48 protein-coding genes (1 of these 48 cut by a window edge) are annotated in these 57671 nt (G+C 61.7%); 39 read left to right on the top strand and 9 right to left on the bottom strand.

Annotation, left to right across the window (positions count from 1 at the left end; translation table 11 throughout):
* Positions 1-139 precede the first annotated feature (139 nt).
* The 12 genes from glpK to B071_RS16930 all read left to right on the top strand — a co-directional run bounded on the left by glpK (position 140) and on the right by B071_RS16930 (position 15009).
* On the top strand, positions 140-1639 hold the full coding sequence (gene glpK / locus B071_RS0109595) for a glycerol kinase GlpK (RefSeq protein WP_018526887.1): 1500 nt from the start codon (positions 140-142) through the stop codon (positions 1637-1639).
* A gap of 219 nt (positions 1640-1858) precedes the next feature.
* Positions 1859-2536: a PAQR family membrane homeostasis protein TrhA gene (trhA, locus tag B071_RS0109590; protein ID WP_040588018.1), complete on the top strand. Its 678-nt coding sequence runs from the start codon at positions 1859-1861 to the stop codon at positions 2534-2536.
* A 66-nt stretch (positions 2537-2602) separates the two neighbouring features.
* Positions 2603-3710 (top strand): peptide chain release factor 2 gene (gene prfB, locus B071_RS0109585; protein ID WP_157703119.1). Its coding sequence is split into 2 segments (ribosomal slippage): positions 2603-2662 and positions 2664-3710, totalling 1107 coding nucleotides; the frame shifts between segments, so codons are not numbered across the junction.
* A gap of 43 nt (positions 3711-3753) precedes the next feature.
* Positions 3754-5256, top strand: a complete 1503-nt coding sequence (locus B071_RS0109580) for a DUF8525 domain-containing protein (protein ID WP_018526884.1) — start codon at positions 3754-3756, stop codon at positions 5254-5256.
* A gap of 91 nt (positions 5257-5347) precedes the next feature.
* The gene (gene ftsY / locus B071_RS0109575; RefSeq protein WP_026245131.1) at positions 5348-6220 is read left to right on the top strand and encodes a signal recognition particle-docking protein FtsY; all 873 of its coding nucleotides are present in this window, start codon (positions 5348-5350) and stop codon (positions 6218-6220) included.
* Entirely contained in the window at positions 6195-7214 is a 1020-nt protein-coding gene (locus tag B071_RS0109570; protein WP_018526882.1) for a hypothetical protein, read from the top strand. Before ftsY ends, B071_RS0109570 begins: the two co-directional genes overlap by 26 nt.
* 27 nt (positions 7215-7241) lie before the next feature.
* On the top strand, positions 7242-8501 hold the full coding sequence (locus tag B071_RS0109565; RefSeq protein ID WP_018526881.1) for an FtsX-like permease family protein: 1260 nt from the start codon (positions 7242-7244) through the stop codon (positions 8499-8501).
* Between the two features lie 69 nt (positions 8502-8570).
* Positions 8571-9281, top strand: coding sequence for an ABC transporter ATP-binding protein (locus B071_RS0109560; RefSeq protein WP_018526880.1), 711 nt, complete (start codon positions 8571-8573; stop codon positions 9279-9281).
* On the top strand, positions 9263-10594 hold the full coding sequence (locus tag B071_RS0109555) for an ABC transporter permease (protein ID WP_018526879.1): 1332 nt from the start codon (positions 9263-9265) through the stop codon (positions 10592-10594). Before B071_RS0109560 ends, B071_RS0109555 begins: the two co-directional genes overlap by 19 nt.
* A gap of 79 nt (positions 10595-10673) precedes the next feature.
* Positions 10674-11255, top strand: a complete 582-nt coding sequence (locus B071_RS0109550) for a UvrB/UvrC motif-containing protein (protein ID WP_018526878.1) — start codon at positions 10674-10676, stop codon at positions 11253-11255.
* Positions 11242-12351 carry a hypothetical protein gene (locus B071_RS0109545; protein WP_083914786.1) on the top strand — a complete coding sequence of 370 codons (1110 nt, stop codon included), beginning with the start codon at positions 11242-11244 and terminating at the stop codon, positions 12349-12351. Before B071_RS0109550 ends, B071_RS0109545 begins: the two co-directional genes overlap by 14 nt.
* Positions 12352-12405: 54 nt before the next feature.
* Complete coding sequence (locus tag B071_RS16930; RefSeq protein WP_051075283.1) at positions 12406-15009, top strand: ATP-dependent Clp protease ATP-binding subunit; 2604 nt, start codon at positions 12406-12408, stop codon at positions 15007-15009.
* Here B071_RS16930 and radC read toward each other — a convergent pair.
* Positions 15006-15656: a RadC family protein gene (gene radC / locus B071_RS0109535; RefSeq protein ID WP_040588015.1), complete on the bottom strand. Its 651-nt coding sequence runs from the start codon at positions 15654-15656 to the stop codon at positions 15006-15008. The two genes, B071_RS16930 and radC, sit on opposite strands and share 4 nt — an antisense overlap.
* Positions 15657-16108: 452 nt before the next feature.
* Between radC and B071_RS19645 the strand changes: the two genes are divergently transcribed.
* Positions 16109-17200: a hypothetical protein gene (locus B071_RS19645; protein WP_157703118.1), complete on the top strand. Its 1092-nt coding sequence runs from the start codon at positions 16109-16111 to the stop codon at positions 17198-17200.
* A gap of 142 nt (positions 17201-17342) precedes the next feature.
* Positions 17343-17987 carry a DUF6657 family protein gene (locus tag B071_RS20210; protein ID WP_438829672.1) on the top strand — a complete coding sequence of 215 codons (645 nt, stop codon included), beginning with the start codon at positions 17343-17345 and terminating at the stop codon, positions 17985-17987.
* A gap of 89 nt (positions 17988-18076) precedes the next feature.
* On the opposite strand, the gene B071_RS0109515 is transcribed toward B071_RS20210, so the two are convergent.
* Positions 18077-19162 carry an AI-2E family transporter gene (locus B071_RS0109515; RefSeq protein WP_018526871.1) on the bottom strand — a complete coding sequence of 362 codons (1086 nt, stop codon included), beginning with the start codon at positions 19160-19162 and terminating at the stop codon, positions 18077-18079.
* A gap of 52 nt (positions 19163-19214) precedes the next feature.
* Between B071_RS0109515 and B071_RS16925 the strand changes: the two genes are divergently transcribed.
* On the top strand, positions 19215-20480 hold the full coding sequence (locus B071_RS16925; protein ID WP_083914784.1) for a RelA/SpoT-related domain-containing protein: 1266 nt from the start codon (positions 19215-19217) through the stop codon (positions 20478-20480).
* 28 nt (positions 20481-20508) lie between these two features.
* Here B071_RS16925 and B071_RS0109505 read toward each other — a convergent pair whose 3' ends face one another.
* Together B071_RS0109505 and B071_RS16920 are read right to left on the bottom strand one after the other, a co-directional pair.
* Positions 20509-20841, bottom strand: coding sequence for a ferredoxin-thioredoxin reductase catalytic domain-containing protein (locus B071_RS0109505; RefSeq protein ID WP_018526869.1), 333 nt, complete (start codon positions 20839-20841; stop codon positions 20509-20511).
* Positions 20842-20912: 71 nt separating this feature from the next.
* Positions 20913-21158: a glutaredoxin family protein gene (locus tag B071_RS16920; RefSeq protein WP_438829679.1), complete on the bottom strand. Its 246-nt coding sequence runs from the start codon at positions 21156-21158 to the stop codon at positions 20913-20915.
* Positions 21159-21928: 770 nt separating this feature from the next.
* Here B071_RS16920 and B071_RS0109490 point away from each other — a divergent pair.
* Both B071_RS0109490 and B071_RS0109485 read left to right on the top strand, forming a co-directional pair.
* Complete coding sequence (locus B071_RS0109490) at positions 21929-23719, top strand: DNA topoisomerase IV subunit B (RefSeq protein WP_018526866.1); 1791 nt, start codon at positions 21929-21931, stop codon at positions 23717-23719.
* Entirely contained in the window at positions 23719-25653 is a 1935-nt protein-coding gene (locus B071_RS0109485) for a DNA topoisomerase IV subunit A (protein WP_018526865.1), read from the top strand. The genes B071_RS0109490 and B071_RS0109485 overlap by 1 nt, the downstream gene beginning before the upstream one ends.
* Positions 25654-25675: 22 nt before the next feature.
* On the opposite strand, the gene B071_RS0109480 is transcribed toward B071_RS0109485, so the two are convergent.
* Both B071_RS0109480 and B071_RS16915 read right to left on the bottom strand, forming a co-directional pair.
* Entirely contained in the window at positions 25676-26995 is a 1320-nt protein-coding gene (locus B071_RS0109480) for an MFS transporter (protein WP_018526864.1), read from the bottom strand.
* Positions 26992-27618 carry a DUF2161 family putative PD-(D/E)XK-type phosphodiesterase gene (locus tag B071_RS16915; RefSeq protein WP_438829678.1) on the bottom strand — a complete coding sequence of 209 codons (627 nt, stop codon included), beginning with the start codon at positions 27616-27618 and terminating at the stop codon, positions 26992-26994. The genes B071_RS0109480 and B071_RS16915 overlap by 4 nt, the downstream gene beginning before the upstream one ends.
* 386 nt (positions 27619-28004) lie before the next feature.
* Between B071_RS16915 and B071_RS0109470 the strand changes: the two genes are divergently transcribed.
* Positions 28005-30692, top strand: coding sequence for an OmpA family protein (locus B071_RS0109470; RefSeq protein WP_094354957.1), 2688 nt, complete (start codon positions 28005-28007; stop codon positions 30690-30692).
* Positions 30693-30798: 106 nt separating this feature from the next.
* Positions 30799-31008, top strand: coding sequence for a hypothetical protein (locus B071_RS0109465; RefSeq protein WP_026245128.1), 210 nt, complete (start codon positions 30799-30801; stop codon positions 31006-31008).
* Positions 31009-31187: 179 nt separating this feature from the next.
* Here B071_RS0109465 and B071_RS0109460 read toward each other — a convergent pair whose 3' ends face one another.
* Both B071_RS0109460 and B071_RS0109455 read right to left on the bottom strand, forming a co-directional pair.
* Positions 31188-31970 carry a type III pantothenate kinase gene (locus B071_RS0109460; RefSeq protein WP_018526860.1) on the bottom strand — a complete coding sequence of 261 codons (783 nt, stop codon included), beginning with the start codon at positions 31968-31970 and terminating at the stop codon, positions 31188-31190.
* Between the two features lie 24 nt (positions 31971-31994).
* On the bottom strand, positions 31995-33344 hold the full coding sequence (locus tag B071_RS0109455) for an acetate kinase (RefSeq protein ID WP_018526859.1): 1350 nt from the start codon (positions 33342-33344) through the stop codon (positions 31995-31997).
* A gap of 215 nt (positions 33345-33559) precedes the next feature.
* Between B071_RS0109455 and dhaK the strand changes: the two genes are divergently transcribed.
* The 3 genes from dhaK to ptsP are packed head-to-tail and all read left to right on the top strand — an operon-like array spanning position 33560 to position 38058.
* Complete coding sequence (gene dhaK, locus B071_RS0109450) at positions 33560-34561, top strand: dihydroxyacetone kinase subunit DhaK (protein WP_018526858.1); 1002 nt, start codon at positions 33560-33562, stop codon at positions 34559-34561.
* Positions 34562-35188: a dihydroxyacetone kinase subunit DhaL gene (gene dhaL, locus B071_RS0109445; RefSeq protein WP_018526857.1), complete on the top strand. Its 627-nt coding sequence runs from the start codon at positions 34562-34564 to the stop codon at positions 35186-35188. It begins immediately after the preceding gene.
* Positions 35189-35199: 11 nt separating this feature from the next.
* Positions 35200-38058, top strand: coding sequence for a phosphoenolpyruvate--protein phosphotransferase (ptsP, locus tag B071_RS0109440; protein ID WP_083914782.1), 2859 nt, complete (start codon positions 35200-35202; stop codon positions 38056-38058).
* 18 nt (positions 38059-38076) lie between these two features.
* Here the strand turns inward: ptsP and topA are convergent, their stop codons facing one another.
* Positions 38077-40620, bottom strand: coding sequence for a type I DNA topoisomerase (topA, locus tag B071_RS0109435; RefSeq protein ID WP_018526855.1), 2544 nt, complete (start codon positions 40618-40620; stop codon positions 38077-38079).
* Positions 40621-40775: 155 nt separating this feature from the next.
* On the opposite strand from topA, the gene B071_RS0109430 reads away from it, so the two are divergent.
* The 17 genes from B071_RS0109430 to hisF form a co-directional block, all read left to right on the top strand.
* The gene (locus B071_RS0109430) at positions 40776-40994 is read left to right on the top strand and encodes a DNA-directed RNA polymerase subunit omega (RefSeq protein WP_018526854.1); all 219 of its coding nucleotides are present in this window, start codon (positions 40776-40778) and stop codon (positions 40992-40994) included.
* A gap of 7 nt (positions 40995-41001) precedes the next feature.
* Entirely contained in the window at positions 41002-41991 is a 990-nt protein-coding gene (gene miaA, locus B071_RS0109425; protein ID WP_018526853.1) for a tRNA (adenosine(37)-N6)-dimethylallyltransferase MiaA, read from the top strand.
* Between the two features lie 320 nt (positions 41992-42311).
* The gene (gene folP / locus B071_RS0109415; protein ID WP_018526851.1) at positions 42312-43127 is read left to right on the top strand and encodes a dihydropteroate synthase; all 816 of its coding nucleotides are present in this window, start codon (positions 42312-42314) and stop codon (positions 43125-43127) included.
* 14 nt (positions 43128-43141) lie between these two features.
* Positions 43142-43963: a diadenylate cyclase CdaA gene (gene cdaA / locus B071_RS16910; RefSeq protein ID WP_018526850.1), complete on the top strand. Its 822-nt coding sequence runs from the start codon at positions 43142-43144 to the stop codon at positions 43961-43963.
* Positions 43953-44897: a CdaR family protein gene (locus B071_RS0109405; RefSeq protein WP_026245125.1), complete on the top strand. Its 945-nt coding sequence runs from the start codon at positions 43953-43955 to the stop codon at positions 44895-44897. The genes cdaA and B071_RS0109405 overlap by 11 nt, the downstream gene beginning before the upstream one ends.
* Entirely contained in the window at positions 44894-45265 is a 372-nt protein-coding gene (locus tag B071_RS0109400; RefSeq protein WP_018526848.1) for a holo-ACP synthase, read from the top strand. The genes B071_RS0109405 and B071_RS0109400 overlap by 4 nt, the downstream gene beginning before the upstream one ends.
* Before the next feature lie 18 nt (positions 45266-45283).
* Positions 45284-46186, top strand: a complete 903-nt coding sequence (locus B071_RS0109395; RefSeq protein ID WP_051075282.1) for a DUF2225 domain-containing protein — start codon at positions 45284-45286, stop codon at positions 46184-46186.
* Positions 46187-46201: 15 nt separating this feature from the next.
* On the top strand, positions 46202-46960 hold the full coding sequence (gene truA, locus B071_RS0109390; protein WP_018526846.1) for a tRNA pseudouridine(38-40) synthase TruA: 759 nt from the start codon (positions 46202-46204) through the stop codon (positions 46958-46960).
* A gap of 123 nt (positions 46961-47083) precedes the next feature.
* Positions 47084-47950 (top strand): uracil-DNA glycosylase, encoded by an 867-nt coding sequence (locus B071_RS16905; protein ID WP_018526845.1) that lies wholly within the window; start codon positions 47084-47086, stop codon positions 47948-47950.
* Between the two features lie 10 nt (positions 47951-47960).
* Positions 47961-49961 carry a replication restart helicase PriA gene (priA, locus tag B071_RS0109380; RefSeq protein WP_018526844.1) on the top strand — a complete coding sequence of 667 codons (2001 nt, stop codon included), beginning with the start codon at positions 47961-47963 and terminating at the stop codon, positions 49959-49961.
* A gap of 14 nt (positions 49962-49975) precedes the next feature.
* Entirely contained in the window at positions 49976-50476 is a 501-nt protein-coding gene (gene def / locus B071_RS0109375; protein ID WP_018526843.1) for a peptide deformylase, read from the top strand.
* Positions 50473-51456, top strand: coding sequence for a methionyl-tRNA formyltransferase (fmt, locus tag B071_RS0109370; RefSeq protein WP_018526842.1), 984 nt, complete (start codon positions 50473-50475; stop codon positions 51454-51456). Before def ends, fmt begins: the two co-directional genes overlap by 4 nt.
* 4 nt (positions 51457-51460) lie before the next feature.
* On the top strand, positions 51461-52495 hold the full coding sequence (locus tag B071_RS0109365; protein WP_083914776.1) for a PASTA domain-containing protein: 1035 nt from the start codon (positions 51461-51463) through the stop codon (positions 52493-52495).
* Positions 52496-52716: 221 nt separating this feature from the next.
* A complete protein-coding gene (gene ileS / locus B071_RS0109360; RefSeq protein ID WP_498365806.1) occupies positions 52717-55800 on the top strand; it encodes an isoleucine--tRNA ligase in 3084 nt (1027 codons plus the stop codon).
* A 106-nt stretch (positions 55801-55906) separates the two neighbouring features.
* Entirely contained in the window at positions 55907-56737 is an 831-nt protein-coding gene (locus B071_RS0109355) for a hypothetical protein (protein WP_157703114.1), read from the top strand.
* The gene (gene hisH / locus B071_RS0109350; RefSeq protein ID WP_018526838.1) at positions 56734-57345 is read left to right on the top strand and encodes an imidazole glycerol phosphate synthase subunit HisH; all 612 of its coding nucleotides are present in this window, start codon (positions 56734-56736) and stop codon (positions 57343-57345) included. Before B071_RS0109355 ends, hisH begins: the two co-directional genes overlap by 4 nt.
* Positions 57296-57671, top strand: partial view of an imidazole glycerol phosphate synthase subunit HisF gene (gene hisF / locus B071_RS0109345; RefSeq protein WP_498365805.1) — the beginning only. Its footprint extends 512 nt past the window's final position; 376 of the gene's 888 nt are visible here — the first part of the coding sequence; its start codon is at positions 57296-57298; its stop codon lies beyond the right edge, outside the window. Before hisH ends, hisF begins: the two co-directional genes overlap by 50 nt.

Raw genomic sequence — 57671 nt, 5'->3', positions numbered from 1 at the left:
GGCAGTAATCCATCTAAAACCATGGGTTTGTCACCGCAGTCGGTGATAAACGGCGGAGGCTTGCCTGGAAAAGTTTTCGTCGTGAATATGTGTTGTTGAGTAGTAAGTTCCAGGGAGAAACAAAAACGGAGGTTTTTTTATGGCAGCGAAGTATGTGATGGCGTTCGACGCCGGGACGACCAGTAGTCGTGCGATCCTGTTCGACCACGGCGGCGACATCGTGGCTGTTGCTCAGCAAGAGTTCCCCCAGATCTATCCCAAGCCGGGCTGGGTCGAGCACGATCCCATGGACATCTGGGCAACCCAGAGCGGTGTCGCCCGTCAGGTGATTGAGAAAGCCGGAGCAAAGCCCGATGAAGTTTCCGCTATCGGTATCACCAACCAGCGCGAGACCACCATCGTCTGGGAGAAGAGCAGCGGAAAGCCCATCATGAACGGTATCGTCTGGCAGGACCGCCGTACCGCCGGTATCTGTGACGAGATGAAGAAAAAGGGCCTCGAAGCCTACGTTAAGGAAAATACCGGTCTGGTTATTGACGCGTATTTCTCCGGAACCAAGGTAAAGTGGATGCTCGACAACGTTCCGGGAGCACGCGCCAAGGCTGACGCCGGCGAACTCCTGATGGGAACCGTCGATACCTGGCTGATCTGGAAACTCACCGGCGGCAAGGTCCACGTTACCGACTATTCCAACGCATCCCGCACGATGCTCTTCAACATCAAGGACCTCAAGTGGGACGAGAAAATGATGCAGGAACTGGGCGTTCCCGCTTCCATGCTTCCTGAAGTTCGCCCCTCCAGCGAGATCTACGGCCACACCGACGAGAAAACCTTCGGTGGAGCCAAGATTCCTGTGGCCGCAGCGATCGGTGACCAGCAGGGTGCTCTCTTTGGACAGGCCTGTTTCGACGTTGGTATGGCCAAAAACACCTACGGAACCGGTTCCTTCGTTCTTCTGAACACCGGAACCAAGCGGGTTCCCTCCAACACCGGTCTTCTGACCACCATCGCCTGGGGTCTGGACGGCAAGGTCGAGTACGCTCTGGAAGGAGCTATCTTCGTGACCGGTGCTGCTGTACAGTGGCTGCGCGATGAGCTCAAGATCGTTTCCGATGCTGCTGACACCAACTACTTTGCCTCCAAGGTGAACGACACCAACGGTGTCTACATGGTGCCCGCCTTCGTTGGTCTTGGTGCTCCCTACTGGGATCAGTACGCTCGTGCCGCGATTGTCGGTCTTACCCGTGGGGCCAACCGCGATCACATCGTGCGTGCTACCTTGGAGTCGATCGCGTATCAGACTCGCGACGTTATCGAGTGCATGGAGAAGGACTCCGGTATCGAGAACAAGGAGCTCAAGGTTGACGGCGGAGCTTCCATGAACAACTTCCTGATGCAGTTCCAGGCTGACATCATCGGTGTTCCCGTTCTTCGGCCGAAGATCGTTGAGACCACCGCTCGTGGTTCTGCCTTCCTGGCCGGTCTCGCATCGGGATTCTGGAAGAACAAGGGCGATCTGGCCACGGCTTTCGAGCTGGACCGGAAGTTCGATCCCTCCATCGACAAGGCTGAGCGCGACAAGCTCTACAAGGGCTGGCAGAAGGCTGTTACCAAGGCCATGGACTGGGAAGATCATTGATCTGATCAGTGTGTGCAAAAAAAAGGGGGAGCCGTCCTGCATTATGCAGGGCGGCTTTTTTTGTTTGCCCAGCGAGGCGGGCAGACCCGGCCGGTGGCTCGTCGTTCGTCCCGGAGCCCCGGATCGCCTGTGGGATTCTGCCGGAAGGTATTCTGCAGGAACCAGCGGAAATTCCGGTGTTTCATTGACCAAAGCCGGGATATGTCGAATGATCCGGTCATGAGTACGAACAATTCCTTCTATCAGTGGTTTCTGGATCATATTACACTTCACGATCACGATGATGAAAAAGAAGAGCTCCTGAACGGACTGACCCACCTGCTGGGGGGAGGTTTGAGCCTGGTAGCGCTTCCGGCGATCCTCATCAAGGCGCTCGGGGGGGGGAACTCTTCCCTGCTGGCGGCTGGGCTTGTCTTTGGACTCTCCATGATTCTGCTCTATTTCTCCAGCGGCATGTACCACCTGGTCTCGGGGCCCGTGGCAAAGCGGGTGATGAGGATCATGGACCATACGACTATTTATATTCTCATCGCCGGGACCTACACCCCGATCATGGTGTATCTGGGAACTTCTGAGGCGATGATTGTCCTCTGGACCGTCTGGGGGCTCGCCGCAGCGGGGTTCTTTTTCACGATCTTCTTCTGGGGACGGTACGGATTTCTCCACGTTCTGTTCTATCTTGGCATGGGCTGGATCGTGCTGCTGGTCTGGCAGACGCTTCGCGAGGTGGTTCCCCCGGGGCTGGTACACTGGGCGATCGCCGGAGGTGTCACCTACACAGCGGGGACCATCGTCTACGGGCTCAAGATGATCCCCTTCTACCACGCGATCTGGCACCTCTTTGTTATGGGCGGAAGCGCCTGCTTCTTTATCGGGATTTACCAGAATCTCCTCTAGAGGCCTCCGTGACAGGCCAGGGTGGGGCGTGCTATCGTGAGTATCATTTTGAGGAGGATTACAACGATGCTACAAGATATGAGACAGCCCCTGGAGGCTCTGAAACAGAACGTCCGCTCCACCTGGAGGTATCTTTGACCCCGATGCTATACGTGCCCAGATAGCAGAAAAGGANCTTCTCTCGGGTGATCCCGATTTCTGGAATGATCGGGAGAAGGCCGAACGGACCATGACCGAGATCAAGCGCTTGCGGCAGATGATCGAGCCCTGGGAGGAATTGATCGCTCAGGTCGAGGATACCGAGGCGCTTCTGGAGCTGGCTCTGGAGGAGGACGATGATTCCCAGGAGGGCGAGATTCGTCAGGCCCTGGAGGAGCAGCAACGGTGCTACGATTCGCTCCAGCTCAAGCAACTCCTGCGGGACGAGGCCGATGCGGCCGGAGCCTTTCTCACGATTCACAGCGGTGCCGGAGGTACCGAGGCCTGCGACTGGGTGAGTATGCTCTACCGGATGTATCGGCGGTGGATTGATAACCATTCCATGCAGACCGAGGTGGTGGATATGCTCGAGGCCGAGGGGGGGATCAAGTCCGTAACCCTCGAGGTGAAGGGCGACTACGCCTTTGGATACCTGAAGGCCGAGGCAGGAATCCATCGGTTGGTGCGGATCTCTCCCTACGATTCCAGCGGTCGTCGCCACACTTCCTTCGCCTCGGTCTACGTGTCGCCCGTGATCGACGACACCATCGAGGTGGATCTGAAGATGGAGGATGTGCGGGTTGACACCTACCGTGCCAGCGGGGCCGGGGGACAGCACGTAAACAAGACCGATTCGGCGGTCCGCATGACCCACATCCCTACGGGCATTGTTGTTCAGTGTCAGAACGAGCGGAGTCAGCACAAAAATCGCGCCATGGCCACGACGATGCTCAAGAGCCGTCTCTACGAGTACTACCGGCAGGAGCAGGAGGCGGAACAGGCCGCCAAGGCGATAGAGAAAAAAGACATTTCCTGGGGAAACCAGATCAGGTCCTACGTGTTTCAGCCCTATACCATGGTGAAGGATCTTCGGACCTCCGTGGAAACGGGTAACGTTCAGGCCGTTATGGATGGTGATCTTGATCAGTTTATCGAGGCTTTCCTCAAGTACCAGGCCGGTCAGGCCCTGGACTGATTCCGGGGGAGGCCTCTCTCGGGGGCTTCTTCCCGCTTTGGCCGTGCTGGTTTTTCTGCTGGCCGGTCCGGGGGCGGACCTCCGGGCATCGGGCCGGGGTGAGGACGATGCGAAGCTCCGGCGGGACGTGATCGAGGGGCTGGTGCCGGAGGATCCGGTCTGGACCGTTGCGTTGGGGGCGGTGGAAGTTCCCCGGGGCACAGTCCCGGACCGAACCGTTCTCGGTTCGTATGTGCGGGTGATCCAGGATCTGATCGGCGATCTTCCCGAGCGCCACCTCTCGGAGGAAGAGCGCCTTCTCTGGGCAGAGGACCGGTTTCGTCGGGAAGAGGCTCGCCTGGCGCGGGCGCTGGAAGAACGCCGGCACCGGCTGGATCGTCAACGGTTGGAGTCGGGGCCCCGCAACGGCGCTTTTGTCCCCTATTCAGAAGATTCTCGCTACGCAGCCCTTCAGCGGGAGTTGAGGGTTCTGGGCAGTATCGATCCCCGGGAGATCCTGCCCGGGGAACGGGTCCCCCTGAAGGCCAGCGAGCAGCCTGTCCGGTACAGTAGTGGTCTCCGCAGTTCCGAAGTCCTGGCGGAGGAGCTGAAGGCCGATATTCTCCTTATTCTGACCCTGGATGTGCTGGAGGATTCCCCCGGGGAGACGCTGGTTCTCACGGTGCGGGCCCGTCACAGGCTCGGGGGGCGGGAACGGCAGGTGGTGAGGGTCGTCGGCCGGGGACGGGAGATACCCGGTATGCTCGAGGCCTCTGCAGCGGAACTGGTGCGGGAGGTTTCGGGCGTCTCTCTGGCGTCTCTGGAGGTGCAGGTCCGGGATCGTCTTGGTGAGGTCGGTCGGCCCGGGGGGGGCGGGGATGCCCTGATCAGAATAAATGGAACTCTCGCCGGTGCGGGGAGTGCCCGGGAGCGTTTTCTCCTGCCGGGGCCGTACACGGTCTCGGTGCGCGCTCCCGACGGGCGTCGTGCCGAGGAGGGGCTGATTCTCCAGGGGGGAGAAGATCGGGTTCTGGTGGTCGACCTTCCTCCCGTCGAACCCCGAATATTCCGGATCGAGACCGATCCCCCCGGGGCCAGAGTTTACGAAGGGGCTCTCTGGCGAGGGGTTACCCCTCTGGAGATTCCCCTCCCGGGAGAGGCGCGGGAGTATGTCCTGCGCAGGGATGGCTATTACGATAGCCGTCTGCAGGTTTCTCCCCGGGGGGATCTCCTGTACAGGCGGGAGCTGACGCCCGTTGATCGCGACTGGGCCGGTGCGGTCAAGGCCTCGAGGGATAGTTTCTATCGCTCCTTTGGGGCCTTTGCCCTCTCTTTAAGCGTGCCCGTGATTCTGAACGGCCTCTATGATGATCTGGGAGGCCTCTTTCCGGGAGGTCAGGCCCGGGCTGACCTCTCCCGGAGCGAGCAAAGCAAATATCAGGACCGGTCCGATGCGATTCTGGCGGGCTATTATGTCAGTGTCGGGTTGAGTGTTACCCTCTTTGGGAATATGCTGTGGAGACTCAGCCGGTATATTCGTGTCTCTCAGGAGTATCACGACCGATAAGCTCCGATGCAGCAGGTTCAGGGGCGGGATTCCCGGTCAGGGGTGCGCGGGGCGGCTCAAAACAAGAGGAAACGGAACAGGTTGTACAAGGATGGCAGGAAAAAAGCGATTTGGCCTTCGTTTGCGGGAGCTCTTCTCCCTGGGAGGGCAGGAAGATGATTTCTACGAGGAACTGGAAGATCTGCTGATCGAGGCCGATCTGGGGGCCTCTGTAACGATGGCGCTGGTGGATCATCTGCGGGAATCACGGCGGTCGCGCGACCGGGAAGGACTTGTCCAGGCGCTGCGGGAACTACTCCTGGACGGGCTGGCTCCGGCAGAGCTCAATCTGGACCCCCAGCGTCTGAATGTGGTTCTCTTCCTGGGGGTAAACGGTGTGGGGAAGACCACGAATCTGGCCAAGTGTGCCCGCTGGTATCAACGGGAGTGGCCCCAGGCAGGAATCCTTCTTGCTGCAGGCGATACGTTCAGGGCCGCTGCGGTGGAACAGCTCTCTCTCCACGCCGAGCGCCTGGGGGTGAGGATTGTCCGTCAGGGTACCGGTTCCGATGCGGGGGCCGTGGTTTACGACGCGATCACCAGTGCACAGTCCCGGGGAGAGCGGCTGGTTCTGGCCGATACGGCGGGGCGGATGCATAACCGGGCCGATCTGGTGCGGGAACTGGAAAAAATTCACGGTATCATCCGGAAGCTCACCGGGAGCGAGGCGGTATACCGCAAGATTCTTGTGATAGACGGGACAACGGGCCAGAACGCTCTTCGTCAGGCGGAACTCTTTCATGAGGCCGTGGGAGTCGATGCGGTGCTTCTCTCCAAATACGACTCCTCGGCCCGGGGCGGGGTTCTGGTTCCCCTTCAGCGCTCGCTGGGGTTGCAGTGCGGCTGGCTCGGGACGGGCGAGAGCTACGAGGATCTGCGGCGGTTCTCACCCGAGGCGTATGTGGACGATCTTCTGGCTCCCTGAGTCGCTCCGTGCCCCGCTCCGGTGGGTGCTTCGCGCCGGGAGATGGCTGATAGCGCGCAGCGCCCTGGCGGGGCTGGTCCTTTTGCCGGGTCTGTTGGTCTCTCCCTTCCCGGCAGAGGCCGGCGAGGTGACTTCCCTGTGGTTTCTCTCGAACAGGGACGGTGAGGAACTCGAGGGAATCCGGGCTCCTTCTCTCGATGACGAGGGGGGGCTGAGGGACGCTCCGGGGGATGGATGGATTCTGGAAGTTCGTCCGCCCCACAAGGAGGCCGGCGGGGTCGAGCGCCGTATCCTCTACTACCAGGGAGAACGGCTGCGGGACTATTTTCTGCGGTATCGTCCCGAGGGAACGCTCCGGGAGGTGCGACGGTGCGAGAGCTCCGGAGTCTGCGTCTCGATCCGCTTTGCTGCCCCCGATGCACCGGGATTTGAGTCGATCCGGAGCGCCCTGGGGACGCGGGAAATCGCCTGGGATGGCGAGGGCTTTCCCCATCATCTGCGGAGAGAGGTGCCGGGAGAGCTCCCCGAGGATATCTGGTACACCTACGAGGAAGGCCGTCTGGTGGCGTCCCGCCGGGTCCAGGGGGAGCAGGAGATTCTCCGCCGGTATCGTGCAGGGCTGCTGGTGAGGGAGGAGACCCGTGTGGGGGGGCGGCGAACCCGGCTGGTGACGATGGAGCGGGACGCCCGGGGGACCCTGGTAGAGCGCATAACCGAAACGCGCCGTGAGGTTGAGCGGGAGCGATTTTACCCGCCCCTGCCGGGGCAGGTGGTGCGCCGGCTCTGGCGCGGCGATGCCCTGATAGAGGAGGAGGAGCTTCTGGAGGAGGGGCTCCGGCGGGTTACCCGCTTCCGGGGAGAGGAGAAGCTCTTCCGTTCCTGGTTCTCCGGTGATATCTTGGTCAAGCGTGAAGTGTTTCTGGACGGCCAGGTTGTGCGTACCGAGAGACCCGCCCCGGATGATGCGTCCCGGGAATCCCCGGATCAGGAGTAAGACCGCCATGAGAGGACAACGATCAGTATGAAGGGGGCGGGATGGATCGTTTTTGTCGCGAGGCGTCTGCTCGTTTCCGGGCGGTCCCGCGGCGGAGGGGCCGGACTCTTTTCCATTCTGGGTATCGCTGCGGGAGTTGCCACGCTCGTGGCTGTCCTGTCGGTGATGAACGGGTTTCAGATGGGCATGATAGAGAATATTCTCGAGGTAAACTCTTCTCATCTCCGGTTGTACACTCCCTACCAGGCCGGGTCTCCCGAACAGGCCGAGAAGGTAGCTTCTCGTCTGCGCTCTCTTGGGGGTGTTCGATCGGTCACGGTCTCGGCGGAGTTGCAGACCCTGGTGCGGGGCTACTGGGCTGAGCCTCGGGGTGCGGTGATTCGGGCGGTTCCCCCCGACTGGCTCGCCCAAGATCCTGGCGCGGCAGGGCAGATCGAGATGGTCCAGGGGGCCTTCGATCTGGAAACCCGGGGGACCGTGGTGATCGGTCAGCAGCTTGCCCGGGGCCTGGGGCTCCGTCTGGGAGATAATCTGGCTGTGACTCATATTCCAGGGGGGGGGCTGCGTCCGGCCGAAGAGGTTCTTGAGGTGCGGGGGATCTTTCGGACGGGGTATCTCGATTATGATCAGGGGTGGGCCTTTGTTTCCCTCGCCACGGCTGCCGGGGACCTCCACGCCCGGGAGGAACTCGTTCTGGGAATCAAGCTCGATAACCGCTACGGTGATCAGGCGGCAGCCGGGATAATTTCCCGGGAGGCCGGGCCGGGGTATGAGCTGGTATCGTGGCGGGTCTTCAACCGGGGAATTTTTGGTGCCCTGCGGGCGGAGAAGGGGATGATGACGCTTCTGATCAGCCTGATCTTTCTGGTTGTTTCGGGCAATATCTATCAGCTCCTGCGGCGGAATATCCTGGAGCGGAGTGAGGATATCGCGATTCTCCGCGCCCTGGGAGCTCCCGACCGGAGCGTTCGTTCCGTTTTTATTCTGGAGGGGTGGATGATCGGTGTAGCCGGTTCCCTGCTGGGGCTTCTGGCGGGGCTGTTTCTGGCGCTGAATGTGAACGAGATCTTCGGGGTGCTCGAGGCCCTGTCGGGGCTCTTTCTCCAGCGGGGGGCGCGCATTTTTTCTCCCGCCCATTTCTATATCCAGGAAGTGCCGGTCAGGGTTATTCCGGGGGAACTTTTTCTGGTCGTGTTGGGTGCCACGGGAGTCTCGGTGTTTTCGGCGATGATGGCCGTCCGGGCCGTGGCTGAGTACCGGCCCATGGAACTGCTGCGATCCCGCTAGGGCGCAGCCTCGCGGGAAGCTGGCCCCTGATGAGCGCGGGGCTGGCCCGGGCGAGATAGAGGAGGAACGATGAAGGAGACAGTTTTTTCGGGAGAGCCCTCCCGGGGTGTGGCAGTTGCAGTCCAGGGGGTGAAAAAGACCTTTCCCAACGGAGGAGAGCGTCTTGAGGTTCTCCGGGATGTCTCTTTTTCTGTTTCCCCCGGTGAGGTCGTGGCGGTCACGGGGGAGAGCGGGAGTGGCAAGAGTACCCTCCTGAGCCTCATGGCGGGGCTGGATCTGCCCGATCAGGGAACGATCCGCGTGGGGCCCCGGGAGGTTCAGGCTCTGGATGAGGAGGGCCTGACCCGATACCGGGCCCGCACGGTGGGGCTGGTTTTCCAGTTTCACTATTTACTCAAGGATTTCTCTGTCCTGGAAAATGTGATGCTTCCGGCCCTGATGCAGCAGCGGAGTCGGGAAGAGGCCTCGGTGCGCGCGACAGAGCTGCTTGCCCAGGTGGGGTTGCAGGAGCGGCTTCACCATCTGCCTCCCCAGTTATCGGGGGGCGAGCGTCAGCGGGCCGCCGCTGCCCGGGCGCTGATTAACGATCCCGAGGTTGTTCTGGCCGACGAACCTACGGGGAATCTCGANGATGCCAATTCCCGCCGTCTCGAGGAGGTGCTCTTCGGGCTGGTGTCGGAGTACGGCAAGACCCTGATCATCGTGACTCACGATCAGAATCTCGCCCGGCGAACCGCACGGTCCTTCCATCTGGAGCAGGGATGCCTCGTTTCGGACTGACCCTGGTGGCCGTCCGCTTCCTCTCGGGGGCTCCAGGGGCGCGCCGGGGGCGGGGGCGTCTCGCGGGAGCGGTTCTTGCCGTGGCGATCAGCCTGGTTCCTCTGGTTGTGGTGCAGCACGTGGCAGACGGGATGATCCGGGGGATCGTGGAGCGCTTCGTCGAGACCGGCAGTTATCATATCCAGGCGATTCCCCAGTCCGATATCTCCCGCGACGAGTGGGAGGAGCTTTCCCGGGAGGTCCTGGCCCTTCCGGGTGTGCGTTCAACTCTGGTAGAGCATCAGGGGTTCGGCCTGATCTATTCCGACCAGGGACGGAGCGGGGTGACGCTTCGGGGGGTTCCCCAGGCGTTTTGGGACGAGGATCCCGGGGTTCGGGCGTTTCTTGAGGTTCGCGCCGGGGAGTTCGATCTGGAAGCGGATCGAGGGATCGTCCTGGGGCTCGACGTGGCCAGTCGCCTGGGTGTTGCTCCCGGGGATGAGGTCCGGCTTCTGACGGTGCGACCTTTGGGGGAGGGACGGATGCTCCCCCGGGTAAGCCGGTTTCGGGTCACGGGGGTAGTGTCGACGGGGTATCGCGACCTGGACCGTCTGTGGGTCTTTATCGAAGCCGATCGGGGAAGACAGATTATCCCTCCCGAGTCGGTTCGCACCATTCTGGGGGTCAAGGTTGATCACCCCTTTGCGCTGAATAATCCGCTCTTTCAGCGAGGACCGGGGGTCCTTCTGGCGGGGGGGGAGCGGGCACGGATGCACGCTACCTGGGAATCCCTGCGCGGGCTTCTGGGGAGCTCCTGGGCAACCTACACCTGGTACTGGCTGGAAGAGGGGCGGTACATCTCCTTTCTTACGAGCCGGAATCTTCTCGCCTTCGTGATGGCCCTGATCGTGGCGGTGGCGGCGGTTAACATCTCGTCGGCCCTGATCCTCCTGGTGGTAGAAAAGGAGGAAGAGATCGCAATTCTTCGGGCTACGGGCATGTCGTCTCGCCAAATCGGGGAGGTTTTCCTTCTCTGTGGAGCTGTTATCGGCCTGGGCGGTGCGGTGCTGGGGGTTCTCCTGGGGACGCTGGTCTCGCTCCACCTGAATGAGATCATCCGGGCCTTTGAGGTTCTGGCGGGATTTCTCGCGGGGCGGGAAGTGGATATCTTCAGCGCAGACTTTTATCTCGAGCAGATGCCGGTGGAACTGTCCTTCGAGGCGCTCTTTTTCTCCATCTTTCTGGCGCTTCTTTTCTCGCTGGGTGCTGCGCTCCTTCCCGCTCGCCGGGCTGCCGCGCTCCTGCCCGACAGGGTTCTTCGGGGACACGGCTAGGGGCAAGATGCCTCTGCCCGGTTCGTGAGTTGCGCCGGGATGATTGGTTAATGGCGGGCTCCGTGGTAGACTGAGACCGATGAAACGACGGGATCGACGATACACCCTGGTGCGCATGAAGGGGAAAGCACAGCAGCAGCGGGACCTTTCTCCCCAGGAGGCCCGGGAACTGGGGGTTGCCGGTTCCCGCGAGGAATGCCCCTCGGTGGCCTATCTCTTTGAGGGGATCTTCGCCTGGCACCGTTGCGGTCCGCGTACCACCAGGGCGTGTCCCCGCTGTGGTACCACCCTGCGGGATGTGGTTCTGCACCATCGCGTGGGGTGCTCGGGGTGCTACGCTCTCTTTGATCAGGCGATCGACCGGATTCTCCGGCTCCACCGGGAAGATGCCTCTCACCGGGGGCGGTTGCCCCAGCGGCTCGCCCGTTATCGCCGGATCTTTGTGGAACGGGAGCGCGTGCTGAACAATCTTTCCCTGGCTGTGGAGCGCGAGGACTTCGAGTCGGCAGCTCTTTTGAGGGATCAGCTCCAGGAACTGTCCCGGGATACTCCTTCGTCATGCGATCTCTCCGACCCCTCCGGTGTCCCGGGCTCTTCCGGTGTCCGGGGGCCTTCCGATCCTGCGGGTCTTTCCGATATCACGGGCCATGCTGATTCATAGGGCTCTTCCTTCCCGACAGGGCTGGTTCTCCCACGACGGAAAAGAGGGCGACGTGGTGGTAGCCACCACCATGGAGCTCTCGCGGAACCTGGCGGATCTTCCCTTCAACGGCAAAGACCGGGATGGTCCGAACCTGGAGGTGCGGAGGCGCGTCGAGGAGGCGGGGACGGCCCTGTCCGGTGACTACTACGCGATCGACGGTGTACGCCTGCGCCCGGAACTCCGGCGTTTCTTCCTGGCTCGGGGGGTTCTGGCGGGGGAGGGTGATCGGGCTTTCTCGATCGTTTCTCCGGGCGAAGAAGAGATGATCCGCCTGGGCGGCGAAGATCACCTGGTATTGCAGGGAACTTCGGGAGGGTGGAACCCCGGGGCTGCCCAGGAGAAGGCTTCCCGGCTGGACCGGTTCCTGGAGGAGCGCCTCTCTTTCGCGGTGTCTCTCCGGTTGGGGTATCTTTCGCCCCGGCTTCATCGGGCTGGAACGGGATTGACGGCGGGGGCGGTGCTCTTTCTGCCGGCTCTCCACCAGGGCGCCCAGGGGCTTCCCCGGCGGGCGAAGGAGGGAGGGCTCCAGGGGAGCCCCCGGGTTATGATTCGCGCGCTTTCGGGAGAAGAAGATCTCCACCCCTCGCTCTACAGACTCACCTGCCGGGCCTCCTTCGGAGAATCGGAAGAGGAAACCACGGCAGAACTTGCTGCCCTGGTAGAGCGGTTAGTATATTATGAGCGCAAGGCTAGGGATTTGCTCCTTCGGGATCACCGGCAGGAACTGGAGGACGCCGTCCACCGGGCTCTGGGGGTCCTTGCCTTTGCCCGGGTTTTGTCCCGTCGCGAGGCGATGGAGCAGATCGGCCTGGTTCGTCTGGGTGCGGTCTGCGGGTTGATCGAGGGTGTGGTCCTCAGGGAGGTCACGAATCTTTTTTTTGCCGCCTGCGACAGTTCCGTGGTGGTCTTCTCGGAAAAAAAGAACGAGAATAACCGTGAGAGCCTTGATGTGCCGAGGGCAGGATTGATCAGGGAGATGCTGAAGGCCGCCGTGGGGCAGGATGTCCCCGGGGCACGGGAAGACGAATCGGCACCACGAGGCGGGACGGAATGACAGGGAGCGAGATGATGCGCAGCGGGATGCCACGGGGCAACAGGAGAGATAGCGATGTTTAAAGGATTAACACAACGAGCCCAACGGGTTTTGCAGATACTCGCCCAGGACGAGGCAAAGCGCTTTCACTCGGAGCAGCTCCTGCCCGAGCACATCATGCTGGCGATCCTCAAGGAGGGCGGTGGCCTGGGCTACAAAGCGCTGGAAAAGGTGATGATCGATCCCGCCAAGATGCAGATCGAGCTGGAAAACTCCATTCCCAAGAAGCGGGGGGGCTTCACCCTGGGTGATGTTCCTCCCTCGTCGCGGGGCCGCAAGGTTCTGGAGGATTCTGCCGAGGAAGCACGGAATCTGGGCCACGAGTATATCGGAACGGAGCACCTTTTGCTGGCCTGTTGTCGCGAGCACGAGAGCAAGACTTCCTTCTTTCTGGATCAGTTCGGCGTGACCGTGGAGATGCTCCGCGATGTCATTGTGGATCTGAGCGGCGGAGAATCCCGGGGAGGGGCCACTACAGGAGCTGCTTCCGGTTCGGGTTCCCCTTCGGGAAGCAGTGCAGGCACGGGCCGTCGCAGGGTCTCCACCGCCCAGGCGGGCAAGAAAGCCACGCCCACGCTGGACGAGTTCGCCCGGGACCTCACCGCGCTTGCCCGGGAAAACCGGCTGGACCCGGTGGTGGGACGCAAGCGCGAGATCGAGCGGGTTATCCAGATCCTGGCCCGGCGTACCAAGAACAACCCCGTCCTTATCGGAGAGCCCGGAGTAGGCAAGACCGCCATTGTTGAGGGTCTGGCCCAGGAGATCGTCGAGGGGACGGCCCCGGAAGTGCTGATGGGCAAGCGGGTCCTCACGCTCGATCTGGCGAGTCTCATCGCCGGAACAAAGTATCGCGGTGAGTTTGAGGAGCGTCTCAAGCGGGTCATGAAAGAGATCACCAACAGCGGAAATGTGATCCTCTTTATTGACGAGTTGCACACCATCATCGGTGCAGGCGGCGCCGAAGGGGCGATCGATGCCAGTAACATGCTCAAGCCGGCCCTTTCGCGGGGGGAGATGCAGTGTATCGGCGCGACAACCCTGAACGAGTACAAGAAGTATATCGAGAAAGACGCGGCTCTGGAGCGGCGCTTTCAATCGGTGATCGTTCCCGAACCTTCCGTGGAGGAAACCATCGAGATTCTCCGGGGAATCAAGGAGCGCTACGAGGAGCATCACAACGTCTCCTATACACCGGGAGCGCTGGAGGTTGCCTCGGTGATGTCCAGGCGCTATATCGCTGATCGCTTTCTGCCCGACAAGGCGATCGACCTGATCGACGAGGCGGGGAGCCGGAAGCGGATATCCAACAGCGTGCGTCCCACGGAGATCGCCGAGCTGGAACGGCACATCGAACAGCTGAACAGCGAGAAGATCGCCCTGGTCAACAGCCAGAACTACGAACGGGCGGCGGCTGTGCGGGACGAGGTGCGTCAGCTCAAGGAGCGGGTGGAACAGCTCAGGAGTCACTGGCGGGTGACGCTCCGAAGCGAGCAGAGCGTGGTCGATGCTGAAGATATCAACTATGTGCTCAGCGAGATTACGGGGATCCCCCTGGTGAGGATCGCCCAGAGCGAGAGCGAGCGCCTGCTCGACATAGAGAAGGATCTTCACAGGAGCGTGATCGGTCAGGACGAGGCGATCCAGGTGATCGCCTCGGCGATCAGAAGGTCCAGGACCGGACTGAGCGCACCGGAGCGTCCCATGGGGTCCTTCATCTTTCTGGGCCCTACAGGGGTGGGCAAGAGCCTGCTGGCCAAGTCCCTGGCGGAGTTTCTCTTTGGGACCTCCGACGCCCTCATCAGGATAGACATGTCCGATTACATGGAGAAGCATAACGTGTCGCGCCTTGTAGGGGCTCCCCCGGGGTACGTGGGGTACGAGGAAGGGGGTGTTCTCACTGAGAAGATCCGCCGGAAACCCTATAGCGTGGTTCTCCTGGACGAGATCGAGAAGGCCCACCCCGACGTGTTTAACCTGCTCCTGCAGATCCTGGAGGAGGGGGAGCTCCAGGATAACCTGGGCCACAAGGTGAGCTTCAGAAACACCGTTCTTATCATGACCTCCAACGCCGGTGCCCGGGAGATAACCCGCGATGCCTCGGTGGGCTTCCGTTCCGATGAAGGGCTTCTGGAGTACCGCGAGATTCGTTCATCGGCGATGAACGAGCTGCGGAAGCAGTTCCGTCCGGAGTTTATCAACCGCGTGGACGAGATCGTGGTCTTTCACAGCCTCTCCGATCAGCAGGTCCGTTCGATCCTGGAAATCCTTCTGGGGGAGATGCAGACCCGTCTGGCCGAGCGGGAGATTACCCTGGAGGTAACGCGTTCTGCCCGGGATCTCCTGATCGAGCGCGGGTACGATGTAAAGTACGGGGCGCGTCCCCTGCGGCGGACCATCCAGCGGGAGATCGAGGACCCTCTGGCGATGGATCTCCTGCGCCGGCGGTTCGGTGAGGGTGATCACATCGTGGTGGGGGTGCGTAACGGAGAATTTACCTTCCGCCAGAAAAAAAGGAAGAAACACGGAGCTGCCTCTCCCGGCACCCCGGAGCAAGGGCAGGACGATCAGGAACCGCAGACCTCGCTGGTGCCGGGGGATGGTGCGCACCAAGAGGACTAGAGCTCATCCTGTTCCCGGAAGCTGTAGTAGCCCTGGGCCGAGAAGACGATATGGTCCAGGAGGCGGATTCCCAGAATGTCTCCTGCCTCGATCAGTGTGCGGGTGACGGCCCTGTCCTCGGCGCTGGGCTCGGTGTTGCCGCTGGGGTGGTTGTGGGCCACGATGATAGCTGCGGCGCGGTCCTGAAGCGCGTCGGCAAAAACTTCCCGGGGATGCACCAGGGTGCGGTTTACCAGCCCCACCGAGACGATCCGTACAGCGTTGACCTCGTGGGCCCCGTTGAGGGAGATAGCGAGGAAGTGCTCCTGTCTCCGGTCGGCGTAGTGTTGTAGCAGCGGTACTGCATCCGAGGGGTGACGGATCCGGTAGTTTCCCGGCGCCAGGACGCGGCGGCAGAACTCTACCGAGGCGGCCAGAAGCGTGGCTTTGGCCGGACCGACACCGCTTACTTCCATGAGTTCCCGTGGGGTCGCCCGGAACTGGGTCTTCTCCAGGACTTCCAGAACCCGCTGGGCCAGCGCCAGGACACCGCAGCCCTGGTGCCCGCTTCCCAATACAACGGCCAGCAGATCCTGATCGCTCAGAACCTGGGCTCCCTCTTCCAGGAGCCGCTCCCGCGGTCCGTTTCCGTTTTTCAGCAGTTCCATGTAACGGGCCATCTCTCTGGTTTCTTTTGCTTTCACATCAGGGTAGACGGTGGAACGGGCGGTTCTGCTTTTGCGAGAAAGATAATTTTACATCGTTACTGCACATCGTCACCACACATAGCCACCGCACAGAAAGATCGTGACCTGCGATAGTGCCGGGATCAGGACTCTTCCCCGCTCCGGAAGGACCACTCTCATCACCCAGTTTTTTCGGCCAGTAATACGGGGATTTGCCGCAGGATCGGCATCGCGGGCTCGGTATCGTTGATATCGGGAGTAATCCTGTCGTGGGTGTGATACCTCGACAGTGAGACCCCTCGATTCAGCAGATAGTCCGCGCCGAGGAATCTTCCTGCCTCAAAAGATGTGCATACGTTTATTGGCAATATCCCGTTTCGTCCTTGCATTGCGATACACGTTATTCTAGAATTTAGTTATCCAGGGAGGAAAGTATGAAAAAGGGAAATCGGTTTTTGACTGTGGTCGCAGTAGCTGTTTTGCCATTACTGACCTTGGGGTGTCCTGATCTTATGGGTGGCAGCAGTAGCAGTAGTAGTAGCCCTACTGAAACCCTTTACCGGGGGAGTGCTAACCCCGGAGACAGGGTTAGCCTGGAGGTCCGAGCTGATAGAACGTTCACGTTTAGCAACTATGACTTCCCTAATCAAAACGCTACCGGTACATACGCTATTGTGGAAGATCCATTTGGGTTAGAGGGGGTCATCTTGAAAAAAATCACGGAGCTGGGCGACGACTCAATCGATGATTACCGCTACATGTTTGTTGAAGTTCCTGGCCAGCTGGTTATCGCGTATTTGCCTGTTGGCGAGGAACCAAAACCTCAAGCGGCCGTATTGCCGGCTTACAGAGACCTGTCGATTGCTGATGTGGCGGGAAGCTATCACTTCGTGGACATGGTAAAAAATGCTACGGACGATCATGGCTGGGGAAGAATAACTGTAGATGCTCATGGGGCTGTTACAGGTACGCGTATAGACGCTATAGACGGGGATCTACCATCTGAAGAATCTATGGGAAATATTACTGTGGGTTCTGACGGCTACTTTGGTCTTGACGGAGACGGTGCTGAGCATTATGCACTAAGCTTTTTACCAGGCGGTGCGTGGATTTTAGACAGGGGCGTTGACGAGGGTTTTCAGGTAGGTGGAGCTGTACCGGCGACCGATCTAGCTCTATCGGAGGTAGATGGAGCATATACTTTATTTGGTCTCCCAAAACATGATGTAGAAATTGGTGATGTGACATATGAGGCAGGTATGGGGATAGGTAAAGTTGTGATTGATGGAACTCATGTCAATTATCAAAACTATGTTATATATAATGACCCTGATGATGATGAAATGGTTACTGGCAGTTTCACTCTTACTGAGCAACCTTTTCCTGGAATGTACACAGGAGAAAATGAGGAAGAAAATCGAAAATTTCGTTTTATCTTCATTTCTGGAACCGCATTCTTCGGACAAATGTTTAGAGATCATGAGAGTGGTGGATACTGGGATAGCTATTACGGGATAAAGCATTAACCTGGTATCGGTAAGAGACGGGAAAAAAAGACGCAGAACGGAGGCTCGCTTGATCTTTTACCGGGCGGGCCTTTTCTGTATCGGTTGCGGATGTTCGGTTGAGCGAAAGCTCTGTAACTGCTCCACAAATTCGTTTAGCGCGATGGTGGAACGGGCGGTTCTGCTTTTGCGAGAGCCCCTTTTTCAGTATACTTCTCCCATGGCAGAGATAAAATCAGCACTGGAGATCGCCCTGGAGAAAACCCGGGACATCCAGGGGGATCCCGAGGCGGTCCGAAAACACGAGGCGAAGAACGAAGGGCGCAAAATGTTGGCGACCCTCCGCAGGGATCCCGATTTCCAGCTCAAAAAGGCCCTGAAGGCGGTTCCCAGGGACAGAACGGGCTGGGTGAAGGAAGGGCTCTTTGAGGCGGTGCGAAGCAATCTGGTTCTTCCTCAGGAGGAGGCAGACCTGGCCCGGCTGGAAGAGCTTGCGGTGGTCATGAAGGAACTCTCCCGGGATCGGGCTATGGTTGATGCCATCCTGCAGCAGGTGAGGGATTTCTTTTNCCGGTACCTCCAGGATCGGGACCGGTTGATCGAGGGGCTCACGGAGCAGTATGAACCGCGCCGGAAGCAGCGGGAGCAGCAGCTCTCCCAGCAGTACGGTCGCCCTGTAAAGCTCGAAGCATCGCAGGATCCGGAGTTTGCAAAACTCCTTCAGGACCACCTGGGGCGGCTTCAGGAACAGTACCAGCACGCCCTGGTCGAGGTGGAGAGTCATCTGCGGGGTATGGCTGGGTTCTAGGCCCGAGTGCCCACGCGCCNGGGGGTGAACCGGGGCCGTCCGGCANCGACGGAGGGCCCGGTGCTTCCGGGTGTGCTGGAAGGGGGGCGCTAGAAGAGGGGGGTGTTTTTCTCCGCCAGAATGCGTTCGTAGCGCTTCCCGAACTGCCTCCAGGTGACAATAAAGAGCGACGCCGTCACGGGCCCCACCAGAAANCCGATGAGCCCCAGGTGGGCCAGCCCGCCTATNGTCGAGAGGAGCGCCAGGGCGGGGTGTAGNCCCGTGCGGTTTCCCACAAGCTTTGGTCGTATTATGTTCTGATTGATCCCCACCGTCCCGGCGCCGACGCAGATGATGATGATCCCCGCCACAGGNCTCCCCAGGAGGAGCGAGATGATCCCTGCCGGNAGCAAGATCAGGTTTGTTCCCACCAGGGGAATCATGGAGAGCACCATGGTGACCACCCCCCAGAGGAAGGGGCTCGGCAGNCCCAGGGAAAGAAAGAGAATAGTCGTCATGGCACCCTCGAGGATTCCCAGAAAGACGGTGCTCGTCAGNGTGGCACTGATGGTATTTACCATCTCGCTTGTGATCTGGTCGATATTGTGATCGCTCAGCGGGAGGAACTCCTTGATGCGCTGGACGATGCGCGGCCCGTCGAGGATGAAAAAGAAGGTCAGCAGAATGGTGATCAGGAACTTGAAAAGCCCCGTGGAGACGCTGCCCAGATAGCGGCGGGCCATGCGCAGGAGATGGTCCCCCGAGGCCCGGAAGGTCTCCTCAAAGGCCCGGGTGACCTCATCCTCGGGAAGGTAGGCCAGAACGGACCGGATGAGGGGGAGCGCGGCCAGGTGTTCCTGAAGGGTGCTCAGGAGTTCTGTTACGGGGGTCTCCCCCCACTGGCGGCGAAAGATTCCCACCAGTTCAATAACCTCGGCTGCTACCAGGGCCGTGATGATTCCTGCGGGAATAATAACGATCAGAATAATGATTATTGTGGTTATCGACGCCGCAAGACGGGGTTTGCCCAGGCGCCGGGAGATTCTGGTAAAGACGGGCCAGAAGAGATTTGCCAGGACCACCGCCAGGAACGCACTGAGAAGAAAGGGGGTCATGAGGCGGAAAAAGGCCAGGGAAAAGGCAACGAGGATCAGAAGAAATATGATTTCCGGGAGTAGATTGTCAAATTTCTTCATCTTTTTTCTCTCCTCCTCGTTATAATTGTACTCTGCGTGTTATAATGGAGCAATGTACTGCTTAACATTGCCCCTCCCGTCCCGTCGGGAGCTTCAGTATCAATACGAACATCAGTCCTGTGCTCTGGAAAAGGCGCTGCACGAGATGCAGCGGCGGATTAAGGTTGCCCTGGCCTCAGCGGAGATCAGTAGCCCCACCCTCAAGTACCGTATCAAGTCCTTCGACAGCTTTTATGAAAAACTCCTGCGCCGTTCCCGCGAGAGCGGTCCCGGCGAGGACGTGCTGATTACCGACCTCCTGGGGATCCGTGTGGTCTGTCCCTTTGTGGAGGAACTCACCGTGGTGGAGGAGGCCTTGCGCGCCGCCTTCGAGATCACCGAGGTGGAGCGCAAGGGAGCGCATCTGGGCGAGACCGAGTTCGGCTACAGCTCGGTGCATCTCCTGATCGAGTTGCCCCGGGATATTCGCGACAGCTTTCATCTGGACCGGAGCTGGATCTGCGAGGTCCAGCTCCGGACGATCCTCCAGGATGCCTGGGCCGAGGTGGAGCACGAGCTCGTGTACAAGGCAGAACTGACCCCCCTGGACACAAAGTTGCGGCGAAAACTGGCCGCCCTTAACGCAAACCTGACCCTGTCGGACATCATATTTCAGGAGATCCGTGATTATCAGCGTAGCATGAGCCGGAAGCTGATGCGTCGACGGGCCACCTTCTGGTCCCAGCTGGGAGAGCTTTCGGGCAGCAAGAGCGCTTCGGGGAATGGCTCCGAGGGCGAGGATCCGATCCATACCGGAAGCGATACCATCGATACCATGCTGATCAGGGCGCTCCATTTCCACAGTCAGAAGGATTATACCTCGGCTATCCGGGTCTATACCGACATCCTNGCCTACCAGCCCGAGCCCTACGTGAGCGCTATCATCTATACCCATCGGGGGATGGCCCGCTTTGCGGTCCAGGATACCATCGGGGCTGTGGAGGATTTCACGGCTACCATCAGGATATCTCCCAAGACAACCAAGGCCTATCACTACCGGGGTGTGGTCTACCGGGCCCAGGGCAAGCTGGAACAAGCCCTGGCGGATTTCTCGCGGTGTCTGGAATACGATCCCTACCACGTAGATTCGCGGATAGCCCGGGCAGAGCTCTACCGCGAGCTGGGGGAGGGCGAGACGGCGCTGGCCGACTGCGAATGTGCCCTGAAACTGGAGCCCGACAACGTCGCCGCGAGGGATCTGCTCCAGGAAATCCAGGAGCTTCAGGAGACTCGGGAGCTTTCGGTGAGTCAGGGGGCTCCCGCACAGGGAGAGGCCTGACCCAGCCGAGCGGTTCCGGCGCCTCGGGTCAATAGTTTTGGGGGCGCCTCTCGGGGATCTGGGAGACGGGAGAACCCTCGCGGGCCTTCCCGGGAGAGAGAAAGAGCCCGCAAAAGCACTGTCCGTGGTCGTCTATGTCCGGGGCTGCGTACCGGCAGGGGCAAATGATGTCCCGGTCCTCCTGGCGAAGCCCCTCGCCGTCCCGGCAGGGGCAGAGGTAGTAGCCGTAGCGGTTTACGTTTTCTGTGAGCCCCCGGGCGATCTGGTCGCGGAACTCCTGATCCTGCACGGGAACCCACCCGTAGTGGCGGGCGGCCTGCTCGATAAAACGTCGGGTCTCCTCAAGACTTCGCTTTTTCACGGGTTTTCTCCTTGCCCTGCGGGCACCCTCGCTGTATTGCTGCGCCGGTGCCTGATGGTGCCCGCCGGAGGTTACAGATCCAGGGCTCTGGTCCAGACAGATTCGGTNAAGCCGGAGAAGGCCCGCTGGTGGTCCACTACCAGAATGGGGAAAACCACCACGTTGTCGAAGCGGTCCGAGAGTTCCCGTTTTACCTGGCGCTTTGTGGCCTGATCGATCAGGTCCAGGTGAATGTAACTGAACTGCACCCCCGCAGCGGTGAGAAAATCGATCGCCCTGCGGCAGAACGCGCAGGTGGAGAGCGAGAAGACCGTCACCTCGTGGTCCCTCAGGGGGCCATCGACTGTTTCAAATGTAAGGGAATCTATTGCCTTTTCCACACTCTAAAGGTAGTGCATTTTTCTCAACATTTTCAAGCTCTGTCGGAGAGGGAATCGGAAAAGGGATCGGAGAGGGGAAGGCTCTCTGCTGCCGGGAGATTCGGGGCACGCCTCAGATTGAGGGAGTACGGGGTGGTGCTACTCGTAGAGCTGGGGGTTGATATAGCGGTCGGGCTCGGCCACAAAGGGCGGGGCCGCCGTGGTATTTACATGGAAGCGGAAAACCAGACGCGTCGATCTGCGGGGGTCCCGGTCGGCGAAGGAGACCACCCGGGGGTCTCCCGCAAAGACCCGCTCCAGCAGGGGCGAGCGATCCAGAATGAGCTGTGTCCGGGGGGTGGTCCAGTGGAGTTCGACGATGATCGAGGTGATCGTCAGAAGCGGCTCGGGATCGGTATCGTCCTGGAGAAGGTCNTCTTCAGGGGGCTCCTGCCGTCGGGATTCCCCGTCGCCACCGCTGCCCGGTGTCACACACCCTCCCAGAGAGATGCCGAGGATCATCAGGATCAGCGCCAGGGCCAGNCCCGGAGAGAGAAACCGCCNTGGGGCGGAGGCGAGGAAAATCGGGCTGCCCCTTCCCGGTCCTTNCCGGGAGGNTCCTTCTTTCACACAAAAACCCATCACACTCTACATAATACTATGACGGATGCGGGAGGGCGAATCGGGGACGGTGACCACCAGGCCGGAATGTGATATCTTCCCCTGCGATGACGAAGTACGACGAGAGTTCNATCAAAACCCTCTCCAGCCTGGACCACATTCGCCTGCGCAGCGGCATGTACGTGGGACGTCTGGGAGACGGGAGCAATTTTGAGGATGGAATCTACATCCTGATCAAGGAGATCGTGGACAACGCGATCGACGAGTTTATCATGGGCCACGGNCGCAAGATCGAGATCAAGCGGGACGACGACGGGACGGTAACCATTCGGGACTACGGCCGGGGCATACCCCTGGGCAAGCTCAAGGATGCCGTGAGCCAGATCAATACGGGGGCAAAATATAACGATGAGGTCTTCCAGTTCTCGGTGGGGCTCAACGGGGTAGGAACCAAAGCGGTGAACGCCCTGTCCGAGCATTTCCACGCGGTGAGTTTCCGTGACGGGGCCTGGGCCGAGGCGGTCTTTGCAGCGGGAGTCCTGAAGAAGCATCGCCAGGGCAAAAAGAGCGACCAGAAAAACGGAACCTGGGTCCAGTTCAGGCCCGACCGNACGCTCTTTGGAGAGTACCAGTTTAATGAGGAGTTCATTCTCCAGCGGCTGTGGAACTACGCCTATCTCAACGCGGGGCTCACGATTATCTACAACCGCCAGAAAATTTTCTCCGACGGGGGGTTGAAGGATCTGCTGGTGAACGAAGTGGGCGACGAGGAGCTCTACGGGGTGATGCATTACCGCGACGATCGCCTGGAGTTCGCCCTTACCCACACCTCCAATTACGGCGAGACCTATTTTTCCTTCGTGAACGGGCAGTTCACCGCCGACGGCGGTACGCACCAGAGCGCCTTCCGTGAGGGTGTGCTCAAGGGAGTGAACGAGTTTTTCAAAAAGAACTACGCCGGCGAGGATGTCCGGGAGGGAATCGCCGGAGCCATAGCGGTGCGGCTCAAGGATCCCCAGTTCGAGGGACAGACCAAAAACAAGNTGGGCAACTCCGATATCCGCGGGTGGATNGTGAACCAGGTTCGGGAAGCTGTTGCCGATTTTCTCTTCCGTAACCAGGGGGCCGCCAAAAAGCTGGAGGCCAAGATTACCCAGAACGAGAAGCTTCGGAAGGAGCTCAACACCGTCCGGAAGGAGAGCCGGGAGGCGGCAAAGCGAATCTCCCTGAAAATTCCCAAACTGAAGGACTGCAAGTTCCACCGGGGCGACCGGGACAGGCGGGGCGAGGAGAGCACGATCTTTATTACCGAGGGGGACAGCGCCACGGGAAGCATGGTGGGGGCCCGCGATGTTTATACCCAGGCGATTTTCTCGCTTCGGGGCAAACCCCAGAATATGTTTGCCAGAAANCGGGGTGAGATCTACCGGAACGAGGAACTNTATAACATGATGATGGCCCTGGGGATCGAGGAAGATCTGGCAAATCTCCGGTACCAGCGGATCGTTATCGCCACCGACGCCGATCACGACGGGTTCCACATCAGGAATCTCCTGCTCACCTTCTTTCTCCAGTACTTCGAGGAGCTGGTGGTGGCACAGCACATATACATTCTCGAAACCCCCCTCTTTCGGGTGCGGAACAAGAAGGAAACACGCTACTGCTACTCCGAGGCCGAGCGGGCCCAGGCGGTACAGGAGATCCGGGGCGGTGAAGTGACCCGGTTCAAGGGGCTCGGCGAGATATCTCCCCGGGAGTTCGGGCAGTTTATCGGTGAGGATATGCGGATCGTTCCGGTAAACCTGAAGACGATCAAGGATATTCAGGAGACCCTGAGCTTTTTTATGGGGAAGAACACGCCGGAACGGCGGGCNTTTATTATGGAGAACCTTATCTGATGGCCTACGTACACACCCTGTTCAATACCAATTTCCTGGAATACGCCAGTTATGTGATCAAGGACCGGGCCATCCCCCACGTGGACGANGGGCTGAAACCGGTACAGCGCAGGATTCTCCATTCGCTGCTGGAAGTGGACGATGGAAAGTTCCATAAAGTAGCCAACGTGGTGGGGCACTGCATGAAGTACCATCCCCACGGCGATGCCTCTATCTACGAGGCTCTGGTTGTGCTGGCCAACAAGGGGCTCTTCATCGACACCCAGGGGAACTTCGGGAACATCTTCACGGGAGACCGGGCCTCGGCGGCGCGGTATATCGAGTGCCGGATCAATCCTATCGCCAGGGAGATTCTCTGGCGCCCCGAACTGACGGAATACGTCGAGAGCTACGATGGGCGTAACCGGGAGCCCCTGGTTTTTCCCGCAAAAATCCCCCTGGCNCTGGTGCTCGGAGCCGAGGGGATCGCCGTGGGAATGTCCACGCGTATCCTGCCCCACAACTTTGTCGAGGTGATTCAGGCGGTTCAGGGAGCGTTACGGGGGGAGACGGTGACGCTCTATCCCGACTTTCCCACGGGGGGGCTTCTGGACGTCTCGGACTACGCCCAGGGACAGGGAAAGGTCCTCGTNCGGGCAACCCTCGATACGAGCGACGAGAAGCGGGTNGTGATCAGGGAGATTCCCTTCGGGACCACCACGGAATCGCTCATNGCCTCGATCGAGAACGCCGCCCGGCGCGGGAAGATCAAGATCGCCCAGATTAACGATTATACCTCGGAGAAGGTGGAGATCGAGATTCGCCTGCCCCGGGGGGTGTATACCCAGGATGTGGTGGACGGCCTCTACGCTTTCACCGATTGCGAGCAGTCTATCTCGGTGAATCTCCTGATGATCCACGAGAANAAGCCCCGCCTGTTTACCATTCCCGAGGTGATCGANTATCACGCCCGGCGGCTGGTGNAGCTGCTGGAGCTGGAGCTNCGTCACGAAGAGAAGGAACTTCTGGAGCGGCTCCACCTGCGTACGCTGGAGAGGATCTTCGTGGAGGAGCGGATCTACAAGGCTATTGAGGAAGAACGCTCCCACCAGGGGGTTTCCGATGCGGTTTTTCAGGGATTTCTCCCCTTTCGGGCAGAGCTGGTGAGGGATGTTACCGATGAGGATATCGAACGGCTGCTGAAAATCCCGATTCGCCGCATCTCCCGCTACGATATCGAGCGAAACCGTCAGGAGGTCCAGGCGATCCGGGAACGNCTGGAGGAGATCAGAGAGAGTCTGAAGGATCTGGTGGCCTGTGCTCTGGCCTTTCTGGAGGGTGTTCTGGAGGCCCACGGCAAGGCTTTCCCCCGGCTGACCACGCTTCAGGAGTTCCGCCGGGTGGATGTCCGCGAGGCGGCTCCCCGGGATCGGCAGCTCCGGTACGACGAGAAGACGGGCTATCTGGGCTATGGTCTCTCCGAGGGAACCGAGGTGACCGCTGTCTCTCCCTACGACAGGGTTCTTTTGATCGATGCTTCGGCTGGTTACCGTGTGGTGGATGTTCCGGAAAAACTCTTTGTGGGTGAGGGCCTCCTCTACGCCGGGCTGGCTGACAAGGAGCTTCTGGCCGAGACGGTCTTTACCCTGGTGTACCGCACCGATCAGGGGGCAACCTGTCTGAAGCGGTGTACGATCGAACAGTTTATTCTGGAGAAGGATTATGCCCTCCTGCCCGAGGGATCCCGGGTTCTGGCCTTCACAACGCTGGCGGANGGCGTGGTNCGGCTCCGGTACAAGAAAAANCCCCGGATCCAGAAGCTCGAGGAAGATTTCGATATTTCGGGGTATCTGGTAAAGAGCACNCGCGCCGGGGGAGTCCGTCTCTCTGTTAAAGAGGTNTCTTCGGTAAAGGTTCTTACCAGCCGGGCCAAGTCGGCACGGAAGCGAAGCTGACGCCCGCGGGCCGGTCCGGGGGTCAGGACCGGGTTTTTCGGGGTGATTTCGGTGGTTTTTCCGCTTCCGGGGAGCTCCCTGGGGTGTTTCGCCGTTTACGGGGCGGCCGCCGGAGGAATTGCAGGGTCAGGGGAGACGTGCGGGGGTAGGTATGGTAACTCTCGGAGGACCCCCGGATGATAAACCCTGGCACTCGATGAATTGTGGAGAGGCCGAAGACGGCGTAACCTGCCAGAATGAGTGCAATGATCCAGTAGAGAGCCGGTCCTCCCAGTCGCTCCATCCCCAGAGAGGCCATAAGGGGGCCCGCCACGGAGCCCAGGCCGTAGAATACATAGAGGGCGCTGGCGGATTGCACCATATCCTCGGGGAGGAGCTGGTCGTTCACCGTGGCGATGGAGAGGGAGTAGAGCGGGATGGCAAAGCCTCCAAAGAGGAAGGCGGCTCCCGTGAGCAGCGGGCCTGGCCCCGGAACGATCCCCAGTGCCAGGGCAGCTACTGTCCCGGCCAGGGAGCTTGCCAGGAGCGCGGCCCGGCGTCCCGACCGGTCCGAGAGGAGGCCCAGGGGCCATTGCATCGCCATGGTTCCCAGGGAGAACACGAGCAGGAAGAGTCCGATCGTTCCCTCGNCCAGCCCCATTCCCTGGGCGTAACGGGGCGCCAGACTCACGTGGGCCCCCGCCACCAGCCCGCTGGTGATGACCCCTGCTGTTCCCATGGGCGATTTTTTCAGGACTCCCAGCAGGCGAATTTTCGTATCTGTTATCAGGGCCTCTCCCTGGACGGTGGTAAGGGTGACGGGCAGCAGGCAGAGCGATACCAGGATCGAGGTGATGCCGAAGAGCTCGAACCCCGAGGGCGGAAAATAGCCGATCAGGGGCTGGATCAGCCCCATGGAAGAGAGATAGACGATCCCGTAGGCCGAGAGAATTCTTCCGCGCAGGGCCTGGGGCGCTGCCACGTTGAGCCAGCTCTCGACAACGACAAAGATGATGGAGAGGCACAGGCCGTGGAGTGTTCTCAGGAGAATCCAGGCCAGGGGATTGATCAGCAGCACGTGGGCCAGGGAGGAGACCGAGGCCAGGGAGGCGAAGGCGGCGAAGGACCGCACGTATCCGGCGTGCTTGATCACCAGAATTGCCAGGAAGGAGCCTCCCAGCATTCCNGCGTAGTAGGCAGCGCTGATGATTCCGATGGTGCTGTCCGGGAATCCTTCGAGGCTGCCCCGCAGGACGACAGCGGTATTCTGGAGGGCCGAGCCGCTCCCCAGAAGGAAAATACTGGCGAAGATGGCCAGAATTGTGGTGNTTACGCCGTGCTCGGGAAGTTTNTTGCTCCTCACGGGATCNCCTGGTGTTCGNTCCCGGGGCGGGGNGGGGCCTGGGGGACGGTCTGAGGGGGCGTGTCAGCCGGTGTCAGGTCAGGCAGGATATCCTGGTAGCTGGTCAGGGCCAGGGTTCCTGCNCGGGAGAGGCGGTAGCGGCCCCGCTGCACCCGCTCGAACCAGCCGTAACTGTTTTTGGAGAGGATCTGCTGGGTTTGGGCCGGTGCCCCCANGCGCCGGAGTTCCGCTGGAGCGGCCCCGCTGCGGGACTGCAGCAGGTGNGCTACCCGGAGCGATCGCTGGCGCCAGGCCGTGAGGCGGGGTGCGCTACCGGGGAGACCCGCCTGGTCGAACTCGGCGTAGCGCCCGTCGATCTCCCGGATGATCTGGATGCGGCGCTGGCGGGCTGTGCGGGGCTGGAAGGGNCGGGGATGGAGGATGACCTCGATCCGTGTTGTCTTCTGGAGGAACCGGACAATCAGGAGGCCCACCTCGAGGCGCCGCAGAAGNTCCTGCAGGGCNCGCCCTTTTCTCAGGGAGCTTTTGCTCCCCCTCAGGGGAACGGCGATGTAGACCGCGTCGGTCAGGGCCTTTCGCCGGGCAGCCTGCAGCAGCAGGTCCAGGCAGAGGCGGGTTTTCATCTCTACCACGATGAGTTCCTCGGGTTCCCCGGCTGATCGGGCCACCAGATCGCAGTGTTTTACCTCGGACGAGACCTGGTAGCCCTGTCCCTCGAGCCAGCACCGAAGGGGCTCGAACATCTCGGTTTCGCGCACGCCTCACCCTAGCGCAGGAATGGCTTTTCTGGGAAGAGTCGATTTTCTNCCTCTGCCGTGGTATCCTTGTAACTGTATGTTTTCCCGGTTGTTTTTGGATACACGGTGTTCTGTGCAGCGCCGGTTGTATCTTCGAGAGGCCGGTTGGTTGTCCGGTGGCCGGTTGGTTGTCCGGTGGCCGGTTGTTTCCGGCATGCCGGTTGTTCCGGTATGTCGGGTTGTTTCCGACAGATAATGACGGTGAGGTGTCCATGAAGGTGTCCATGAAAAAGAGTAACAGCGTAATGCAGTCTGCAACGAGCCCTGNCAGGATTGTTCTTGTCCTTCTCCTGGGGNTGGCCGTTGCGGGGGTTTCCTTTGCAGGAGGCTCCCAGGAAAAGGCGCCTCCGGTTCTGGAGATTCCTCCCCAACCGAGGCAGTTTATCTCCCCTGAGAACCAGGACGGGCTCCAGGATGTTCTTCAGCTTCCCTTTTCCAGCCTGGTTGTTCCCAGCGAGGATACGGTCATCATTGAGTACGCGCTCTCGGTGTTCGATGGCGATGGAAATCTGGTCTTCGAACAGCGCGAACGACAGCAGGAACGGCGGGGATTTTTCGGGAACCTCTTTGGCGGCGAGAAGCCCCGCGTGGAGATCCCCGAGACTCTGACCTGGGACGGCCGGTACGGTCTTCCCCAGGATCGTCTCCCCGGGGATGCCCGGGAGGGGGATTTTGTTCCCGATGGCGAGTATACCTACCAGATATCGATCGTCGACGACGGGCGGAACGTGATCAGCAGCGCTCCCTTCAACGTAACGGTGGATAATACCCCACCCGAAATAGGCGAGTTTCCTCCCCTGGAGTATACCATCTTTGCTCCCAACGGAGACGGCCTGCGGGACGATATCTCCTTCGAGTTGCGGGGGAGCCGGGAACTCCGCTGGATCGTGCGGATCGTGGATGATCAGGATGAGCTGGTTTTTGAGAAAACTGTCGAGAACGAGACGCCCAGGAGGATCGAACGGGACGTGGCGCCTCCGGCCCGCTTTACCTGGGACGGGACCCGGGGTGCGGCTGGTGAAGAGGATCGGCCCCGGGCGCCCGAGGGGACGTACCGGCTGGTCCTGCGCGGTGAGGACCGGGCGGGCAACGTCGCCGAGGAGACTCATCCCCAGGCGGTGACCCTGAGCCTCCAGGCGGCCGAGCTGGTGCTGACCCCGGCCGATGGTAATCGCTGGTTTTCTCCCAACGATTCCGGCGTGAGGGATACCCTGGTGGTGGATGTTACCGTTTCGGATCCCGATTTTTTTGACCGCTGGACCCTGGATGTTCTCTCCCGGGGACAGGTGGTGCGCAGCGAGAGCGGCCGCGGAGCTCCTCCCGGGGAGTGGGTCTTCGACGGGCGCCGTCAGGATGGCTCGCGGTTTTCCGACGGCCCGGTGGCGCTGCGGTTGCGGGGGGTCCTGAAAAACGCGATCGAGGTTCAGTCAGAACCTCTGGAGGTCTATATCGATACGGTGCCTCCCGAGGCGTGGNTCCGCGTGAATACGGCTCCCCGGGAAACTCCCCAGGGAGAGCCCCTNGTCTTCGGGGCCGGCACCAAGGAGTCTCTGGCAGGAACGCTCCGGTTCGAGCGGGACGTGCCCTGGCGGTTCCGGNTATCCCTGGATGATTCGCCTCTTCTTGAGGGGGAGCTGGAGGAGTTTTTCGCTCTCACCGGTCTGACGCCCCGCCAGGTTGGCTCCTCGGAGATGAAAGAGGTCGAGCTGGTCTGGAGCGGAGAGGATCTTTCCGGATCTGGNGAGGCTCCCGACGGGCGGTACGAGCTGATTCTGGAGGGGCAGGACCGGGCCGGGAACAGGGGCGCCTCGAGACCTCTCAGGGCGATAAAGGATTCCTCCACCCCNGGGGTGGAGATCACCGCAGAAAATCGCGTGCTGGTTCCCCTCTCGCGGGGGGANCAGGCGGGAGNAGGGTACCGGATAGCGCTGGAGGATACNCGGGGTGTCCGGGAGTTCTCCTTCGAGATTCGAAACGACCAGGGCCGGGTGGTGCGGAGCGAGTACCGGCAGCGTCCCTTTGAGCGGTTNCTCTGGAACGGNGTGAGCAACGGGGGGCGTGTTGTGGAGGATGGCGAGTACTACGCCTCGGTGGAGGTGGTCTGGCAGAACGGCCATCACGCCCGGGCCGAGGACAGCCAGCCTGTGCGGGTTGAACGGGCTCCGGAGCCTCCCAAGACGGGAATCACCCTGACGCCATTGCCCTTTGCCCCCGACGGCGAAAGCAGGAACGGCCTCCTTACGATTGGTCTGGAGCTGAAGGCCGAGACGGAGATTCTTGGCTGGGAGGTTGTGATNGACGATCCCCGGGGGCGNCCCTTNATAGGCTTTGAGGGGAGGGGGGNCCCCCCTGCGGAGCTCACCTGGGACGGGTTGAGCGAGTCGGGAGAGCTCGTGCAGTCTGCCATGGATTATCCGGTGCGGTTTACCGTGGTTGATGCCGAGGGCCATGAGGTGACGGCCGAGGCGGTGATCGCCACGGATATTCTGGTGATGCCCGACGGTGATCGCCTGCGCATCCGGATCGCCAGCATTCATTTTGCGGGGAATACGCCCGATCTCTTCATGAGCGATCGGGANAAGCTGGAGCAGAATCTCCAGACTCTGCGGCGGCTCGCCCAGAGCCTGAACCGCTATCCCGACCGGCAGATCGTGGTGGAGGGGCACGCGGCTCACGTGTATCTCCAGTCCCCCGAGAGTATCGCCCGGGAACAGCGGGAAGAGTTGCTTCCTCTCTCGCGGCGCCGTGCCGAGGAGGTCATGAAGGCCCTGATCATTCTGGGAGTCGACCGGGACCGCATGCGCATTCAGGCGCTGGGTGGGGACCGGCCAGTGGTTCCCCACGAGGATCTGGATAACCTCTGGAAGAACCGGCGAGTGGAATTTCTGCTCGACCGGTAGCCCCGGGGCGTGACAAAGGTGGCGGCATCCGGTAGGATACCGCCACACTACTACGCTTTTCCNGCGCCCCAGGGGTGCGGGATGTANGATTACAGAAGGAGACGCAATGTCAAAGGCACATCGGGGGACACCCCTTAAGCAGGAAGTTCCGCACTCCGGACGGGGNAAATGCCCTGTGACGGGTCTTGACGGGGTCAAGCTGCTCTACGAGCACGAGATCGACGGCAAGAAGGTGAAGATTTCCAAGATGGCCAAGGCCACTCTGGCGAACCAGAAAAAACGTCAGGAAAAAGCCGAGGCTCAGGCAGGCGCGTAAGCCCCCTCCGACGGGGCTGGCCCCAGGGCCCCCAGGGCGGGGTCAAGAAGTTCCTCAAGTGGGGGCAATATCCCCCGGCGGGGAGAAGCGTTCTGATCTTCTGGCGATGGCCCCGGTGCCAGGCACCGGTGGTTGTCGGCGGAGGACGTGGGGTACCGGAGATGCCGGGAGTTCCGGGCTTACGCTCCCTTCGGGGCGGGGTTCAGTTCGGCCAGGATCCGGAGACCCTCCAGGGTAAGCCACTGGTCTACCCGGTGAAAAAGTCCTGCCACCGGGGCGAGTTGCTCCGAGAATCCTCCTGTAGCAATCAACAGGGGTTCAGCCTCACCCATTTCGCGAGACATCTGGGATAACACCTCTTTCACCAGCCCGGTATAGCCGTAGACGACCCCCGCNTGGATCGCGTGGCTGGTGGTGCGGGGAAGGGCCGAGGGGGGNGGTTTGAGCTCTACCATGGGGAGTTGTGCCGTGTTTGCCGAGAGAGCCCNCATGGCGCTCCGGATGCCCGGTGCGATGCTGACGCCCAGGATCGCGCCCCGGGAGGAGATCGCCGTGAAGGTCAGGGCGGTGCCGAAGTCAACGACGATCGCTGCGGAGCGAACCTGGTGAAAAGCTGCCACGGCGTTTGCCAGGAGATCGTTCCCGAGCTCTGCCGGGATGGGGGCGTTCCGGTCGAGGCCGGTTTTGAGGGTTTTTTCCACCACGAGAGGGGGGCGGGGGGTCAGTTTTTCCGCCACGGCGGTGATCGCCGGAGTAAGGGCGGGAACCACCGAGCTGACCACGATCCTGTCGATCGAGGTCAGCTCGTGTCCCCCTGTAGTCAGCATGGTGCGGAAGAGCACGTGGTACTCATCGGCTGTCTTCTCGGGGTCTGTACGAAGGCGCCAGTGGTCCAGCCAGGATGCCCCGTCGTGGACCCCGAAGGCGATGTTCGAGTTTCCCACGTCTACCGTAAGAACCATGCCCGTCTCCTTGTTCCCTGGTGCCTACGCCTTGGAGGCGGGGGGCGTTACAATGATCTTGTCCAGCCCGGGGCGCTTTGCACAGTCCTTCCCGACCGATGCGGCCCGTTCGGCATTCACGTAGTCCGGTTTCTGGAAGGAGTAGGTGAAGTTGGTGTGAACGTCGTAGGTTCCCTGCACCAGGGCGTAGGTATCCTCGGTCATGACCAGCTCCTCGTCGGTGGGAATCACGAAGGCCTTTACCGGAGAGTCGTCGGTGGTGATCACCGTCTCGGCGTTTCGGGTCATGGAGAGCTCGTTGCGCTCTTCGTCGATGGTGATTCCCATGTAGGAGAGGCCGCGAAGGGCTACCGTTCTGACCTGGGGACCCCGTTCTCCCACGCCTGCCGTAAAGACCACGGCGTCGATTCCTCCCGTGGCGGCTGCGTAGGCTCCGATATACTTTCTGATCCGGTATCCTTCAGCGTCGATCGAGAGCTGGGCGAGCTCGTCACCCTGGGCAGCGGCGTCCTCGATATCGCGGCGGTCCACAAAGCGCTCGGTGATTCCCAGGACTCCGCTCTTCTTGTTGAGGGTGTTCTCCATGTCGGCGGGGCTCATGCCGGTGCGGTTCATCATGTAGAAGGGGATAGCCGGGTCAATATCGCCACAGCGGGTTCCCATGATCAGCCCTTCCAGGGGAGTGAGACCCATGGAGGTGTCCACGGAGACGCCGTTTTTTACGGCACAGACGCTGGCGCCGTTGCCAATGTGGGCAATGACGACGTTTGTCTCGAAGGGGTCCTTCCCGAGGAGAACCGCAGCACGCTTGGCGGTGTAGAGGAAGGAGGTTCCGTGGAAGCCGTAGCGGCGAACGCCGTGATCGCGGTACCAGGAGTAGGGCAGGGCGTAGGTGTAGGCCATGGAGGGCATGGTCTGGTGCCAGGCGGTGTCCATGATTGCGCAGTGGGGAACGCCGGGGAGTACTGTACGGGCTGCCTCGATTCCCATGATGTTTGCAGGGTTATGGAGGGGGGCCAGGCTCTGGATGGAGCGGAACTCCTCAAGAACGGCGTCGTCCACGATCACCGATTTCTTGAATTTTTCCCCCCCGTGAACCACGCGGTGTCCCACGGCCTTTACCTCGTCCATGGAGGCGATCGCCCCTTTTTCGGGGTCCACCAGGGTGTCCATGATGAGCTGGATCGCTTCGACGTGGCTGGGACAGGGATGGAGGACTTTGAGTTCCTCTTTTCCGGGTACCTTGTGAATGATGACAGAGCCTTCGATGCCGACGCGCTCGACAATTCCTGTGGCCAGTCCTTTTTTGGTGCTCCAGTCGTACAGTTGGTACTTTGCCGAGGAGCTTCCGCAGTTCAGCGTTAAAATGATCATAATTGAGTGATCCTCCGTGTAGGGTGTTCCTTCATTATTTCACACCCTTCGCCGATGTGGAAGGGGCCAGAATGGACCGGGTCTGGAGGTCCTGCTCTGAACAGCCTGCTCTGAACAGGTGTGCGTATCCTGAGAGATTTTGTTGAAAACTTGCGCCACCCCGAAAGTGGGCGTACAATGAACCATTCTCATACATAGTCCAGGGAGGTTCGGAGATGAAGAAGTTGATCAATAGCCCCGACGATGTGGTCCAGGAATCGTTGCGGGGTATGGAAGCTGCCCACGCGGATATTCTGAAAGTGAATTACGATCCTGCCTACATTGTTCGGGCTGATGCGCCCGTGAAGAACAAGGTGGGCGTGATTTCCGGCGGTGGCAGTGGACACGAGCCGATGCACGGTGGCTTTGTCGGTCGGGGTATGCTCGACGCGGCCTGCCCCGGAGCTGTCTTCACCTCCCCCACACCCGATCAGATGGAGGAGGCCACAAAGGCCGTTTCCTCGGGTCAGGGTGTTCTTCACATTGTGAAAAACTACACCGGTGACGTCCTGAACTTCGAGACCGCCGCTGATCTGTGTCAGGCCGAGGGGATCGAGGTCGAGGCCGTGGTGGTGGACGACGATGTGGCGGTGAAGGACAGCCTGTACACGGCGGGTCGCCGGGGTGTGGGCACCACGGTGCTCATGGAGAAGATCGTGGGTGCCGCAGCGGAGCGGGGCATGAGCCTCAAGGAAGTGGCCGACCTCGCGCGAAAGGTGAACGCCCAGGGACGTTCCATGGGAATGGCCCTTACCAGCTGTACCGTACCCTCGGCAGGGAAACCCACCTTCGAGCTGGGGGAGGGCGAGATCGAGCTCGGTATCGGAATCCACGGTGAACCGGGCCGCGAGCGAACCGCCCTCAAGACCGCCCGGGAGCTGGTGGATTACATGGGTGAGGCGATCTTCTCGGATCTTCCCTACAAGAGCGGCGACGATGTGATCGTCATGGTTAATGGCATGGGTGGCACCCCCCTGATCGAGCTCTACTTGCTCTACGCTGAACTGGAGCGGGTTGCCAAGGCCCGGGGCATAACCATCAAGCGGCGTCTGGTGGGAAACTACATCACCTCACTGGAGATGCAGGGCTTTTCCATCACCGCTCTCAAGTGCGATGACCAGATGGTTCAGCTCTGGGACGACCCTGTGCACACCGCAGGGCTCAGGTGGGGAGTATAAATGATCACCCTTTCGCAGATTCTGGCGTGGATTTCGCAACTCGACGCGGTATATACCGAGAACAAGGCCTATCTGACCGAGCTGGACTCGGCGATCGGTGACGCTGACCACGGCATCAATATGGCCAGGGGCTTCTCTGCGGCGCGGAAAGCGCTGGAGGAATCCCCTCCGGCCGATATCGGGGCCGCCCTGAAGGCGGTCTCCATGACCCTGATCAAGACTGTGGGCGGGGCCTCGGGTCCGCTTTACGGAACGGTTTTTCTGAAAGCCTCGGTTACGTGCATGGGGCAGGAAACGATCGACGAAGAGGGGCTGGAACGGCTCTTTTCCGAGGGGTTCAGGGGTGTGCAACAGAGGGGAAAGGCCCAGGTGGGTGACAAGACCATGATAGATGCCTGGGACCCGGCTGTAACCGCCCTGAAAGAGGCCCGATCCTCCGGGGGGGGCGTGGCTGCGATGCTTCAGGCCGCAGCGGCTGCGGCCGAGGCGGGCAGAGACGCTACGGTTCCGCTGGTGGCCCGCAAGGGTCGCGCCAGTTATCTGGGCGAGCGGAGCAAGGGCCATCAGGACCCTGGAGCAACTTCTACGGCGCTGCTCTTTGCGGCGGCCCGCGATACGCTTTCGTAATGTAAAAACCTGTGTCGGGCTCCCCCGGGGGAGCCCTCCGGTCTGTTCGCTGGTGCCTGTCTTTCCGGTCATCCCTGTCTTCCCGGGAGTGCGCCCGGGTGTTCCTCCCGTGGGGTTACGGGACTGGTGCCTCCCGGCGAGTCGGCGGGCGGGTGCGCCGGGCGAAACAAAGCCGGGTGAGCCGCTGCGCCGGTGCGCCGGGCGAAAGAGCCCCGGATTGGGCAGGGCAGGGAGAACAAGAGGAGGAATATGTTGTGGTCGGGCTTGTAATCGTTTCTCATAGCCGTCTCCTGGCCGAGGCGGTGCTGGTTCTTCTTGAGGGGGTAAGCGAGCGATCGATCCCGATGGCCTGCGCGGGAGGAACGGGTGAGGACCATCGCGAGCTTGGTACCGATGCCATGGAGATTATGGAGGCGATTCAGGCCGTGGATTCTCCCGAGGGGGTTCTGGTTCTTATGGATCTGGGGAGTGCGATCCTGAGTGCCGAGACGGCTCTGGAGTTTCTTGAGGGATCCCTGGCCGGGCCGGTCCGGCTGGTGCCGGCACCGCTGGTTGAGGGGGGNGTAGCGGCGGCCGTTCAGATTGGCCTGGGGGCTGATCTGGCCACGGTTGCTGCCGAGGCGATGGATGCCCTGGTCCCGAAGGAGAGTCAGCTCGGGAACGACCCCGCCGGGAGAGGAGGCTCCTCCGGAGGNGATCGCCTTTCCGAGTCCCCTTCCGGGGAGCCNGGGAAGCATGACCAGGACCAGGAGCTCTCCTGGATCACCGAGACCTTCCGGATCGAGACCGCCCACGGCCTGCACGCGCGACCCGCCGCACGGCTTGTGCAGACTCTGGGGCGCTTCGCGGTTCAGGCCCAGATCAGAAATCCCGGGCGGGCCACGGGGTGGGTCAACGCCGGGAGCCTGAACCGGGTGGCCACTCTTCAGGTGACCCGGGGGCAGGATGTGGAGGTCCGCTGTGCCGGGGAGGAAGCCCNCCAGGCGCTTCGGGCCCTGGAAGGGCTGGTGGCTGATAACTTCGGGGAACCCCGAGGGGGTGATAGCGATCCGGACGCTTCCCCCGGCGGGGGTGCGGCGGCCCGGGAACCTTCGGGTGATCTTGCTGCCGCTGCCGATTCGGCGTCCCCGGGGGATGATTCCGGTCCTGTGGTGATTCGGGGGATTCCCGCATCGCCCGGTCTGGGCCTGGGGCCGGTATTCCCCCTTGTTGTGCCCGCTCCCGCCTTTCCCCGGGAGGGAGACGCTCTCGAGGAGCTTCGCGAGGGGGGCTTCCCCGCGCTGGAGCGCGGGATCGGCGAGGTGGTGGGGGAGTTGCATCACCAGGCTCACGGGGCGCGCCGCAGTGGCCAGAAGGATCTGGCCGAGATCGCCGAGGCCCACGTTCTGTTGCTGNATGATCCCGAGCTTCTGGAGGAGGCCCGGCGGATCGCCGATCTGCGGGGGATACCTGCCCTGGAAGCGTTCTGGCGTGCCGCCCAGGAGGTGGCTGAGTCCTATGGGGCCATGGAGGACCCCTACCTGCAGGCGCGGGGTATCGATATGCGCGATGTGGCGCTTCGGCTGGTTGCCCGGGTGGCTCCCNCGCTGGTGGTTCCCCCGGGGATGCCCACCGATCGTTCCATTCTGGTTGCTGACGATCTCCTGCCCTCCCAGACGATGAATCTCGAGGCCGACCGGGTGGCGGGGATTGTCACGCTGGGGGGATCGGCGAGTTCCCACGCTGCCATTATCGCCCGGGGGCTGGGTATTCCCATGGTTGCGGCTGTGTCCCTGCCGGCGGGGTGGGAACAATCGCTGGCGGGGGTCTCCCTGGTGATAGACGGTGATGGCGGGATGGTAGAGGTGGCTCCGTCACCGGACCGGTGCCATCAGGTGCAGGAACTGATCAGCCGGCACCGCGAGGAGGCGGAGGCGCTTCGCCGGGAGGCCCGGGTTCCGGCTGTGCTNGCCTGCGGTGAGGGNTTTCCCGTGTGCGCCAACGTGGCTACCCTGGCCGACGCGCGCCTGGCTGCGGCAAACGGGGCCGAGGGCGTGGGGCTCCTGCGCACGGAGTTTCTCTTCCTGGGGGCTTCGCCCTTGCCCGGTGAGGAAGAGCAACTCGCTGCCCTGCGCGATATGACCGAGCCCTTCGGGGAGCACCCCGTGACGNTTCGTCTCCTCGATATCGGTGGCGACAAGGAGGTTCCCGCCCTGGATCTTCCCCAGGAGGCAAACCCNTTTCTGGGGGTGCGGGGGGTTCGTCTTCTCCTGGAACCCCGCCACAAGGGGCTTCTCCAGACCCATTTGAGGGCGATCCTGCGGCTGGCGGCAGAGCGGCCTGTGAAAATCATGATTCCCATGGTCTCGCTGATAGAGGAGATTCGGGGGATCCAGGCGGGGATTGCCCTNGCCGGGGAGGCCCTGCGAGCCGAGGGGCTGGCCTGCCCGCGGAGGGTGCCCCTGGGAATCATGGTGGAGACTCCCGCAGCGGTCTTCGCCGTGGAACGGTTTGCCCGTCTGGTGGATTTCATGAGTATTGGTACAAACGACCTGACCCAGTACGTGATGGCTGCCGAACGGGGGAATCCGGCGGTGTCGGCCCTGGGAGACGGCCTGCACCCGGCGGTTCTTGCGGCCCTCGCTGAGACTGTCCGGGGGGCGAATATCCGGGGGATACCGGTGAGTGTCTGCGGAGAGCTGGGGGGCGATCCCCAGGCTGTGCCGATTCTGGTGGGGCTGGGTATCCAGAGTGTGAGCGTCAACNCCTCATCGGTTGCTCCGGTGAAGCGTCAGCTCCGGGGGCTCCACCGTGACCGCTGCCGGGGGCTGGCGCAGGAGGCGCTCCGGCAGGATGTTGCCGGAGCAAACCGGAGGAGCCCCGCGCTGTGAGCGGGGCTCCCTGACCGATCAGGCCTTGTTTACTATCTCCAGCACCTGCTCCAGGGTNATCTTCTCTATCTGCTCGGGTTTCTGGAGCTCCTCGGGGAGGGANAAGTTTTTTGTCCCTGCCTTGATATAGGGGCCGTACCGGCCGTCGTAGATCGCAATCTTGCGGTTCTTTCCCGGGTCCTTGCCGAAATCTCTCAGTACCTTGGGGCCGCCCCGGCGGCCCTTCTTTTCCTCGGCCAGGAGTTCCAGGGCGCGGTCCAGGGTGATGGTGTAGACATCNTCCTCTTTTTTGAGAGACCGGAACTCGCCGTCGCAGACCACAAAGGGGCCAAAGCGCCCGATATTGGCTACCACCTCCTGGGCTGATTCGGGGTGGGTGCCCAGTGTCCGGGGCAGACTCAGAAGCTTCAGGGCCAGTTCCAGGGTAATCTCGCTGGGACGCACCCCCTTGGGCAGGCTCGCCCTCTTGGGTTTCTCCGTACTCTCCGGGTCGGATTCCCCCAGCTGCACATAGGGCCCGTACCGCCCGGTGAGGCAGAGAACGCTCTTGCCCGTCTCCGGGTCGGTGCCGATGGGGGCGGGGCCGTTCTTCTGAACGGCGATGAGTTCGGCGATGTCCGCTTCGGTGAGGTCCGCCGGGGTGTATTCCTCGGGGATCGACGCGTGGACCTCCTGGTCTCCCTCATAATGGATAATGTAGGGGCCGTAGCGCCCCACCTTGACGGTCTGGTGTTCCCGAAGCTGGGGCAGGGCGATGCTTCGCGAGACTTCGGGCTTGATTTCGCTCTCCCTGCGCTCCACGGCTTTCTGCAGCCCCTCTTCGGAGAGGTAGAACTCCTTCAGATAAGCCAGGGAGTCCCGCTCTCCCAGGGCGATCTCGTCCAGGGCGTTTTCCATGTTTCGGGTGAAGCTGTAGGTGATCAGCCCCTCGAAGTGGTTCTCCAGGAGCTGGACCACGGCCATGCCTGTAAAGGTGGGGGCCAGGGCCTTGTCCTGACGGCGGATATAGGAGCGCTCGTAGAGGGTGGCGATGATGGCGGCGTAGGTCGAGGGCCGGCCGATCCCCTGCTTCTCCAGCTGCTGCACCAGCGAGGCCTCGGTGTAGCGGGCCGGTGGTTTTGTGCGGTGNTGGTCGGGTTTTACCGCCTGGGGTGTCAGGTGGTTGCCCTCCTCCAGGGGAGGCAGGAGAACCTCCTTGTTTTCCAGGGCAGCTTCGGGGTTGTCGGCTCCTTCTACATACACCCGCAGGAATCCCGGGAACTCGATGGCGTTCCCTGTTGCTGTGAAGAGGGCCTCGCCTGCAACGATCTGTACCGTCTGGGAGCGCTTGCGGGCGTTTGCCATNTGGCTCGCCAGGGTGCGCTTCCAGATCAGCTCGTAGAGGGATCGTTCGCGCCCCGTGAGGGAGGTCTCGTCGGGGTGCCGAAAGGTGTCCCCGGCGGGACGGATCGCCTCGTGGGCCTCCTGGGCCCCCCGGGAGGCACTGTGCTGGCGGTCTTCCCGGGCCAGATAATCTTCACCGTAGAGCTCCCGAATCTGGCGACGCGTGGCCTCCACCGCTTCTGCGGAGAGCGAGGGGCTGTCGGTACGCATGTAGGTTATGTACCCTTCTTCGTAGAGGCGTTGGGCGGTGCGCATGGTTTCCCGGGCGCTGAGGCCGAGTTTCCGGTTCCCCTCCTGTTGCAGGGTGGATGTGATGAAGGGGGGNGCCGGGCGGGAGGTGACTTCCCGGGATTTTACCTCCCGCACCGTCCAGGGGAGGTCTTCCAGGGATGCCTGGAGTTCCTCTGCCCGGGTCCGGTCGAGCTGAAGGAGGTCAGGCGACTTGAGGGTTCCCGTGGCCGGATCGAAGTCCTTCCCCGAGGCGACCCGTTTCCCCTGGAACTCCGTGAGCCGTGCCTCGAAGGGGAGGTCGTGGCCCGGTTTGACCAGGAGTGCTGCCAGGTCCCAGTATTCCGAGGCGACAAAACGGATCCGCTCGCGCTCGCGTTCCACGATCATGCGGAGCCCCGGCGACTGGACCCGCCCCGCCGAGAGGCCNTAGGCGATCTTTTTCCAGATCAGCGGCGAGAGGGTGTAGCCGTAGAGGCGGTCCAGGATCCGTCGCGTTTCCTGGGCCCGCACCAGAGAGAGGTCCAGGGACCGGTAGTTCTCCAGGGCGTGGGTGATGGCCGAGCGGGTGATCTCGTGAAAGACCATGCGCCGTACGGGAATCTTGGGCTTCAGCACTTCCAGAAGATGCCAGGAAATGCTCTCCCCTTCGCGGTCTTCATCAGTGGCAAGGTAGAGGACCGAGGCTTGCTTCAGCTGCTCCTTGAGATGCCGGATGATCTTGGCCTTCCCCTTGGGCGTGACGTAGAGGGGGGCGAAGTTCTCCTCCACGTTGATTCCGACCCTGGCCCAGGGTTCTTTCTTGACCCGGGCGGGGATCTCTGCTGCCGATTGGGGCAGGTCCCGAACNTGGCCGATGCTGGCCTCTACCACGTATTCCGGAGGCAGAAAGCGTTTGATGGTGCGGGCCTTTGTGGGGGACTCAACTATTACAAGCGCCGATTCTGACATAGTTTTCGCGATCCTTTCGCGCTGAATGTTCGATTATTAGGGTTGTCTTCGTCAAGGACAAAAAGACCTCCCGGCTTGCGTCGTTCCATATTTCTGCGATATAATGGCCCTTACCCTATAATTTCTTTTCCCTGCAGTTTGGCAACGGAGGCATAATGGCAATACCCCTCGATGATCTTATCCAGGATGATCGTAATATATACGAGCTCACCGTGGCGTCTATCCGACGGTCCCACCAGATTGGCGAGATCCGCCGGGCCTTCAGTTCCGACGAGCACGGCAGCGTCAGCGATGAGGGCGGGGAGAAGGTTGTCTCCCAGGCGATCTCCGAGGTGCTGCTGAACCAGGTTCAGTTCGAATTGATTGAAAACTGATCGCGAGGTGAAGTTCTGCCGGGCCGGGGAGTCCGGGGAATCCGATGGAGGGGATGCCGTGATCAGGGCGGTGCTTCTCTTCGGCCCCACGGGGGCGGGGAAGACCGAGCTTGTGCGGCGGGTCCTCGCCACGAATCCGCAACTTGCCCGATCCCTGGAGGTGGTCTCGGCCGATTCGCGCCAGATCTACCGGGGTATGGATATCGGTACGGCGAAACCTTCCCGGGAGGAGCTGGCGGCGGTTCNCCACCACCTGATAGATCTGATCGAGCCTTCCTGTTCTTTTGATGTGGGGCAGTTTGTGCGTTCCTGCGACGATCTCTGCCGGGAGATTCACCGCCGGGGGCGCGTTGCCCTCGTGACGGGCGGTACGGCCTTTTACCTCCAGGCCTTCCTTTGCGGTTTGCCCGAAGCGCCCCCCTCTTCCGGAGAGGTNCGGCTCGAGCTTTCCCGGCGCGTCCAGCAGGAGGGGCTTGCCCCCCTGCGCGAGGAGTTGCTGCGGGTGGATCCCGAGAGCGCCAGCCGGATCGGGGAGAACGATGCCTACCGGATCGTGCGGGCCCTCGAGGTGTATCGCCTTTCGGGGCGTCCCAGGTCGTCCTTCCGCGAGCCCCGGGAGATTCGCCAGGGCCTGTCTGTGCAGGTTGCAGGGCTTACCCGGGATCGGCAGGAGCTCTACCGGCGTATCAATCGCCGGGTTCAGGCCATGATGGAGGCGGGGTTGCCCGGAGAGGTGGAGGGGTTGCTTCGTTCGGGCTTCGGGGGCGACGATCCGGGGTTCAGGACGATCGGATACCGGGAGTTTCTGGAGGTCTCGGCCACTCCCCCCTGGTCCGGAGAAGAGCTGGCGCTCATTCAGGAGCGGATCGCCCGGAATACCAGGCATTACGCCCGGCGCCAGGAGCTCTTTTTTCGTCGTTTGCCCCGGGTCCAATGGCTTCAGGCCGACGATGTCCGGGGGGTCGAGGCGCTGTTGCTGGGCGCGCTCCCTTCTTGACAGGGGCTATTCCATCGCGCATACTGCCCTCCTGTTTTGCGAGGAGATCCTAACAGCTGGTCTTGTGACCGGTCCTTGTTCCCGGGTTTTCCCCGGGCAGAGCCCGGTCGCAAAATAATAGATAGTGCACGTGATACCGTGCACGTGACAAAAGGAGACGATTGTGCCCTGCGGACGAAAACGCAAGCGAAAAAAGATCGCTACCCACAAACGGAAGAAGAAACTCCGGAAGAACCGCCACAAAAAACGAAATCGCTAATGCGTAGCCTCCTTCTGCGGCCTGGCGTATGAAGACCGGCAGTTTAACGCGGCCTCGAATCATGGGTATCATCAATGTTACCCATGATTCTTTTTTTGCCTCCAGCCGGGTGGCCGATGGAGCGCGTGCGCAGGCGGTGGCGGTGGACATGGTCGGCCAGGGAGCTGACATCCTGGATCTCGGGGGGGAGTCCTCCCGGCCGGGGAGTCATTATGTCTCTGCCGAGGAGGAGTTGCGGCGTTTGCTCCCTGCGATCGAGGCGATCCGCCAGGAGTTGCCCCACGTTCCCCTCTCGGTAGATACCCGGAAAGCTCCGGTGGCCGAGAGGGCTCTCGACGCGGGAGCCACCATGGTGAACGACATTTCCGGTTTCCGTGACGATCCGGAGCTGGCTGCTCTGGTAGCGGAGCGGGGTGTTCCGGTGTGCCTCATGCATATGAGGGGAACTCCCCGGACGATGCAGGAGAACCCTCGCTACGATGATTTGCGGGGGGAGATGCTCCGGGAGATGGAGGCGCTCGCCCGGCGGGCCCTCGTTGCCGGGGTGCAGCCGGGACAGATCATCCTGGATCCGGGGATCGGTTTCGGGAAGACCTTCGATCATAACTGGAGGATTCTCGCCGATCTTGAGATCCTGGGTGAGTTGGGCTATCCCCTGCTGGTGGGGCTCTCGAGGAAATCCTTTCTCGGTGAGGCCGGTTTTGACCTGGAATCAGGTGAGGGGGTGGCGCTGAACCCCGAGGAACGCCTTTCTGCTACCCTGGCAGCGCAGCTCTGGTGTACACTACAGGGGGTGTCGATCCTGCGTGTCCACGATGTGAAACCCGCCGTGGAGACGGTGCGTGTTCTGGAGAGGATTCTCGCCGCACAGAGATAGTCGAGAGGGGAACCGTGGCAGCGCTGCACGATATCTGGTTCGTTCAACATATTCTTCTCCCCACCCTGGATGTTCTCCTTCTCAGTTTCCTGATCTACAAAGGCTACCAGATCATCCTCCAGACCCGGGCCGTTCAGCTCTTCCGGGGGGGGCTTTTTCTGGCCGGGCTCTACGCCATCTCGTTTTTCCTGAACCTCCGAACACTTCTGTGGTTGATAAATCTTCTGGCGCCCAGTTTTGTGATCGGTGTGGCCATCATCTTTCAGCCGGAGTTGCGCAAGATCTTCACCAAGCTCGGCCAGGGCCGGTGGTTGCAGCCGGGGGGGCGGTCCAGGCCGCATCAGTTCGAGGAGGTCCTCTCGGCCTGCGAGAATCTCTCGCGTCAGCGCCGGGGAGCGCTGATCGTCTTTCCCCGCTCGGTGGGGCTCAAGGACATTATCAACACGGGAACGGTGATCGACGCCGAGGTGACCAACGCCCTGTTGCAGACGTTGTTCCTCTTCGACACACCCCTTCACGATGGAGCTGTTGTCATCGAGGATGGCCGAATCGCCTCGGCGGGGAGCTTTCTCCCGCTCTCGGAGCAGACCGATGTGCGGCGCAGTTTTGGAACGCGCCACCGGGCTGCTCTGGGTCTGGCAGAAGAAAGCGACGCCGTGATTCTCGTGGTGAGCGAGGAAACGGGGTGTATCAGTCTGGCCTACGATACCAATCTCTATTACGATCTCTCCATCGACGAGGTTCGTGCCCAGCTTGTGGAGCTTCTGGACACGTCGGGACGGCCTGTGCGGCACCCCGCAAAAGAGCTTGAGGAGGTGGCCGAACTTGAAGATTAAGAGCTGGTTCCAGCGATTGTTCCAGAACTGGCCGGTAAAGGTCCTCTGTTTTGCCGTAGCGCTCCTGTTGCTCGTTTTTCACGACATCACCCGCCTGGAGGAACGGTTTCTCACGGTTCCCCTGGAGGTGCGCCTGAGCGCCAGTCTCGTTCCCGCCTCGGCCTTCCCCCAGCAGCTCCGGCTCCGCCTGCGGGGGGAATCGGAGCAGGTTTTTCGTATTGTTGAGGATGATCTCCGGGCTGTTCTGGACCTCCGGGATTTTACCCGGGAGGGGGTTTACCGTGTTCCTGTGGATCTGGAACGCCGGGGCGCTGCCGCCGAGCCGGGGACGCTGGAGATATCGGTGGAGCCCGAATCGCTGGAGATAACCCTGGAGGAGAAGGCGATCAAGAGCGTCGAGGTCGTGGCGAGCACCAGCGGTTTTGTCCCCCCGGGGTATTCCCTGGAACGGACGATCCTGAGTCCCTCGTCGGTGGAGATTCAGGGGCCCCGGAGCCGTATCGAAGGGGTCGAGCGGATACGCACCGAGGATGTGGATCTCTCGTCGCGGCGCGAGGATTTTACCGAGCGGATTCGCCTGGTCACACCCGACCCGCTGATCACTTTCCGGGGCGGCGCGATTGTGGAGCTTCGCGGTATCGTCGAGGAGAGGGTCGTTCTGGAGACCTTTGAGCCGGTCGATATCGTCGTCTCCGGTCTGGACCAGCGGTTTTCTCTCGCCGGGGAGCTTCCCTCGGGGGCGATTCGTGTTCAGGTGCGCCAGATAGATCTGGAAGGGCTCGCCCCGGGGGAGATGGAGCTCTCCGTCGACGCTTCGGCGATCACCGATCCGGGAACGGTGCGCCTGCCCGTTCGCCCCGTGGTACCCCCGGGGTTTGTGGTGCTCCGCTACGAGCCGACGTCGCTCCAGCTCGATGTGACGGAGGGGTCGTGATCCGCGGCATCGGGGTGGATGTGGTGGCTGTGGACCGCCTTCGGACCTGGCTCGATGATCAGCGGCTGTTGAAGCGCTATTTTGCCAGGCAGGAACGGGATGCCATCTATCAGCGCCGCGATGGCGCCGCCCTCTCTCTGGCCGCGAGGTTCGCTGCAAAGGAGGCCTTCGCCAAAGCTCTGGGAACGGGGTTCCGGGGGTTCCAGTTGCGCGAGGTCTGGGTGGTGAACGATCCCCTGGGCAAGCCCGAGCTCCACGTGAGCGGGGGGGCTGCCCGGGCTCTGGCCCGCGTGGGGGGGACACGGTTATGGCTCTCCCTTACCCACGAGCAGGCCCACGCCATCGCCATGGTGGTGATCGAGGGCTGAAGCGGTTCCGGGAGACCGGTGGCGGATAGGGGCAACAACCAGGAGGCAGTCGTGGCAGCGGAATCAACGCTTACATTTTTTACAAAAAAGGCCGAGGAGTGCCCTCTCTGCGGCGAACACTTTCACCGGGAGGAGATGCGTACGGGCCGGGGGAGGCAGATCGCCGGAAACCTTACCCGGGAGCTGCGTCGTAACTACGAGCCCTCCAAGCAGTACGGTCCGGTCTATCCCCTGATCTATCCGGTTCTGGTCTGTCCCAAGTGTTTTTACGCAACCTACCCCGATGATTTTACGGCGGTGCCCGACCAGATTCAGGGNGCCCTCCGGGACGAGACGGACAAGCGGCTGGATGCCTTCAAGGGTATCTTTGACTCCCTGAACTTTGTCAACGAGCGGGGCCTCGAGGAGGGGATCGCCAGCTACGTTCTGGCGACGTACTGTTACGAGCATTTCCCCAAGCAGTTTTCTCCCACCTTCAAGTGCGGCATGAGCCAGCTGCGGGCAGCCTGGTTGTCCAACGATCTCCACGCGCTGCGTCCCACGGAGAATTTCGATTATCTGGCCAAGGTATTTTACCGGAAGGCCCGGTTTTATTATTCCCTGGCGGTGGAGCGGGAACAGAACGGGGAGGAACCCATGACGGCGGCGAGCAATCTGGGGCCCGATCTGGATAAAAACTACGGTTACGATGGGGCTCTCTATATTTCGGGGCTTCTGGAATACCAGTACGGTCCCACCTCGGACCCCGAGAAGCGGCGCCTTGCCCTGGACCGGGCCAAGCGGACGGTGGCCCGCATCTTCGGGATGGGGAAGGCCAGCAAGAACAAGCCCGCCGCNATTCTGGATAACGCCCGCGATGTCTACGAGAGTATTTCCCGGGAGCTGGGGTCTGCCAACAGCGATCCGGAGTCACCGGAATAATTTCCGGAACCGGCCATGACGATACTCCTGAGGGTTGCCTACGATGGCACACATTTTTGCGGATATCAGATACAGCGCTCGGACAGGACCGTTCAGGGAGAGCTTGAGGTGGCCCTGGAGCGGCTTCTGGGGGAGCCTGTGCGTACGGTCTGTGCCGGGCGAACCGATACGGGGGTTCACGCCCTGGGCCAGTACGTCTCTTTTTCTGCGCCTTCGTCGGGGATCGAACCGGNCTCCTTCGCTCCGGCTCTGAACAGTATCTTGCCCGACGATGTCAGTGTTGTCTCGTCCCGGCTGGTGCCCGATGATTTTCACGCCCAGTACAGCGCGAGGCAGCGCCATTACCGGTATTATCTCTACGCGGCACCGGTCATTCTGCCCCATCGCCGGAGGTACGCCTGGCGGATTCCCCAGTTTCCCTCGCTGGCCAGGATGAACCGCGATGCTGAGGCCCTGGTGGGTACCCGCGATTTCTCCGCCTTTGCCATGCTCGGCGGGGAGCAGCGCAGCACCGTGAGGACCGTCTCCTACGCGCGGTTTCAGCCCGACCGGGANGAGGGGCTGGAGTTTTGTATCGGTGCCACGGGGTTTCTCCGCAGGATGGTTCGATCCATCGTGGGTACCCTGGTGGAGCGGGAGCGGTTGCGCCTGCGCGGGCAGGAGGTGACCACGCCCCTCGAGGAGATTCTTGCCCGGGGTGACCGACGGGGAGCCGGGACCACGGCGCCCCCCTGGGGGTTGTTTTTGTACGATGTCGATTACGATCCGGACTAGATTTTCTGCCGGGGAGCGACGGGTCTCCCCGGAGAGTGGCAGGAGTCCCGGGGGGATAAGGGGAGCCCGGGGGGCCGGATTCCGGGGAGCGATGTCAATAAGATCACTGGAGGAGCGGGAAGGATGAAGTGCTACGAGGAACTGTACGAGATAACCTGCGCTGCCGGGGATATTCTTCTGGGCGGTCTCCGCAGGGACCATTCCTCTTTGACCGAGCGTGTTTCTTCCCTGATGGAGCGAATGGATGCCGATGATCACCCCGGTGAGGGAAAAGCTCCTGTTGCTCCCGTTTCGGCCACAGCTGCCGCTGCAGCGTCGGCCCTCGAGGAAGGAGGATCCGGAGAGAGCGGGCCCGGAGAGGGCCGGGGCCTTTCCCGGGATCCCCGGGATATCGGGGAGCGCCAGGAGCGCCTTGCTGCGCTGGAGGCCGAGGTGCGACGGTGTTCGCGGTGTGCCCTGTCTCTGGGAAGGACCCTGGCCGTGGCCGGTGAGGGGGTGCTGGATCCTCTGGTCATGGTGGTGGGCGAGGGGCCTGGCCGGGAGGAAGATCTGCAGGGCCGGCCCTTTGTGGGCCGGGCCGGGCAGTACCTGGACAAATGGCTGGCAGCGATCGACCTTTCCCGGGAGACCAACGTGTACATCACCAATATCGTCAAGTGCCGCCCNCCCGAGAACAGGGATCCCCAGCCTGGCGAGAGCGANGCCTGTGCCCCCTGGCTGCACGAGCAGATCGCCCTGGTGCGACCACGCCTGATTCTCACGCTGGGCCGGATCAGTCTGCGGATTCTCACCGGCTCAACCCGGGGAATAACCAGCCTCCACGGNTCCCGCTTTCGCTATCGCGATATCCCTCTGGTGCCCACCTTCCATCCCAGCGCGGTTCTCCGGAATCCCCACTGGCGGCGCCCGGTCTGGGANGANCTCAAGGAGGTGCGGCGCTGGCTCGACGAAGACCCTTCCGGGGNNGCTCCTCCGGGGCCCCGNGGGTGAGTGTCCTGCCGTGGTGATTCTCGATGTGGCCGTNCCCGTCCCGGTGGACCGGCTCTTTTCCTATCTTCCTCCCCGGGAGGGGCCGGTGCCCGATCAGGGGTGCCGGGTGATGGTTCCCTTCGGGAGGCGCACCGTAACGGGCGTTGTGGTGGCCGCCCGGGAGGTCCGGCAGGATGACCCCGGGGAGACCGTCCCGGAGAAGGGGCTCAAGGAAATCCTGCGTGTTCTCGATGCAGAGCCCCTCTTCGGGGAGTCCTGGCTGGAGATGGCCCGGTGGGTTTCTCGGATGTATCTCACCACCCTGGGCGAAACCCTGGCCACCATGCTGCCGGGGGCAAAGAAGGCGAAAGATCTTCCCCTTGCGGGGGGGGACGAACCGGCTCTGGCGCCCAGGGAGCTGGAGCTGTCACCGGAGCAGATTCAGGCGATCGAGACGATTTCGCGGCCCCTCTCGCCGGGGGAGGAGTCCTGGCATTATCTCTACGGAATTACGGGGAGCGGCAAGACCGAGGTTTTTCTCCAGCTGGCCGAGAGGGCGCTTGCAGCCGGGCGNGGCGTTATCTATCTGGTTCCCGAGATCGCCCTGACCCACCAGCTCTTCGATCATATTTCCCGCCGTTTCGGGGCGGTGGCGGCCATGCTCCACTCGGGGCTCACCCCCGCCCGGCGCCTGGGGGAGTGGCGACGCATCCAGCGCGGCGAGGCNCGCCTCGTCGTGGGGGCCCGAAGCGCCGTCTTTGCTCCCCTGGAGCGGGTGGGGCTCATCATCATAGACGAGGAACACGAGGGGTCCTACAAGGCGGGAAACGCACCCCGTTACCACGCGCGACAGGTTGCCCTCTGGCGCTCGGTTCAGGATGGTGCCGCCTGTGTGATGGGCTCGGCCACCCCCTCGGTTGAGGCGTGGCACCTGATGCAGACGGGGCGTCTGGGCAGGCTGGTTCTGTCCCGTCGTCTTGCGGGAGGCGCCTTGCCCTCGATCCGGACCATCAATATTCGGGGCGCGTCGGGGCTGATATCTCCTCCCCTGAAGGAGGCTCTGATCGAGACCCATCGTCAGGGCGGCCAGAGCATTCTCTTCCTCAATCGCCGGGGGTTCGCCGCGGCCTTCCAGTGCCGTTCCTGCGGAGATCAGGCCGAGTGTCCCCGTTGTTCCGTTCCCATGACCTATCACAAGGGGCAGAACCGCCTGGTTTGCCACTATTGCGGGCACCGGTGTCACCCCGAGCAGGTCTGCTCCCGGTGTGGCTCCCTCGATGTGGGGTACACCGTTTTCGGGACGGAGCGGATCGAGGAGGACCTCTCCCGGGAACTGCCGGGGCTCTCCCTGGCCAGAGTCGATGCCGATACGACCCGTCCCAAGGGGTATCTTCAGGAGGTGCTGGAGCGCTTTGCCCGGGGCGAGATCGACCTGCTTCTGGGTACGCAGATGGTCGCCAAGGGGCTGAACTTTCCGGGGGTCCGNACCGTGGGAATCATCATGGCCGATACGGGGCTGAATCTTCCCGACTTCCGCGCTGCCGAGCGAACCTTTGCCCTGATCGTGCAGGTGGCAGGTCGGGCCGGACGGTTCCGGGACGACGGGCAGGTGCTGGTTCAGACGCTCCGGCCCGAGCACGATGCGATCGGACGGGCTGCCGCCATGGACGTGGAGGAGTTTTACCGTCAGGAGCTGGAGACCCGCCGGGCGCTCCTCTTTCCGCCCTTNTCGCGCCTGATCCGCCTGGTGGTNCGNTCCTCGCGCCGGGATGCCGCCGAGGAGGCCTCGGAAGCGTTGGGGCGTATGGCCCGCAGCGCTGCCGGGACCCTGCCCGGGGATCGGNCCGTCGATGTCCTGGGGCCCGCTCCGGCAGCGCTGGAGCGGATAAAGAACAACTGGCGGTACCAGATTATCCTTCGGGGAGCGGGGCTCGGCGAGCTTCACAGGGTCTGTCGGCCCCTGGTGGCGGAATCGGGAAAAATGAGGCAGGTCCATCTGGAGGTTGATGTAGACCCGGTCAACCTCTTGTAGGTAGACTGGGAGGGATGATTTCACTTGTCTATCATCCGGATGAACGACTGGTAACACCGGCGGAACCCCTGGCGGAGATCAACGCCGGGACGGAAAAGCTCGCTGCGGCGATGATTCAGACCATGGTGCAGGCCAACGGGATCGGCCTGGCNGGCCCCCAGGTGGGNAAGATGGAGCGGCTCTTTGTGGTGGGTCTGCCCGATGAGCCTCCCCTGGTCTTTGTGAATCCCCGCATAACGGCCCGCTCCCCCGATGAAGAAAAATACGAGGAGGGGTGTCTCAGTATTCCCGGGGTGTACGCCAGCGTTGTGCGGCCCCGTGCGATCGCCCTCGAGGCCTGGGATNCCCGGGGCAACCCCTTCTCCATGGAGGCCGAGGGGCTTCTGGCGCGGGTTATCCTTCATGAGTACGACCATCTCGAGGGCGTGCTCTTTCTGGACCACCTGACGCAGCGGCGCCGGGAACGGCTGCTCCGAAGCTACCGCAAACCGGAATCACCGGAGACCCGGGAATGAGGATTCTCTTTGCAGGTACGCCCGAGATAGCCCTGCCNGCCCTGAATGCCCTGGNGGGGGACTCCCGGGAGATAGCGGGGGTGCTCACCGCACCCGATGCTCCGGCAGGGCGGCGCCGGGTATTGACGCCACCGCCCGTGAAGGTCTGGGCCGGGGAGAGGAAGATCCCCGTGATCCAGCCGGAGCGGCTGGGGCCAGAGGCGCGACGGGAGGTGGCTGCCCTGGAGCCGGACCTTCTGGTGGTTGTGGCCTACGGGAAGATCTTCGGGCCCCGCTTTCTGGAACTCTTTCCCCGGGGAGGCATCAATATGCATCCTTCCCTGCTGCCCCGGCACCGTGGCCCCAGCCCCATTCCTGCGGCCCTGCTGGCCGGTGACGAGGTCACGGGGGTGACGGTGCAATGCCTCTCTCTGGAGATGGATGCCGGGGATATTCTGGAGCAGCGGGAAATTCCCCTGACGGACCGCGTTACGGCGCAGGACCTGTACCATCAGCTGGGTGAACTCGGGGGGCAGGCCGTGGCGTCCGTGGTGGATCAGATCGCCCGGGGAACGGCTGCGCCCCGCCGGCAGATCGCGGAGGACGCCACCTGGTGTCACCTGATCCGCAAGGAGCAGGGTGATCTCACCTGGCAGGAATCGGCACGGGAGATCGANCGCATGATTCGGGCCTATACGCCCTGGCCGGGGGTCCGCTGCCGCTGGGATCAGGCGGCGCTGCAACTGCTCGAGGCGGAGCCGGTGCCCGACCCCGTACCCGGGCCCGGCGGTGACCGGCAGGGCCAGGGCGCTCGCCCGGGGACCGTNCTCGGTGTAGACACCGGCAGGGGAATTCTGATACAAACCGTTGACGGTATTCTGGCGGTTCGTCGGCTGAAATTGCAGGGGCGGAAGGAGACGGACTACCGTTCCTTTCTGAACGGTAACTCTTCCATTATTGGCAGCGTGTTGAATGTTGGCAGCGTTGTGAAACAGGCGTAAAATCATGAAAATATTCAGGGGACTCAGAAAAAACATGCACGACGAGAACCTTCCTCCCGAGCGAAGGGTCTTTCGTACCACCGTGTGGGCCTTCATCGGGATGTTCGCGATTCTGGTGCTGGCGTCGTTTACGGCCTTTCTTGTGGCGCTCCGTGGACCGGAGGAGACGGTGGTTCCCGATATGGCGGGCAGGGAGCTTCCCCAGGCGCTGATCCAGCTCCAGGAACGGGGTCTNAATCCCTACGTGCAGCTCCGTTACCACTCGGACCCCTCCCTGAAAGGTCGGGTGATCTCCCACAGCCCGGCCCCGGGATCGGTTGTCCGTGCCGGGCGTCGTATCTCCCTCCTGATCAGTCAGGGGGCGATCATCGAAGATGTGGGCGACTATCGCGGCATGCAGCTCGACGATGTGCGTGAAGAGATCCAGGGACTGGGTTCCGGGGGAACCCGGGTTCTTACGGTGGGAAACGTGAGTAACGTCTTTGATGATGCTGCTCCCGGGACGGTGATCGCCCAGACGCCGGAGCCGGGGACGCGCATCTCCGGGTCTACCACGCTGGATNTGGTGGTGAGCCGGGGACCCGACATTGAAACGATCTCGTTGCCCACCTATTTGGGGATGGACTGGAACGACGCGCTTCAGGTTCTGGCCCGGGACGGCGTGCCCTTTGTCTTCCAGCTCGAGCAGGAACCTTCATCGGGACGGGCCGCTGTGGTAGTCAGTCAGTCTCCGGACCCGGGAACGGAGATAGAGGCGGGAACCCCCGTTTCACTGCGTATCCGGGACCAGCGAAATCTGGCGTCGGGGCGGCGTTTTGGAATTTTTGATCGAACCCTGCCCCGCTACGCCGTGTCGGTGGAGCTCAGCGCCGTGGCCGTCGGTCCCGGGGGGGAGACGACCACCCTCTTTACCATGAATCATCCCGGCGGGCGTATAGCCTTCCCNTACGAGCTGGAGATCGGTTCAACGATCATCCTCTACCGCTTTGACACCGAGGTGATCCGCTATCCCGTCATGAAGGCTTCGGAGCAGGAATAGCTTCGNGGTCGGCGTCACTCCGGACTCGCTCCGGAGTCGGCTCGACTCACGAGCCGGGAGAAACGGCCCGGGGGCGAGCCGGAAGGGCGGGAAAAGCAGAGGGCAGGAACGGCAGGCGGCGAGGACGCAGAGGCGGACATCGACGAAAGAACAACCGACATGGAGATCATGAGGAGGAGTTTGTGTACAAACCGGTGGATCCGAAGGTAAGTTTCCCTCGGATGGAAGAGGATATCCTCTCTTTCTGGAAAGAGCAGGGCATTTTTGAGAAATCTCTGGAACAGCGCGCGGGAGCTCCGCAGTTTGTCTTTTACGATGGCCCTCCCTTTGCCACCGGTTTGCCCCACTTCGGGCACCTCGTTCCCGGCACGATCAAGGATATCATTCCCCGGTACCAGACGATGGCGGGGAAGCGGGTCGAGCGTCGCTTCGGCTGGGACTGTCACGGCCTGCCCGTAGAATACGAGATGGAAAAGGAACTGGGAATTTCCGGTGCCAGCCAGATCGAAGAATACGGGGTGGCCCGGTTTAACGAAGCCTGCCGGGGAATCGTTCTGCGCTACACCGCGGAATGGGAGCGAATCGTTACGCGCATGGGCCGCTGGGTAGATTTCGAGAACGACTACAAGACCATGGAACCGGAGTACATGGAGACGATCTGGTGGGTCTTCAAGCGGCTCTGGGAGAAGGGNTTGATCTACGAAGGTCACTACATTCTCCCCTACAGCCCCGCCCTGGCAACGCCCCTCTCCAACTTCGAGGTCAATCTGGGGGGCTACCAGGAGGTAGACGACCCGGCCATAACGGTCCGGTTCGAGCTTGAGGACGAACCGGGAGTATCCCTGCTGGCCTGGACCACCACACCCTGGACCCTCCCCAGCAACCTCGGCCTCGCCGTGGGGGAGGACATCACCTACGTGCGTGTCAGGGANNGAGAGGCCACCTTTATTCTCGCCGAAGAACGCCTGGGCCACTATTACCGCGAGGATGATTCCTTTCTCATCGAAGCGAGGTTCCCCGGCAGGGATCTGGCGGGCCGGTCCTACCGGCCACTCTTCCCCTATTTTCAGGACCTGGCCGGGGAGGGAGCCTTCCGGGTTCATACCGGGGATTTTGTTACNACCGAGGAAGGTACGGGAATCGTTCATATCGCTCCCGGGTTCGGTGAGGACGACTACAANCTCCTGAAAGGCACGGGACTTCCCGTGGTGGTTCCCATCGACGCCGAAGCTCACTTCACCTCGCAGGTGCCTGATTTCGAGGGCCTACAGGTCAAGGATGCGGATAAACCGATCATCCAGTATCTGAAAGAGCGGGGATTGCTGGTGAAGCGCGAGACCTATCGTCACTCCTATCCCTTTTGCTATCGCACCAAGAANCCCCTGATCTACCGGGCTGTAAGCTCCTGGTTTGTNGATATCGGAAAGATCAAGAAGCAGATGATCGCCGCCAACGATACCGTGCGCTGGGTTCCCGAGCATCTGCGCGCGGGGCGCTTCGGGAAGTGGCTCGAGGGGGCCCGGGACTGGGCGATCAGCCGGAACCGCTACTGGGGCAACCCCATCCCCGCCTGGCGATGCGACGTCACGGGGCATATCGAGGTGATCGGTTCCCGGGAGGAGCTTCACGCCCGTAGCGGNGTCTGGGTNGAGGACCTGCACAANCATCACGTGGACGAGATCACCTGGCCCGGNCCCGGCGGGGAAGGCACCATGCGCCGGGTCCCCGAGGTCCTGGACTGCTGGTTCGAGTCGGGGGCTATGCCCTACGCCCAGAACCACTATCCCTTCGAGAACAAGGAGTTCTTTGAAAAGAACTTTCCCGCCGACTTTATCTGCGAGGGACTCGATCAGACTCGGGGGTGGTTTTATACCCTCACGGTCCTGGCGGCGGCGCTCTTCGATGCTCCGGCCTTTCAGAACGTGGTGGTGAACGGGCTGGTTCTGGCGGCCGACGGCAAGAAGATGTCCAAAAGCGAGCGCAACTACAGCGATCCCCAGGAGATCATCGACCAGTTCGGTGCCGACGCGCTGCGCTTCTTCCTCATGGATTCTGCCGTTATCCGGGCCGAGGATCTCAAGTATAGCGACGAGGGGGTTCGGGAAGTTCTGAAAACGGTAATTATCCCGCTCTGGAACGCCTACAGCTTCTTTGTTACCTACGCGAATATCGACGGGGTTACCCCCCAGGGTGCGCCGGAGTCACCGGANAATCCCCTGGACAGGTGGGTCCTCTCCGAGACAGAAGGGCTGGTAGANACCGTTCGAACCCATCTGGACCGGTACGAGCTGCAAAAGGCGATAGATCCCATCGTGGCNTTNATCGACAGCCTGAACAACTGGTATATCCGCCGTTCCCGGCGCAGGTTCTGGAAGAGCGAGAACGATGCCGACAAGGATCAGGCCTACGGAACGCTCCGGCACGTGCTGAAGACGCTGGCTCTCACGGCGGCTCCGATCATCCCCTTCATCACCGAAGAGATTTACCGGAATCTCCGGAGCTCCGACGAACCCGTCTCTGTGCATCTCTGCGATTATCCCTGCCCCGACGAGGCCCGCCGCGACAGGGATCTGGAGCGCAAGATGGAGGTCACCCGTCAGGCCGTGAGCCTGGGGCGGGCGATCAGGACAATGCACAACCTGAAGATTCGTCAGCCCCTCTCGGCGATCCACCTGGTTACGCGGGACACCGATGCCCGCCGGGTCCTGCGGGAGATGGAGGATATTATCCGGGAAGAGCTGAACGTGAAGGATGTAATCTTCCGGGAGAACGAGGAAGAGCTGGTTGAGTACAGCGCCAAGGCAAACTTCCGGGAGCTGGGACCACGTTTGGGCAAGGGTATGCGGATCGCCGCCGGGGTGATTCAGGAACTCACAGCCCGGGAGATTCAGCAACTTCTGGAGGGGAGCACCCTGAGCATCGATGTGGAGGGTGAAGCGGTGGATATCACCATCGACTCCGTGCTGGTCCAGCGCCAGGAGAAGGAGAACCTGAAAGTTCTGAACGAGGGGGCGCTCACGGTGGCGCTGGACCCGGAGATCACCCGGGAACTCCGCCAGGAGGGGCTCGTGAGGGACCTGATCCGGGCGGTCCAGAACATCCGCAAGGACCAGGGACTGGCTGTGACTGACCGGATCGTTCTGGGTCTTGAGGGCCCCCAGGAGTTGCAGGAGGCCGTGCGTTCTTTTGAGGATTATCTGTCGGGAGAGGTCCTGGCAGAGCAGATTCGGTGGTCTGTGGCCGATGGCGGTGCAGAGATTGCCCTTGGTGAGCTTGAGGGCCGAATTTCCGTTGTGTCTGTCTAGGAAGCCCTTCCCGGGCCGCCCCTGGGGGGGAGTGCTGCTCCTCCTGATTTTGCTTGGGGGGGCGGGCTGCGCCTCCCTCCCGACGCCTGCCGAGGTTCCCCCCGAGGTGTCCCGCGAGGGTGGGCTTGTCGATCGTCTGGGCGACGAGATGGGGGCCTTTCTCTTTCGTGCCCTCGCAACGGGTGAGTCCCTGCACGAGGAGCGGCGGCCCAGCTTCTTTTTCGCCCTGGATCTCCGGGAGGAACCCCTGATCACGGAGGAGCTGGTCAGCCTGGAGGTGATCGACCAGGCCTTCGCCGGACGGGCCCACCTGCTTCTGGGGGTTTTCGAGGAGGGCGAGGACCCCCGATTCTGGGCGGAGGGGCGGTTTCCCCCCTTCTGGACCCCCTGGGGGCTCTTCTTCTCGGGCTGGCGGCGTACCGGCCGTGGCCGGTGGCGCGATTCCCTGGGGACGGAGGTGATTCGCTACCGTCAGGGACTGCTGGAGATATCCTACCCCTCTGTGGATGGTCCCGAACCCGATCCGGGGCAAGACCGGAAACCGCCTCTTCTGGAGGATCACCTCCAGCATATCCGGCAAAAGCCCACGGGGTTTTTTGTGATGGTCAGACCCTCGCTCTTCGAGATGTCATCCCCCGAATCGGGAGGGACGCGCCTCGACGGGCTGAACCCCGAAGCCCTGGTGCTCCAGTTGCGGGGAGGCGGGGAGGCCGAGATGGAGCTTCATTTTCAGGGCGAACGTCAGGCCCGGGTGGTGCTGGTGAGCCTGCGTCTCGGTTCACGGCAGGTTTTGCCCCTCCTGCACCTCGAGGCGGGGCCCGACTTCACCATCGAGCGCGACGAGCGGCGGGTGTACTTGCGGAACGTGGTGCTCACCGATGAGAGTGTGCGTCTCCTGGTACAACGAATAATCCAACCCCGGGAGGACGATCGGTGAGTGTTGTTATCGTTGATTACGAAGCAGGGAACCTTCGAAGCGTGGAGTCGGCCTTTTCCTGGCTCCAGGAGCCTTTTCTGGTTACGGCCGAGCCGGAGGAGATCCTGCGGGCAGACCGGCTGGTTCTGCCCGGGGTGGGTGAGGCCCGGGCCGCCATGACGGTCCTGGAAGCGCGCGGNCTGATTCCTGCGATCAGGGAGTTCATCTCCCGGGGGAACCCCTTTCTCGGCATTTGCCTGGGATCCCAGATCATTCTGGAGGAGTCCGACGAGGGCGATGCGCCCTGTCTTGGACTCCTGGAGGGGAGGGCTGTGGCCTTCGATCCCCGGCAGGGTCTCAAGATCCCGCACATGGGGTGGAACACCATCACTCCCCGGGGGAGTCACCCGTTCCTGGGAGATCTTCCCCGGGAGAGTTCCTTCTACTTCGTTCATTCCTTCTTTCCGAGCCCCCGCGATCCCGGTGATGTGCTCGCCTGGTGTGACTACGGCGACGCCTTCGCCGCCGTGGTGGGCCGGGAAAATATCGTGGCCACCCAGTTTCACCCGGAGAAGAGCGGTGAGGCCGGTTTGCGGCTGCTTCGGAACTTTCTCCAATGGAAACCGTGAGTGTTTTCGGGGGAGAGGATGGGCCCGCGGTGACCAGGGGCGCGTGCAGAGACAGGAGGAAACCGTGCTGCAGAAGAGAATAGTTGTGTGTCTCGATGTTCGGGACGGGCGGGTGACCAAGGGAGTGCGGTTCAAAAACAACGTGGAGATCGGTGATCCCGTTGCGCTGGCCCGGCAATACTACGAGACCGGTGCGGACGAGCTGGTTTTTTACGATATAACCGCCAGTGCTGAAGGCCGGGGGATCATGATCGAGGTGGTCCGCCAGGTGGCAGCCCAGATCTTTATCCCCTTTTCCGTGGGAGGGGGGCTGGCCAGCCTGGAAG

This window comes from Alkalispirochaeta alkalica DSM 8900 (assembly GCF_000373545.1).
In the GTDB taxonomy this organism is placed as follows: Bacteria; Spirochaetota; Spirochaetia; order DSM-27196; family Alkalispirochaetaceae; genus Alkalispirochaeta; species Alkalispirochaeta alkalica.
Note: the sequence above shows the minus strand (reverse complement) of the source record. Positions and strands in the feature narration are given on the sequence as shown.

What these genes read in the sequence shown, in the direction of transcription:
- B071_RS0109545 (WP_083914786.1), top strand. Translation starts at nt 11,242, where the DNA reads ATGCTGATTCATAGGGCTCTTCCTTCCCGACAGGGCTGGTTCTCCCAC.
- dhaK (WP_018526858.1), top strand. Translation starts at nt 33,560, where the DNA reads ATGAAGAAGTTGATCAATAGCCCCGACGATGTGGTCCAGGAATCGTTG.
- radC (WP_040588015.1), bottom strand. Translation starts at nt 15,656, where the DNA reads ATGGAACTGCTGAAAAACGGAAACGGACCGCGGGAGCGGCTCCTGGAA.
- B071_RS0109550 (WP_018526878.1), top strand. Translation starts at nt 10,674, where the DNA reads ATGAAACGACGGGATCGACGATACACCCTGGTGCGCATGAAGGGGAAA.
- B071_RS19645 (WP_157703118.1), top strand. Translation starts at nt 16,109, where the DNA reads ATGAAAAAGGGAAATCGGTTTTTGACTGTGGTCGCAGTAGCTGTTTTG.
- B071_RS16930 (WP_051075283.1), top strand. Translation starts at nt 12,406, where the DNA reads ATGTTTAAAGGATTAACACAACGAGCCCAACGGGTTTTGCAGATACTC.
- B071_RS0109555 (WP_018526879.1), top strand. Translation starts at nt 9,263, where the DNA reads ATGCCTCGTTTCGGACTGACCCTGGTGGCCGTCCGCTTCCTCTCGGGG.
- B071_RS0109430 (WP_018526854.1), top strand. Translation starts at nt 40,776, where the DNA reads ATGGCAATACCCCTCGATGATCTTATCCAGGATGATCGTAATATATAC.
- trhA (WP_040588018.1), top strand. Translation starts at nt 1,859, where the DNA reads ATGAGTACGAACAATTCCTTCTATCAGTGGTTTCTGGATCATATTACA.
- B071_RS0109455 (WP_018526859.1), bottom strand. Translation starts at nt 33,344, where the DNA reads ATGATCATTTTAACGCTGAACTGCGGAAGCTCCTCGGCAAAGTACCAA.
- ftsY (WP_026245131.1), top strand. Translation starts at nt 5,348, where the DNA reads ATGGCAGGAAAAAAGCGATTTGGCCTTCGTTTGCGGGAGCTCTTCTCC.
- B071_RS0109565 (WP_018526881.1), top strand. Translation starts at nt 7,242, where the DNA reads ATGAAGGGGGCGGGATGGATCGTTTTTGTCGCGAGGCGTCTGCTCGTT.
- dhaL (WP_018526857.1), top strand. Translation starts at nt 34,562, where the DNA reads ATGATCACCCTTTCGCAGATTCTGGCGTGGATTTCGCAACTCGACGCG.
- folP (WP_018526851.1), top strand. Translation starts at nt 42,312, where the DNA reads ATGGGTATCATCAATGTTACCCATGATTCTTTTTTTGCCTCCAGCCGG.
- glpK (WP_018526887.1), top strand. Translation starts at nt 140, where the DNA reads ATGGCAGCGAAGTATGTGATGGCGTTCGACGCCGGGACGACCAGTAGT.
- B071_RS0109570 (WP_018526882.1), top strand. Translation starts at nt 6,195, where the DNA reads ATGTGGACGATCTTCTGGCTCCCTGAGTCGCTCCGTGCCCCGCTCCGG.